The 57,671-nt window shown below is 43.8% G+C and carries 43 protein-coding genes (1 of these 43 running past the window's edge); 24 read left to right on the top strand and 19 right to left on the bottom strand.

What is annotated here, in order from left to right; translation table 11 throughout:
- On the top strand, nucleotides 1-4,122 hold the final stretch of the coding sequence (locus R8O11_RS17830) for a DUF5801 repeats-in-toxin domain-containing protein (protein WP_318194315.1). 13,149 nt of this gene lie to the left of the window's left edge; only the last 4,122 of its 17,271 coding nucleotides appear in the window; the start codon falls outside the window, past its left edge; its stop codon occupies nucleotides 4,120-4,122.
- Between the two features lie 184 nt (nucleotides 4,123-4,306).
- Here the strand turns inward: R8O11_RS17830 and R8O11_RS17825 are convergent, their stop codons facing one another.
- The 3 genes from R8O11_RS17825 to yccS form a co-directional block, all read right to left on the bottom strand.
- Nucleotides 4,307-4,609: a hypothetical protein gene (locus R8O11_RS17825; RefSeq protein ID WP_213869846.1), complete on the bottom strand. Its 303-nt coding sequence runs from the start codon at nucleotides 4,607-4,609 to the stop codon at nucleotides 4,307-4,309.
- An 80-nt stretch (nucleotides 4,610-4,689) separates the two neighbouring features.
- Nucleotides 4,690-4,920, bottom strand: coding sequence for a hypothetical protein (locus R8O11_RS17820; RefSeq protein ID WP_005376575.1), 231 nt, complete (start codon nucleotides 4,918-4,920; stop codon nucleotides 4,690-4,692).
- 189 nt (nucleotides 4,921-5,109) lie between these two features.
- The gene (gene yccS, locus R8O11_RS17815; protein ID WP_064354722.1) at nucleotides 5,110-7,263 is read right to left on the bottom strand and encodes a YccS family putative transporter; all 2,154 of its coding nucleotides are present in this window, start codon (nucleotides 7,261-7,263) and stop codon (nucleotides 5,110-5,112) included.
- Nucleotides 7,264-7,587: 324 nt separating this feature from the next.
- Between yccS and helD the strand changes: the two genes are divergently transcribed.
- Nucleotides 7,588-9,657, top strand: coding sequence for a DNA helicase IV (gene helD, locus R8O11_RS17810; protein ID WP_318194314.1), 2,070 nt, complete (start codon nucleotides 7,588-7,590; stop codon nucleotides 9,655-9,657).
- Nucleotides 9,658-9,734: 77 nt separating this feature from the next.
- Here the strand turns inward: helD and R8O11_RS17805 are convergent, their stop codons facing one another.
- Nucleotides 9,735-10,190 (bottom strand): methylglyoxal synthase, encoded by a 456-nt coding sequence (locus R8O11_RS17805; RefSeq protein WP_005376571.1) that lies wholly within the window; start codon nucleotides 10,188-10,190, stop codon nucleotides 9,735-9,737.
- Between the two features lie 64 nt (nucleotides 10,191-10,254).
- Complete coding sequence (torT, locus tag R8O11_RS17800) at nucleotides 10,255-11,304, bottom strand: TMAO reductase system periplasmic protein TorT (protein ID WP_262631379.1); 1,050 nt, start codon at nucleotides 11,302-11,304, stop codon at nucleotides 10,255-10,257.
- Nucleotides 11,305-11,347: 43 nt separating this feature from the next.
- Between torT and torS the strand changes: the two genes are divergently transcribed.
- Nucleotides 11,348-14,311, top strand: coding sequence for a TMAO reductase system sensor histidine kinase/response regulator TorS (gene torS / locus R8O11_RS17795; RefSeq protein WP_318194313.1), 2,964 nt, complete (start codon nucleotides 11,348-11,350; stop codon nucleotides 14,309-14,311).
- Nucleotides 14,312-14,361: 50 nt separating this feature from the next.
- Here torS and R8O11_RS17790 read toward each other — a convergent pair whose 3' ends face one another.
- The 3 genes from R8O11_RS17790 to R8O11_RS17780 all read right to left on the bottom strand — a co-directional run bounded on the left by R8O11_RS17790 (nucleotide 14,362) and on the right by R8O11_RS17780 (nucleotide 17,393).
- Nucleotides 14,362-14,553, bottom strand: coding sequence for a hypothetical protein (locus R8O11_RS17790; protein ID WP_005376565.1), 192 nt, complete (start codon nucleotides 14,551-14,553; stop codon nucleotides 14,362-14,364).
- An 18-nt stretch (nucleotides 14,554-14,571) separates the two neighbouring features.
- Complete coding sequence (locus R8O11_RS17785) at nucleotides 14,572-16,926, bottom strand: fatty acid cis/trans isomerase (RefSeq protein WP_318194312.1); 2,355 nt, start codon at nucleotides 16,924-16,926, stop codon at nucleotides 14,572-14,574.
- 80 nt (nucleotides 16,927-17,006) lie between these two features.
- Nucleotides 17,007-17,393 carry a winged helix-turn-helix domain-containing protein gene (locus R8O11_RS17780; protein WP_017635365.1) on the bottom strand — a complete coding sequence of 129 codons (387 nt, stop codon included), beginning with the start codon at nucleotides 17,391-17,393 and terminating at the stop codon, nucleotides 17,007-17,009.
- Between the two features lie 306 nt (nucleotides 17,394-17,699).
- Here R8O11_RS17780 and R8O11_RS17775 point away from each other — a divergent pair, with 306 nt between their 5' ends.
- Nucleotides 17,700-19,247 (top strand): arylsulfatase, encoded by a 1,548-nt coding sequence (locus tag R8O11_RS17775; RefSeq protein WP_005376560.1) that lies wholly within the window; start codon nucleotides 17,700-17,702, stop codon nucleotides 19,245-19,247.
- Between the two features lie 134 nt (nucleotides 19,248-19,381).
- Here the strand turns inward: R8O11_RS17775 and R8O11_RS17770 are convergent, their stop codons facing one another.
- A complete protein-coding gene (locus R8O11_RS17770; protein WP_318194311.1) occupies nucleotides 19,382-20,239 on the bottom strand; it encodes a LysR family transcriptional regulator in 858 nt (285 codons plus the stop codon).
- 140 nt (nucleotides 20,240-20,379) lie between these two features.
- Between R8O11_RS17770 and R8O11_RS17765 the strand changes: the two genes are divergently transcribed.
- The 11 genes from R8O11_RS17765 (at nucleotide 20,380) to yegS (ending at nucleotide 32,485) form a co-directional block, all read left to right on the top strand.
- Nucleotides 20,380-21,906 (top strand): arylsulfatase, encoded by a 1,527-nt coding sequence (locus tag R8O11_RS17765; RefSeq protein ID WP_256900938.1) that lies wholly within the window; start codon nucleotides 20,380-20,382, stop codon nucleotides 21,904-21,906.
- Between the two features lie 106 nt (nucleotides 21,907-22,012).
- Nucleotides 22,013-23,314, top strand: a complete 1,302-nt coding sequence (locus R8O11_RS17760; RefSeq protein WP_033906479.1) for an anaerobic sulfatase maturase — start codon at nucleotides 22,013-22,015, stop codon at nucleotides 23,312-23,314.
- An 85-nt stretch (nucleotides 23,315-23,399) separates the two neighbouring features.
- On the top strand, nucleotides 23,400-24,383 hold the full coding sequence (locus R8O11_RS17755) for an AAA family ATPase (RefSeq protein WP_005376549.1): 984 nt from the start codon (nucleotides 23,400-23,402) through the stop codon (nucleotides 24,381-24,383).
- Nucleotides 24,384-24,395: 12 nt separating this feature from the next.
- Entirely contained in the window at nucleotides 24,396-25,358 is a 963-nt protein-coding gene (locus tag R8O11_RS17750; protein WP_170896947.1) for a DUF58 domain-containing protein, read from the top strand.
- Nucleotides 25,359-25,937: a DUF4381 domain-containing protein gene (locus R8O11_RS17745; protein WP_054729304.1), complete on the top strand. Its 579-nt coding sequence runs from the start codon at nucleotides 25,359-25,361 to the stop codon at nucleotides 25,935-25,937. It abuts the gene before it with no gap.
- Nucleotides 25,930-27,000, top strand: a complete 1,071-nt coding sequence (locus R8O11_RS17740) for a VWA domain-containing protein (protein ID WP_318194309.1) — start codon at nucleotides 25,930-25,932, stop codon at nucleotides 26,998-27,000. The genes R8O11_RS17745 and R8O11_RS17740 overlap by 8 nt, the downstream gene beginning before the upstream one ends.
- On the top strand, nucleotides 26,993-28,723 hold the full coding sequence (locus R8O11_RS17735) for a vWA domain-containing protein (RefSeq protein WP_318194308.1): 1,731 nt from the start codon (nucleotides 26,993-26,995) through the stop codon (nucleotides 28,721-28,723). Before R8O11_RS17740 ends, R8O11_RS17735 begins: the two co-directional genes overlap by 8 nt.
- Entirely contained in the window at nucleotides 28,720-30,021 is a 1,302-nt protein-coding gene (locus R8O11_RS17730) for a BatD family protein (protein ID WP_318194307.1), read from the top strand. Before R8O11_RS17735 ends, R8O11_RS17730 begins: the two co-directional genes overlap by 4 nt.
- A gap of 49 nt (nucleotides 30,022-30,070) precedes the next feature.
- Nucleotides 30,071-30,496, top strand: coding sequence for a bifunctional diaminohydroxyphosphoribosylaminopyrimidine deaminase/5-amino-6-(5-phosphoribosylamino)uracil reductase RibD (locus R8O11_RS17725; protein ID WP_005376542.1), 426 nt, complete (start codon nucleotides 30,071-30,073; stop codon nucleotides 30,494-30,496).
- A gap of 172 nt (nucleotides 30,497-30,668) precedes the next feature.
- Nucleotides 30,669-31,574: a LysR family transcriptional regulator gene (locus R8O11_RS17720; protein ID WP_005376541.1), complete on the top strand. Its 906-nt coding sequence runs from the start codon at nucleotides 30,669-30,671 to the stop codon at nucleotides 31,572-31,574.
- Nucleotides 31,575-31,582: 8 nt separating this feature from the next.
- Nucleotides 31,583-32,485 carry a lipid kinase YegS gene (yegS, locus tag R8O11_RS17715; RefSeq protein ID WP_170890137.1) on the top strand — a complete coding sequence of 301 codons (903 nt, stop codon included), beginning with the start codon at nucleotides 31,583-31,585 and terminating at the stop codon, nucleotides 32,483-32,485.
- A gap of 80 nt (nucleotides 32,486-32,565) precedes the next feature.
- On the opposite strand, the gene R8O11_RS17710 is transcribed toward yegS, so the two are convergent.
- From R8O11_RS17710 to R8O11_RS17695, 4 genes are all read right to left on the bottom strand, one after another.
- Entirely contained in the window at nucleotides 32,566-32,901 is a 336-nt protein-coding gene (locus R8O11_RS17710; RefSeq protein ID WP_017635355.1) for a YgiW/YdeI family stress tolerance OB fold protein, read from the bottom strand.
- A gap of 15 nt (nucleotides 32,902-32,916) precedes the next feature.
- A complete protein-coding gene (locus R8O11_RS17705; protein ID WP_054574626.1) occupies nucleotides 32,917-33,564 on the bottom strand; it encodes an AcfA family outer membrane beta-barrel protein in 648 nt (215 codons plus the stop codon).
- 165 nt (nucleotides 33,565-33,729) lie between these two features.
- Entirely contained in the window at nucleotides 33,730-35,343 is a 1,614-nt protein-coding gene (locus tag R8O11_RS17700; protein WP_318194306.1) for a VRR-NUC domain-containing protein, read from the bottom strand.
- A gap of 67 nt (nucleotides 35,344-35,410) precedes the next feature.
- A complete protein-coding gene (locus R8O11_RS17695) occupies nucleotides 35,411-36,643 on the bottom strand; it encodes an OFA family MFS transporter (RefSeq protein ID WP_005388232.1) in 1,233 nt (410 codons plus the stop codon).
- Nucleotides 36,644-37,219: 576 nt separating this feature from the next.
- On the opposite strand from R8O11_RS17695, the gene R8O11_RS17690 reads away from it, so the two are divergent.
- A complete protein-coding gene (locus R8O11_RS17690; protein WP_005376535.1) occupies nucleotides 37,220-37,576 on the top strand; it encodes a hypothetical protein in 357 nt (118 codons plus the stop codon).
- Nucleotides 37,577-37,679: 103 nt separating this feature from the next.
- Here R8O11_RS17690 and dcuC read toward each other — a convergent pair whose 3' ends face one another.
- Nucleotides 37,680-39,047, bottom strand: coding sequence for an anaerobic C4-dicarboxylate transporter DcuC (dcuC, locus tag R8O11_RS17685; RefSeq protein WP_005376528.1), 1,368 nt, complete (start codon nucleotides 39,045-39,047; stop codon nucleotides 37,680-37,682).
- Nucleotides 39,048-39,406: 359 nt separating this feature from the next.
- Nucleotides 39,407-40,531: an acyl-CoA desaturase gene (locus tag R8O11_RS17680; RefSeq protein WP_054574624.1), complete on the bottom strand. Its 1,125-nt coding sequence runs from the start codon at nucleotides 40,529-40,531 to the stop codon at nucleotides 39,407-39,409.
- Between the two features lie 271 nt (nucleotides 40,532-40,802).
- On the opposite strand from R8O11_RS17680, the gene R8O11_RS17675 reads away from it, so the two are divergent.
- Nucleotides 40,803-41,351, top strand: coding sequence for a GNAT family N-acetyltransferase (locus R8O11_RS17675; protein ID WP_005376525.1), 549 nt, complete (start codon nucleotides 40,803-40,805; stop codon nucleotides 41,349-41,351).
- An 89-nt stretch (nucleotides 41,352-41,440) separates the two neighbouring features.
- On the opposite strand, the gene R8O11_RS17670 is transcribed toward R8O11_RS17675, so the two are convergent.
- Nucleotides 41,441-42,058 carry an HAD family hydrolase gene (locus R8O11_RS17670; RefSeq protein WP_017635351.1) on the bottom strand — a complete coding sequence of 206 codons (618 nt, stop codon included), beginning with the start codon at nucleotides 42,056-42,058 and terminating at the stop codon, nucleotides 41,441-41,443.
- A gap of 363 nt (nucleotides 42,059-42,421) precedes the next feature.
- Between R8O11_RS17670 and R8O11_RS17665 the strand changes: the two genes are divergently transcribed.
- Nucleotides 42,422-44,467 carry a response regulator gene (locus tag R8O11_RS17665; RefSeq protein ID WP_215810360.1) on the top strand — a complete coding sequence of 682 codons (2,046 nt, stop codon included), beginning with the start codon at nucleotides 42,422-42,424 and terminating at the stop codon, nucleotides 44,465-44,467.
- A 103-nt stretch (nucleotides 44,468-44,570) separates the two neighbouring features.
- On the opposite strand, the gene cqsA is transcribed toward R8O11_RS17665, so the two are convergent.
- Nucleotides 44,571-45,752 carry an alpha-hydroxyketone-type quorum-sensing autoinducer synthase gene (gene cqsA / locus R8O11_RS17660; RefSeq protein WP_005376522.1) on the bottom strand — a complete coding sequence of 394 codons (1,182 nt, stop codon included), beginning with the start codon at nucleotides 45,750-45,752 and terminating at the stop codon, nucleotides 44,571-44,573.
- 337 nt (nucleotides 45,753-46,089) lie between these two features.
- Nucleotides 46,090-47,034, bottom strand: a complete 945-nt coding sequence (gene ylqF / locus R8O11_RS17655) for a ribosome biogenesis GTPase YlqF (protein ID WP_005376521.1) — start codon at nucleotides 47,032-47,034, stop codon at nucleotides 46,090-46,092.
- 447 nt (nucleotides 47,035-47,481) lie between these two features.
- Here ylqF and R8O11_RS17650 point away from each other — a divergent pair, with 447 nt between their 5' ends.
- The 5 genes from R8O11_RS17650 (at nucleotide 47,482) to R8O11_RS17630 (ending at nucleotide 55,311) form a co-directional block, all read left to right on the top strand.
- Nucleotides 47,482-51,147: an ATP-binding protein gene (locus tag R8O11_RS17650; protein ID WP_318194305.1), complete on the top strand. Its 3,666-nt coding sequence runs from the start codon at nucleotides 47,482-47,484 to the stop codon at nucleotides 51,145-51,147.
- Nucleotides 51,131-52,297, top strand: coding sequence for an EAL domain-containing response regulator (locus R8O11_RS17645; RefSeq protein WP_318194304.1), 1,167 nt, complete (start codon nucleotides 51,131-51,133; stop codon nucleotides 52,295-52,297). The genes R8O11_RS17650 and R8O11_RS17645 overlap by 17 nt, the downstream gene beginning before the upstream one ends.
- A complete protein-coding gene (locus R8O11_RS17640) occupies nucleotides 52,290-52,886 on the top strand; it encodes a response regulator transcription factor (protein ID WP_017635347.1) in 597 nt (198 codons plus the stop codon). The genes R8O11_RS17645 and R8O11_RS17640 overlap by 8 nt, the downstream gene beginning before the upstream one ends.
- A gap of 9 nt (nucleotides 52,887-52,895) precedes the next feature.
- The gene (locus R8O11_RS17635; RefSeq protein WP_053307630.1) at nucleotides 52,896-54,266 is read left to right on the top strand and encodes a GGDEF domain-containing protein; all 1,371 of its coding nucleotides are present in this window, start codon (nucleotides 52,896-52,898) and stop codon (nucleotides 54,264-54,266) included.
- A 157-nt stretch (nucleotides 54,267-54,423) separates the two neighbouring features.
- Nucleotides 54,424-55,311 (top strand): LysR family transcriptional regulator, encoded by an 888-nt coding sequence (locus tag R8O11_RS17630; protein WP_033906494.1) that lies wholly within the window; start codon nucleotides 54,424-54,426, stop codon nucleotides 55,309-55,311.
- On the opposite strand, the gene R8O11_RS17625 is transcribed toward R8O11_RS17630, so the two are convergent.
- On the bottom strand, nucleotides 55,308-55,916 hold the full coding sequence (locus R8O11_RS17625) for a response regulator transcription factor (RefSeq protein WP_253657643.1): 609 nt from the start codon (nucleotides 55,914-55,916) through the stop codon (nucleotides 55,308-55,310). The two genes, R8O11_RS17630 and R8O11_RS17625, sit on opposite strands and share 4 nt — an antisense overlap.
- Before the next feature lie 683 nt (nucleotides 55,917-56,599).
- Between R8O11_RS17625 and R8O11_RS17620 the strand changes: the two genes are divergently transcribed.
- Nucleotides 56,600-57,580 carry a chemotaxis protein gene (locus R8O11_RS17620; protein ID WP_258497561.1) on the top strand — a complete coding sequence of 327 codons (981 nt, stop codon included), beginning with the start codon at nucleotides 56,600-56,602 and terminating at the stop codon, nucleotides 57,578-57,580.
- Nucleotides 57,581-57,671: the final 91 nt, after the last annotated feature.

The raw sequence follows: 57,671 nt of genomic DNA, 5'->3' as shown, positions 1-57,671 counted from the left end.
TCCGGTGATGAAAAAGAAAATAATGTCCAGTTTCCAGTTCAGGTTTTACCGGTTGCAGACGTTCCGAGTTCAGCCGGGGATCAGCCGTTGGATAGCGATGTCACACCAAATGTAAGAGTAGATATCGTCGGTACTTTCGGCTTGGATGCAAACAAACAACCTGTAACTGATCTAAATAACGACGTTCCCACGGCGGATGGTGTTGGTTACGAAGATGGCTTAATCCAACTTAACTTGAGTGTTGATTTTGCCGATCAATTTAACAACACTCAAGGTGGTCGAGAAACACTAACGAACATCAAGTTAGAGCTTGATGACACAACATTAGGTGAGTTTGTTGATGCCAATGGTAACAGCTTAGGAACCAGTATTGAGTTTAATGAAGCTGAGATTTTAGCTGGTGCGCTTGACAATGTTCTGTTTAAGCCAAAAGAAAATTACCCCGTAGGTGGTGGCCAAAATACCGTCAAGATTAATATCGAGGGAGAAATTACTGATGAAGCTGTGTTTGATCAGTCTATCTTGAATAACTCTGGCGATAATATAGATGTGAGAACCTTCACTGACGATGTCACATTTGAAGTTACGCCAGTCGTTGATGACATTACCATTACAGGTGCCGATCCGACGCAGCCAATCACGGTGATTGGTGACGAAGATACTTTAATTTCGCTGAATCAATCGGGCTCTGGTGTTTCGATCAGCCTGAACGATAATGACGGTTCTGAGAGTTTCGTTTCACTCAAGTTAACGGGGCTTCCTGATGACTTTATCGTTAAATCCAATTCCTCTGATTATGTTGTTAAGAACAACGGTGGGGGCGAATGGAGTATTCAACTAAAAGATCTCACTCAGACGTCCATTGACCTGAGTGACATCCAAATTAAACCGCCAAAACACTTTAGTGGCGAGGCTGAGATAGGTATTACGGTCTTCATTCAAGAGGAGTTGCTACAAGTTCCAACGGAACGAAACAACAACTTTACGCTTATTGTCAATCCTATTGGTGATGATGTTGATGTGAATCCCGATACTTCGGCTGCAGGTAATGAGGGCGAAGACATTGTTATTAATGTAAATGCGTTAGTGGTTGATAACAAAGAGTCCATCGGAGATGGTGCAAACTACCAGGAAAATGATCCAGAGACGCTGAGAGTTGAGGTCTCCAATGTCCCTGATGGGGCGAGTGTTTCATTACCTGATGGGACAGTGTTTACTGACCAAGGCGGCGGCATTTTTGTCTTAGAAATCAATGCTCAAGACTTGGATCAAGTGGTGTTTAATTCTGGGGATCGCAACGATAACTCATGGGATGGTTCGCTGCATTTCAAAGTGCAAGCCGTTGATACTGGGCTCGATGGCAGTCAAAGCTTGGGCTCCGCAGAGGAGTTTGATGTCACTGTTGATGTTGAAGCAGTGAACGATCGTCCAGAGTTCGTCAATACCGTGGATGTGGAAACACCAGAAGATACGCCAATGCTGCTTGATGGTTTCAGCATTACCGATATTGATGCCGTACTCGATGATCCGAATGCTGAATATGTACTCAATGTGAACGTCGACAGCGGTATCTTGGAGCTTAATCCAACGCTCATCGCTACTTACAACCTAACCGTGAGCGGTGATGGTACGGACTCCGTTGAACTGAAAGGTACAGTGGCCGATCTAAACAATGCCATTGCAGACGGTCTGATTGAGTTTAATCCAGACCTGAACTTCTTTGGTGACGTTCAGGTGGACGTGACAGTCGATGACCAAGGTAATGAAGGTATCGTAATTGGTGGGGTAGATGACACCCTAAATACCAACAGCAGCAGCTTCAATATTGAAGTGACAGCGGTGAATGATACCCCAGAAACTACGCCAGTGACGCTACCGGATATTGAAGAAGATAGTGGTGTGTTCTCCATCTCTGAAGCGGATCTTATTGCGAATGCGACAGACGTAGAGAACGATAACCTCACGGTCAGCAATGTTCAGTTAACGGATCCGAATTCGGGTAGCATTACTTTCAACAGTGGTACGGGAGAGTGGGAATTTACCCCAGCACCAGATTACAACGGTCCAGTTGAAATCACGTACACCATTACAGATGATGGCACGACAAGTGGTGCATCCGATCCTAAATCGGTTAACGGCAGCGCATCGTTCAACGTAACGGAAGTCAATGATGCTCCAACGACGTCTGAAGTGGTACTTTCTGATATCGCAGAAGACAGTACGGCGGTTGAAATTACCCAAGCTGATTTGTTAGCGAATGCTTCTGACATTGAAAACGACACCTTGATGGTGAGTAATGTCCAGTTGGTTGACCCAAGCAGCGGCACATTGGATTTCGAAAACGTAACAGGTACATGGTCATTTACTCCTGCGCCTGGCTACAACGGCAAGGTCGATCTGACCTACGACATTACCGACAACGGTACAACGAACGGTGTTTCTGATCCTCAAACGGTGCCAGGAACGGCGACCTTCGAAGTCACTGAGGTGAACGATGCACCGGTAACATCAGAGGTAACGTTGAGTAGTACGGAAGAAGATGGTGGTTCGGTAACTATTACGGCTACTGAGTTGCTGAGCAACGCAAGTGATCCTGAGTCAGACAACTTGACCGTCGATAATGTTGCGTTAGTGGACCCAACTTCCGGCACGTTGACTCAAGTGAGTGCGACAGAGTGGACGTTTGAACCCGCAGCAGATTTCTTTGGTGACGTTAATTTCACTTATGAAATCACAGATGACGGAACCACTAACGGCGCTCCAGACCCAATTACAATCGCGGGCACAGCAGTGTTGAATGTTGAAGCTACCAATGACGCACCTGAAATCACTGCAGCGTCGGTAACGGATACGATCAATGAAGCTGATGGCCAGAAAGTAACGGGTATTAGTGTGAGTGACGTCGACTTTGCGGGCGCACAAGCAAATGAAATCATGACGGTGACTCTTACAGTTACCGAGGGCGACCTTCGTGTCGAGCCGCCAGCAGGTAGTGGTGTGACTGTTGGGGCGGGGATGGCTGGTGAAATAACCCTAATGGGCACACCAGATAATATTAACTCCGTTCTTGGAGCAACAGACGCTTCTGAGGGTGTATTTGTGGATGCAGGAGATGTCAACGCAGCTTCAATCACTTTATCGGTGAAAGTCGAAGACAACGGTGTGTACTTCGAAAATGCATCGGGTTCCGCATTGGAGGCGAATCAAGACTTCACTATCAATGTGACACCTGTAGCTGATGCACCTACATTGAATATCAATCCTCAGTTTAATTACATTCGTCAAATTACGGCTAGCCAAACCGCGAGCAGTCAAGGTTTAGCGATTGTCGGAATCATGGCGGCGCTTACTGATATTGACGAGGTGCTGTCTTTGGAGCTAACGGGCGTACCAGCTAGTGCTGAGGTAACAAGTGGCGTTTCTCCATCAGGCATTAGCTTCGATGGTACCACTTGGACAGTACCAAGCGATGAAATTGATACGCTAGAAATTGTCGCAACAGATACTAACAGTGGTATTGATGTCGGTTCTTACGATATTTCGCTTACGGCGATATCAACGGAATCTAATGGCGATGAAGCGCAGTCTTCACCTGTCCAAATTAGTTTGGATGTGAGTAGTGATAGCGACGATATTGACCAGTCAACCGCAGTGGACGACAGCTATTTAGTCGGCGGAGACACAGGTACCAACTTGATTGGTGGAGACGGTGACGACGTTATTCTGGGTGGTGATGGTGATGACGTGCTTATCGGTGGCTTAGGCTCAGATATCTTAACGGGTGGAGACGGCAGCGATATCTTCAAGTGGACGGTAGATTCCGTTGATGAAGGGGCAGTGGATACCATTACTGACTTCACTGTTAACGAAGACAGTATCGATTTACGTGAAGTTATCTCTGATCTCAATAACTCAATGATCGACATGGATGATCTGCTTGGTCACATTTCGGCAGACTACGATGCATCGACGGAAAGTGTTTCTCTGAACATTACGACGGATGCAAATGTTCAACAGACTATTGTCGTGGAAAACTTAGGTACTTCAATCGACTTCAACGGTCTCAGCTCCAACGAAATTGTAGAGTCATTGCTCAACAACGGTGTTATTGATAACGGATAAACCTGTATACAACACAAAAATGGGCGGCTCTGATAAGCCGCCCATTTTTTTCGGGAAAGCTTGATTTTAAACAGGAGATATTTGAATCGAAATAGAAATAAAGAGCGAAGCAAAGGGGTTATCTTGTTACGACGTTATAGTGATAGTTGGAAATTAAAATAGCGATAATTTGACGTTAAATCGCCTAAACGTGGATGTCTAGCAAGCTGCCAATGATTTCATTGTTTTTCTCTATGACAGACGCGCCAACTCGGTTATAACCAGCGGCTTGAGCTAGGTTGATGAGAAATTCAACTTTTTGAGAGGGAAGGCTAGGTGTTGAGGCTGTTATTGCGACATCCGCAACCGCAGCTAAATCGATGTTGTGATCAGAAAGCTCTTCTTTTACCTTACTTACATTATTGCTAATGCCATGTGCAGCTTTCTCGGCCATTTGTTGTGACATCTGAACGATGTGGTGTCCAGATTGAATTCCCGATACAGGCATATCACTACTCCCAACATTATGATAGTGAGAGCATAGGTGGCGTTTATAAAACGTTCAAGTGTTTTATATCAATGACTTGATTAGGCAAACAGTTTGGCAAGCATTTCTCTTTCTTCACCAGATAGAACCGGTTTTTGCGCTTTATTTAGTTTCACGCTGATCTCACCTTGTAATGACTTTAACTGACTTGCCGTTAAATCACTGAGCTTTTGCTTAAGTTCATTAAATTGTTGTGCGTTCATCTCAATACCTTCGTCATGATTCGGTTTATCCGTCGTTGCCCGAAATTCTTCATCCTTTGGATACAACATATTTATTCAACCAAAATAGATTAGAATTTGATCGATTGCTTTTTGTCCGAATATTGTCAAGGTGTGTTAAGTGATACGTCAGATTTTTCCTAAGAAGGTACATAATTACCCACTTTGGGGTAGATGGAAACGTAAAAAGAAAAAGGGAAGCGATATAGCGCTTCCCTCTTACATATGGTTTGAATGTTACTAACTTACCCTGACGGCAAACTTACTAGCAAGTGAATGAAGCTCTGGGAGCATGCGATAGATAAGATGAAGTTGCTGCAATACCATGCGGGCAGAGCTGTCGTCTTCATCGCGCCATTCGTTTAAGCGTTGCTCGAGTCCAGCATCATCAATATTAGATAGGTCACACTCCTCACAATGCTGGTGAAGCTGTTTATGAAGTACATCCAGATGCTGATGAATACAACGGTGAGCATCTAAAACGAGTTTATGAATTGACTCATCTTCGATGCGAGTTCTGTGCGCGCCTAATGCAGAAATATAGTTCAACATTGCGTGATTTAACGTTAGGAAGCGAAAACTTTCATCAACAGCTGCGCGATATTTGCCAGGCTCCGCCAGCATCGTACTAATCGCAGAAGATAGTGAGGCATCATTATTGTGGGCCTGGCGGCGAGCGATACGGTAACTCAAATTGTCTTTCTTGCCGATTCTATACTGACCAATGATCTGATCGAGATACTGCTTGTTCGCCTCTATCGCATCCGACATAACTTTGTGAAGCCTTCTCGACTGCCAGTCGGGCAAAATAACTAATACTGCTCCTACTGCAAGCACACACCCGATGAGGGTATCTGCTAGTCGAGGAAGGACAACTGCGTAACCTTCACCTAGTTGATTAAATAAGAAGAGGACGAGCAGTGTAATAAAACCAGTCGCGTACCCATAGTTGTTCATCCGGAAGGCGAAAAACATCACACCAGAGATAACGATAAATACTAACTGGCTTTCTTGAGAAGGGAAAAAAGTCAGCAATGGTACACCAATCAACAAACCAGCTAATGTACCTATTACTCTTGCCGTCAATTTTTGGCGAGTGGCACTGTAGTTCGGTTGGCATACGAATAAAGTGGTTAAGAGTATCCAGTAACCTCGGTCGATGTTGAATATTTGAATGATTCCATAGCCAATCGTTAAGGCAATTGACATACGTAATGCATGCCGAAACAGCATCGAATCTTTGTGTAAATTTGCTGATATACGCTGCCACATCGCCTTTAGCGTGTGTGGGTTGGTATCGGCGAGGGTATCTTCTTCGAGGCCTTCAACATCTGGGTTGTTAATGTTATTAAGTTGTTTTTCTACCGTCGCTAAGTTGTTGAATAAATATGTTAACTGCATCAGCAGACGTTTCCAGTGCCCTTGCTTTTGTTCTTCTAGATAAGCAAGAGAGTTCTGTACTTCAGCTAATGCCAGAATCGATTGATCGGTATGGGAGTATTCATTTCCTAGCTGAATGGCTAGTGCAATATCACGACACGCTTGGGCTTGAGACTCCAAAAGATATTTAAAACGAAACAGCACATCAGAACGTTCAAATTCGGTCGCTAAATCCTGATAGCGATAATGGCTAGAACTGACTCGTTCGTGAATGTCTTGAGCGATGAAATAAATATTTAAAAATCGGTCACTAGGCCCATCAATGTGACCCCGTTTCGATCGGTTAAGTAATGTGGTTTTACAAGCGTTTAGTGCCGTAACCGTGGCAGCATTGCATTTTGCAGCTTCAATCCGTAGCGGTTGTGGCGTCAAGTTGGTCACAGGATGAAAAAGCTTGGCTTTCGCATCAAGATAATTCGCCATTTGGAAGAACACATTGGCTAGGCTTTGTTGCACCGGTTGAAGGGGCCAAAATATCTGCCAAATCATGGACATGAAGTAATACCAGGCGGCACCGGTTAACAGCAGTAGTGGCTGAAACCAAATGTTGGTGCTTTCATGTGCGCCAAGCATAGTATAAATAGCGATTAGCAACGAACCAAAAGCAATACTCGCGTACTTAGGACCTATCGCCCCAAGAATGATGAAGCCGAAGGTTGAGACAAATAATCCCAACGCAAAAGCCCAAGGGGTATCGAACAAGATTTCAATTGAAAAAGCAGCAAGCGCAAAACAGAGAAAGGTGAGAATCAGAGCCTTGATGCGTCCAGTGAAACTGTCATCACTTTCAGCCAAAGCAGCAGCAATAACGCCTAATATTAATGGCGTTATCAGCGTGTTTTGCTCGAAGTACCAAGTTGGGATAACCACACCCAGTAAGGTAATAAGGATAAGAACGCTGTAATTTATCGTCTTGTTTGCCCAATATAGCCGAAATTTAGAAGTTGCTTGCACAATGCGCCTTATGTTTCCGATGAAGAACAGGGGGAATACTACCAGACCCACTATAGCGCGTTTATGATTTACTTTAAGAAAAATTCGTGGTTGCTGATAAAATCAGCAGGGATGTCATTGACTTATATTAAAACTGCCAGGTCATGTATTGAGGATTGTAAAGCCAGCTTCAAATAACCTCAGCTTTAGGTTATTAAATCGACAGTAATGTGAATTTTATTAAAGAATAGAAGAAGAAGCTTACTTAGGTGCTCGCCGTTGCTACAATTTAGCGCCTTAAAATGATATAAATCGACAACTTCTAAACTAAAAGGCGCACGTTTCATGCAGCTTACTGCCACTAACAAAGCACAGTTTTTTATTCAAAATGAGTACCATCACGTCGAAATAAAAGAGAACAGTGTTTTATTAAGCTCAATAGGCAGTGAAGAACATATTCCTTTTACGATCTGGAATGGCAAAGTTAGCGTAAAGCGTGGGTTGTTATGGAGCTCTTTGCAGTTTTTTGCTCATGAGCACGAAGGCAAACAACAAAGTTGGCTAGTACAAGGACTACCGTGGCCACAATGCCGTAAGTTTGCTCTTGAAGCTGTTCGTCAGTATCAAGAATGGCACAACACTCAGTGCCGAAAACTGGCTGAGTATCTACCTAAGTGGGAAGAAGAGCTTTACAAACTAAAGCACTTGCCTGCTTACTTATCGCATTCTCAAGTGGTCTCCTGGGTTGAAAGTCTTAACCAAGAGTTAAGCGAGATGAAAACCACCCTAGAAGAAGCCAAAATGCGAATGCCGAATCGTATGTCGCAAATAGAGCCTTGGCTCATTGATACCTCTGAGGCGCTTGGTGAGCGTAATCGCGATTGGCTAGAAGCAGAACGTCCAAATTGGGAAGTGCTGTTTAATCAAATTGAATCCTCTCCTTTGAATTTATCCCAGCAATATGCGGTATTACTCAACGACGACCACAACTTAGTTCTTGCTGGTGCCGGCTCGGGCAAAACCAGCGTTTTAACCGCACGAGTTGCCTATTTGTTGCAAAGCCATCAGGCTCAAGCAGAAGAGCTTCTCATGTTAGCGTTCGGTCGTGATGCGGCGACTGAAATGAAAGAACGCTTAGTAGATAAAGTGGGCATGGCGGCAGACGGTGTGCGCGTCAACACATTCCATCAGTTGGGCTTGTATATTCTTAAACAAGTCGAACAGCAACCTGTCGAAATTAGCCCTTTAGCGTTGGACGAAAATCAACGAACGGCATGGTGTGTAGACTGGTTGAAAAAACATTGGATGACACCCACCAACTTTAAACGTTGGCAAAAACATTTAGACAAATGGCCGATTGCGTACCTAAAAGGGGATGATGAGTTAGGAAGCCATTCAGAAAATCCAAAACTGATCGCTTGGCTAGATTCGCAGCTGTCTCATTTAGCGGCGGTAGGGTTGACCAAAAAGCAAGTACAAGAAAAGCTCGTAAACCACCAAGACTATACGCGTTTAAATAGTGAACTCGCCTTATGCTGGCCATGTTTTACAGCGTGGCAGAAAATGCTTAAAGAAAGCAACCAAGTGGATTTCCCAACCATGATCAGTCGTGCGACAGATTATGTGAATAAAGGAAAGTTTGTCTCGCCATGGCGCTTTATTATGGTCGATGAGTATCAAGATATCTCTCCAGACCGTCTGGCATTGATTGAAGCACTGTGTGAATCCACTCAGAAACAAGCAGGTGCGACGTTATTTGCTGTTGGCGACGATTGGCAAGCTATCTATCAGTTTGCAGGAGCGGATGTCGATCTTATCACTGGTTTTAAAGAACGCTTTGCTCACTCAACCGTTCATCACTTAGATACAACTTATCGTTTCAACAATCAGATTGGTGATGTAGCGAATACATTCGTGCAGCAAAACCCATCGCAGTTGCCGAAAACACTAAACAGCCACATACAACGCAAGCAGAAGAGCGTACATACCGCGCCGAGCAATCAAGTGGAAAAGATCTTGGATCACTTGAATCAACAAGCCAAGCAAACCAAGTCAGTTTTATTGCTAGGACGTAACCATTATCATAAGCCCGATTTGTTCGACGATTGGTTGCGACGTTTCCCTAATCTCGATATTCGCTTTATGACTTGCCATGCGAGTAAAGGACGCGAAGCTGACTTTGTGATTATTCTTTCTGTGGATGAGGGGCAATTCCCCGCTAAGAAGAAGCAAATTCACATTGATGGTGCGTTGACGGAGTCCAAAGACAAATTCCCTTACGCAGAAGAGCGCAGGCTATTTTACGTGGCTATTACACGTGCGAAAGAGAAGGTTTGGATCACGCATACTGGCGCGGGATCTGCATTCGTTCAAGAGCTCGTTAATGGTGACTATCCCATAGTGACTTCCCGTTAAATGCAACGTTTAGAATGTTAAAAACAGCAAGGGCGATACTTGGTATCGCCCTTGCTTTATTTGGTTGGCATCAAAGCTTACATGCGCTCAGCAAGATAGGCTTCGTAATCCGGTACTTCGATGTCTACTTCTTGCTCAAGAAGAGGGGAGTTAAACAGGAACTTAGCGGTGGCTCGGTTCGTTGCTACAGGAATATTCCAAACACTAGCAATACGAAGAAGCGCTTTAACATCTGGGTCGTGAGGTACGGCATTCAGTGGATCCCAAAAGAAAACGAGAACGTCGATTTTGCCTTCTGAAATGAGAGCGCCTAGTTGTTGATCACCGCCCATCGGACCACTGATCATGCTCTTGATCGCAAGTCCAGTTTCTTTACTCAGCATGTGTCCTGTCGTGCCAGTTGCGTAAAGGAAGTGACTCTGTAGCTTTTCTTTGTTTTCTTTTACCCAGCGAAGTAGCTCAGGTTTGCAGTTGTCGTGAGCAACCAAAGCCACATGTTTATGGGTTGGCATGGTACGAATGGTTTTTTGCATCAAGATGTTTCCGTTTGTATGATTTTAAAATTGTTGTGACTCAATAGAACACGTTTTTGGTCTTTCAATCAACAGCCTTAACACGGAATGTCGGCCTATATTCTGACGGAGATAACGATTCTTCGATCGTGTCGTCATGAAGCGTCTTCGGAGTCAGTGGTTTGATGGTTGGTGAGGCATGTTTGTCATAAGCTTCACCTCTTAAGTAATGCGTTGCTTGCATCACGGAAAGCCGACCTTGCTGCACCATTTTATCTGTTGGTGCGAAGAGTACTTTGTTACGTAACAGGCCTCGATATACACCATGACTTAAGTACACAGAAACTAAACCGATCTCCTCAGCTTTGCCGGCACTGCGCAGCTCACTGATGGCCGCTTCAATCGCCACTGCACTGCCAACAATGTAATCTATATTTCCCATATCGATCACACGTTGAACTAGGTTACGTTGTAACTCCTTGTCGTTGTCTGCCCAAAATGAGTCAACAATGTTGATATCACTTCCTTGTATCGCTTCATAAAATCCGGCAGTAACGGGTTTCGTACCACCACGAGTTCGCGGCCCCAAAAGTAAGGCAATGTTGGTTTTTCCTGACGCCTTTGGATGGCGAGCGGCCAAATATTGACCCGCTTCGTATCCCATCCAATGCCAGTCAACACCGACAGTCCCTTTTAGCAACTCACTTTGTTCTTCATCCAAGTCGAGTTGGTTCACAGTAGCAAAAACGGGAGTATTCCCCACCCAATTTTTAAGTGAATGCTCGTAAGCCTGTGGGTCCACGGTCCCAAGGATAACCGCATCTGCTCCCCATTGGTTACACAGTGCGAGTTGTTGTTCTTGACGGGTTTTGTTTGGGTAGCCGCCCGCTTCAAGGACTCGTAGCTCGACACCTTCTCTTTTCGCTTCGGACACCATTCCATAGTTTACTGACAACCAGTATGAATCCTTTAGGTGAGGGTATATTGCACATATTTTCTCTGCGGCAACCGCTGGCAAAGAAGCAACTAGGGTTAAAGTGGCTGCAGAATGTTTGAAAAATGTGCGAAATGAGTGTTGATTTTTAACCATGAAATGAAGTTCGTTGGCATAGATTAAGTAAACACTGCAAAATATAACGTAATATGTCGCTGAACACGAACATTAAGGTCATGAAAATATGCTGCTAGCAACTGCAAGCATCGGTCGTAAACTTTTGTTGTCTTTCATTGCGATGGCAATACTGGTCATGTTATCGGCACTTATTGGTGTGTCTGGATTTTCTTTGGTTGCCAAAACCGAAAGAAATGTCGTGGATTCTGCGATTCCCGCCATGATTGAGGCGAGACAAGTCTCTGAGTTGAGTACTCGTATTATTTCGTCTGTACAAATGTTGTCGAACGCAAGAAACGAGCAGGAAAGAAAGGAGTCAGGGCGAGTGCTGTTCGAACAGCTCGAGTCTTTACTCACTCACATCAAGGAGCTCGGGAGTGAGTCGTTCGATTCTCAATTGTTAGAAGCTTTAGAGAATAACGTCCAGAACGTTATCGACAATTTGGCAGAACTCGGTGTTTCGGTTGAAAAAAAGCTGTGGCTTGCAAAAGAGATAGATACTCGTGTTGAAGAAATGCGTCTGCTCAGTGAAGAGCTAGAACAACTAACTCGTACGCAAGTTCAGAATACAAGCACCATTGCTGTTGCTAACGTCACGCATATTTATGACTTATTAGAATCGAATAAAAAATCGCAAGTTTATCAGGCGCTAGATGCACTGGTGGAGGTCGATCTTGATCTGACGGAACGATTGCATGAACTGCACTTGTTGGCCTTTAAAATGTTGAATCAAATTGAAGAGGCTAGGACATTAACGAATATTGAGCGAATTCAACAGGTTCAAAGTGATTTCGATAGCAACCTCAAAATCATGCAACGCCGTGTACTCGCTGTGGAAGATCCTACGCGCTCTAAGCAAATGAGCCAACTGCTCATAGAGCTTGGTAAGCGTCAGGTCGTATTTTCTATACTGATGCAGCAATACGAGAATAACGAGCAGTCACAACAACTGATGCAAAAGACATTAGAGTTGTTCTCAGAGCTTAATGGCACGGTCAACAAATTGGTTGATGATTCAAACAAAACCACTACCGTCGCTGTAGACCAATTGACCAGCACACTGAAATTCGCTCAGTGGTCTCTAACCGTTATTTCAATTGTTGGTTTGATTGTATTGGTGCTGATTTTATGGCGTGTGGTGTACCTTTCTGTTGTGAAGCGGTTAGCGGAATATTCCGCTGCGTTGCTGTCTGTGGCGCAGGGTAACTTAGCGGTTGAGTTGGAAGTGAAAGGCAAAGATGAGTTGGCGCATATGGGGCAGGCCATCATCACGGCTCGTAATACCGCGCAAGCACTAAAAGTGGTAGCAGAGGGTGAAGCTCAAGCCAAGCGAGAGCTTGAGGAGCATAAAGAGCATTTAGAAGAGCTTGTTGAGCAACGCACTTCGCAGTTAAAACAAGCCAACCGCCGTTTGAATGAAGAGGTTTTGAATCACGCTAAAGCTCGCAAGCAAGCAGAGCAAGCGAGCCGAGCAAAATCGGCATTCTTGGCGACGATGAGCCATGAGATAAGAACGCCAATGAACGGAGTGTTGGGGACAGCACGCTTGCTGATTGACTCAGGCCTCAACCCAATTCAAAAGCGTTATGCGGAAATCATTAATCGTAGTGGTAAAACGTTGCTCGCGATCCTTAATGATGTGCTGGATTACTCCAAGATTGAAGCGGGGCATTTAGAAATTCGTCACATGGGCTTCGATTTACACCAAATGGTGGAGGACACTTTCCAGTTAATGAACAGTCGAGCACAAGAGAAGAAGCTGCTGTTCTCCTACCATATTGAAAGTTATGTTAGTCGCTACTGGAAAGGGGATGTCACCAGAATCAGTCAGGTGCTGAACAATCTTGTTGGTAACGCGATTAAGTTCACTGACGAAGGAGAAATTGATATCTACGTTAGCCTGAACCCTGAGGACGAGTCGCAAGTCCTGTTTGAAGTATCAGACACTGGAATAGGAATTGCCAAAAAATACCAGAGAACGTTGTTTGATGCCTTCACGCAAGCTGAAGGTGGGATGAGCCAAACTGGAGGTACGGGGCTTGGACTTGCCATCAGTAAGCGAATCATTGAAGCGATGGGCGGTGTTTTAGAAGTCGATTCCGAAGAGGGAAATGGTAGCCGATTCTGGTTCTCTATTCCGTTAGAGGAAAGCGAACCTGTTGAAACAGGAACCGTGGCAACCGCACGTTGCAAAGTGAAAGCAAAGGTCTTGCTGGTAGAAGATAATGAAGTCAACCGAGTGGTCGCGGAAGGTTTTCTAGAAAGCATGGGGCATCAAGTCGTGATGGCAGAAAACGGCTCACAAGCAGAGCAACTGATCAGCACACAAGATTTTGATATCGCTTTGGTCGACATCAATCTCCCTGATTGTGATGGAACTGAGTTGATCCAACGCTTAAAGCGGATTGAGTGTGATAAGCCGGCCAATAAAGCGCTTGCCGTCACGCCAATGATTGCAGTGTCTGCGCACGTTTTTGCGGAAGAAGTTGAGCGCTATCTAGCCGCTGGTTTTGACGGATACTTGCCTAAGCCATTGGCAAAAGAGGCACTCGCGGCATTGATTCAGGATGCGCTAGACGGAAAGCCGTTGTTGTTGCCACAAAATGCCGACTGTACCCCGTTTGATCAAATTTCGCCTCAAGAACAAGAGCTACAATCAAAGGTCGTTCAAGCACCTAAAACAAAGGAACCCGATGTGGTCATCATTAATCCGAGCGTGATTGAGTCCGATATGAAAATCTTGGGCAGAGATAAGATGTTGCACATTATTAATCTGTTTAGAGCCACCAGCACCGATGTATTAAGCAAGCTGCAAGCGTCTGCTGAGGACAATGATAGTAAAGAAGTAAAGAACCTTGCCCATAAATTAAAGGGCAGTGCAGGAAGTTTAGGACTAACTGCGCTAATGAACGCTTGCCAAGCAATTGAAGCCGCGCCTCAACCTCTAGATACCTATAATGCGACTAAAGATGATTTAGTTTCTCAAGTGTCTGCATCAATTCAAGCTCTGGATGAGTTAATGGCGAAGTAATCCATCGAGCATTGAAAATAAAAAAACCTCCGGCTTTCCGGAGGTTTTTTCTATTCGGTCATGTCATCTTCCCACTCGAATCGAGTGTCTAGGGCATAAGGGTCATCATCAAAAGGATGTTCCACTTTGCCACGCAAGTATTCGAGTTGATGCTCAAGCATATTGACCGTTTCGTAGTCTCCCTCAGAACAAGCAACGTAAATCTGTTGTTCAAGAGCGGCAATGTTATCTCGGATACCCATGAGAACCCCCTTAAATCATCATCGATTCTCAAAACGATTATAGTCAAGTAATCCAAATTCGATCGGTTGTTTTGTACGGTACCAATTGTGTAAACGATCGCTAAATGACCAGAATTTTTCTGAGCTTCTACGAATCGCAAAATTATCCAATAACTTAACGTAATCGGACTCGTTTTGGATGGCACTAAATTGATCGACAAAATCTTTTACTTGGTTTTCGTTGATCGAGAAAAATGCCGCAGGGTAGCTTCCCAAAACGCCGCGTACAATGGTCATATCATCGTTAGCAAAGTCACGGTTACTTTCTTCATCAAACAAGCTAGAGATGTTTGTGTGTGCATTGTTGTGAAGTAAGGTGAACAGTTCATCTTCCCCTGATTGACTTCTCACCATAAGCATAGTGATTTGCGGAACGGTTTTCAGGCCTTCACCACGAACGTGGTCAATACGTTTTAGTTGCTTTTCACTACTCGCAGAAAGAGCCGTGTCTTGAATTTCGTAGCGAGGCAGAAGCACATCTGAGACATGTTCTCTCAACAACTCCACCAACTCCGTTTTTGGATTGTCACTCTTATACTGAACGCTGGTTGGTTGGTTAAACGGCTTCACATTTCGTTGTAAAAAGTCACTCAACTGCGGGCTTTGATCTTTATACCAGCTAGATTGAAGTTCATGGCGCATATCGGCGGGTAACAACGAGATAAAGTTACTTTCGCCTTCTAGACGCAAGAAGTCCATAAACATTCGTGTCATGAGCTGGTGGCCGAAGTTACCGTAAACGTCAAACCCAGCAACAAGCAAATAGTGGATACGCTCTAGTAACGCGTAGTCAAGAATCCACACTGTTTTAGGCTGTTCACCAACTAACCCTTGAACAACAGAAGCACTATCAAAATGGCGGAATATCGTTAATGCCGCATTATGGTTGGTGCCATTACCATCCCAAATTACATCGGTGGATAGGTTTTCACCTTCTTTAAACCAGTTATTAGTGAACTCAGATTTAGCCTCTAGGTAGCGAGCTTGTTGACGCGCGTACTTGACCCAGTTGGTAACAGGTAGCGTGTTACTTTCTTGCTCTGCCGGTAGTTTTAGATTATCAGCCTGAGATCGGTAAAACTCATTTACTTCTGGGATGTCTGCTTTATCTGGATCAAGGAAAAACACCCAAAAGCGATCATTGATAACATTCAATGCCAGTTGGCCACGACAAACTGGGCCTTTGATGTATGCCATTATTGTATTTTGTGCATTATCTAGCATGAACTTAAAGCGCGACTTCACTGGAAGGTCGATGAATGATGTCATCGGGTTTGCAGCAACTTCTGGTTCATAACTCGGTAGCTGACTAACCATGTAATCAGCATCAATAAACCAAGTTTTCCAGTTCTCTATGCGTTGCTTGTTTAACGCGAATGGCATGTGAGTTTTATCTACTATGGTCCCTTGCTCTGGAATAATTCGATAAAACACACGTTCAACCCCTGGATCATCGTACGGGCGACGCGTTGAAATACGTTTGACGGGCTGTCCTGGTGGTGTAGCAGAGCGGACGAGCGTGAAGAATCGGGGATCTTCATCGAGTTCCGAAAAGTAGAGATGAGATAAAAACAAATGCTCATATATATACCTAGCCATCAGCTGATTTTTCAAATCAGAGTGGTTAAGTAATGCTTCGTACTTATCTATTTGCGCTTGCTCTTTCTCACTAACAGGTCGGTGAACGTTCATTATTGCGCCGTTTTCCAACCAAGTCATGAGTGTGTGGTATTCACTGTTTGATAGGTTTGGCATACCAAAAGGCATTCCCCAGGTCGGGTTATCCTTTTCGTATTGCTCGTATTCTTCAATCGTTGGACAGGTTTGCTCTCGGTCTATCGAAAAGTCAAAGCCTTCTAACTGGACTTGGTCAGGCAATGGGTGGCGCTCTTTTTGTTGTAGCAAACGTGCGATAAGGCCTGCATCAATGTTGGCTGCCATGCTTTGATCACGTTCGTTGAGAACCGGATGAAAACCCGCATCGCGCCACTCTTGGGTTGTTTCTGCATCTTCGAATAAGCGTGTTGGTGCTGCGGCTGTGAGTCTTGTTCCTTCATATACCAGTGCTTTACTCGCACCACGGTCAATGCCCTCAACAGAAGAGAGCTTAAGTTGACATGGTGCATCGTAGCACGCGTGGCAGACGACACAGCGGTTATCCATAATGGGTTTAACTTCGCTTTGGAAGAAGTTTGCTTGAGGGGTTTCCACGTCAACTGTGCGTTCACGCACGAGCTGTGGACCAAACAGTTGGTCATAGTTAAGACCAGCATAGGTTGCACAGCCGGCAAACAAAGTAGCAATGCAAAGTGTAAAAATTAAGCGCAAATTCATTGAGTTATTTTACGTGATTCGAATTTGCATTAATTAAAGCAAAATAAGCGGTCAATTACCAAAAGTTGGGCCAATTAGCGTTAATTTTTCTGTTGATTGTCTGAGCGCTTGAAAATGTAACCCTGGCGGTGGACTGTCTGAATTCTGTCTGTTGGAACGCCTTCGTGAACTAGACGCTTTCTCATTCTGCTCATGTGCATATCGAGTGCTCGATCATGTTCAGTAAATTCACGTTTTAGTACTGTTTCGTAAAGAAAATGCTTACTAAGTACTTGATCTTGATGGTGAGTGAGAGTTTGCAGCAGCTTAAATTGAATGCTTGTTAACTGAACAGATTTCTTGTTTGGCAAGTAATTGAGTACCACAGAGTGAGTGCGCTTATCTAGTAATAGCTCCTCATCATTATGGTGAACGCCGTTGTGTTGGCATTGGTAAGTTTTTCCATTTGAAACCTTGGAGTCAAGCACGCGGGCACCTTAATTATTAATGGTAGTAAAACGTATTATCATTAATATTTATATAAAAGCAATCAGGTACTTTATGGGCACTGTGATATGCGTAGACAATCTTAATATTTGAGATTACCAGTAGTGATGAATGGTGCGATGGCGCTCTGAACTAAAGTGCTATTGGAGTGCGTATTAGCTACAAATAACGGTGTAATGTTAGGCAAAGATAGAAAGAATTCTCATTTAGTAAATTCGCTTATCCGCTATTTGTGAACTATACATTCTGTTGCAGGAAGCACTTTTCTAATACACACAGAGGTTTATATGACAGCGAAATATGGCGTTAAACGCCGATTAGCGATTCTTGCCGCCGCTTTAATCGGTGCGACAAGTAGCAGTATCGCAGCAGAGAAACCAAATATTCTCGTCATTTGGGGTGATGATATTGGCCAGTCCAATCTCAGTGCTTACACGTTTGGCTTGATGGGGTACAAAACACCAAATATAGATAGTATCGCCAAAGAAGGCATGATGTTCACTGACTATTACGGTGAGCAATCTTGTACAGCGGGCCGTTCTACTTTCATTACGGGCCAAACCGTTCTTAGAACAGGTTTGAGTAAAGTGGGGCTTCCAGGTGCTGATCTTGGCTTGAAGGAAGAGGACGCAACCATTGCCGAAATGCTGAAGCCGATGGGCTATATGACAGGGCAATTTGGTAAAAACCACTTAGGTGATAAAGATGAGCACCTTCCTACTAATCACGGCTTCGATGAATTTTTTGGCAACCTTTATCACTTGAACGCCGAGGAGGAGCCAGAAAACGTCGATTATCCTAAAGATCCTGAGTTTCGTAAAAAGTTCGGTCCGCGCGGCGTTATCCGTTCGTACGCTGATGGCAAAATTGAGGATACAGGACCTCTAACTCGCAAGCGCATGGAAACCGTGGATGAAGAGACGTTAGATGCGGCACTCGACTTTATGGATCGTGCCGTCAAGGCTGAAAAACCTTTCTTTGTCTGGTGGAACGCAACTCGTATGCACTTCCGTACTCATGTGAAAGAAGAGAACTCTGGAAAAACAGGTATCAGCGAGTATGCAGATGGTATGGTCGAGCATGATAACCATGTAGGTCAGCTACTGAAAAAAGTGGATGATTTGGGTATTAAAGACAACACAATCGTCTTTTACTCCACCGATAATGGCCCACACATGAACTCGTGGCCAGATGCAGGTACAACGCCATTCCGTGGAGAGAAAAATACCAACTGGGAAGGTGCGTACCGAGTTCCTGCGATGGTACGTTGGCCGGGTAAAATTAAAGCTGGCTCTGTTTCGAATGATATCATGCATCACATGGACTGGATGCCAACGTTCGTTGCTGCCGCGGGTGATGACAATATCAAAGAGAAATTGCTCAAAGGTTACAGTGCGAATGGTAAGAAATTCAAAGTTCACCTAGACGGCTATAACTTCCTACCATATTTGACTGGTAAAGAGGATAAGGCCCCACGAGAAGAAATTTTTTACTTCTCAGATGATGGAGACTTAACTGCACTTCGCTATAACAAATGGAAGCTGGTCTTTATGGAGCAACGAGCAAAAGGCACGTTGCGTATTTGGGCTGAACCATTCACCACACTTCGTGTTCCTAAGATCTTCAACTTGCGTATGGATCCTTACGAAGTGGCTGATATCACTTCTAACACTTACTACGATTGGATGCTAGACCGTGCTTACATGCTTGTTCCTGCGCAAGCTTACGTAGGCAGATTCCTTGAAACGTTTAAAGAGTTCCCACCAAGGCAAAAAGCAGCAAGCTTCTCGCTCGATCAAGTGATGGAGAAACTAAAAGAGAACCCAAATAAGTAGGAAAAGCTAAGTGAAGTATCACATATAGAAAGAGGCTCATTAAAATGAGCCTCTTTTTTATCTGTAAAACTCTATCTATTCAGGTTTGTAGAAAGCTTGATGACGAAAACGCCTAACGCTTCAATTGACAAGAGTTATAAACAAATTGGTTCGTAGCGGGCTGCCGTTAAGTTGGCTTTGATTTTTTCACGTAGAGCGATGTGGGCTGGGTTGTTTACCTCTCGCTTATGGTAGACGAACTTGTAAGGGATAGAGCGTATCGAAATGGGGCAGGGCAAAATTTGAAGTTTGAGCGCTTTGCTCCACTTGTTTGCAAAAGATTGAGACACGATCCCTAAACTGTCTCTTTGGGCGACATACAGCGCCATGCCCGCTAGCGAAGATGTGATCAAGTCGACTTTTCTTTCTTGAATTGTTTCCTTTGCTAGTTGCTCGAACCCCGACATGTTGTTCCATTTTCCTGAAAATAAACAGTGAGTTTCCTCATAAAATTGCTCTTTTGTGAGCGTGCCGTGTACACGGGGATGGTTCTCACGACAGATAACCACGGCTTCTTCCTCATAGGCATCTTCAATAATAAACGCTGCATCTTTTGTGATCACCGTATCGATTACTAGATCGACTTTTTGTTGTCTTAACAGCTCAAATAATAGGAATTTTTCGGGTGGTGATTCATAAAAAATAGTGTTCTTTATCGGGTCCATAATGTGCAACAAAATTTCCGAACAACACACTTCAAAATGATTTTTATCAGATATCGCATTGTCAATAATATTAACCGCTTGCTGGAATTGCGGCAGTAATTGATAAGCGGTGGAGGTTAGTGCGATCCCTCGTCCTTTTTTAACGAATAATTGCTTATCTACGACTTGCTCTAAACGCTTTATTGCAGCGCTCACAGCAGGTTGTGTAAGCCCTAATTGTTCCGCGGCTTTTATATAAGATTGAAACTCCGCAACAACAAGAAAAGTTTGGATCAAATTCAAGTCCATAACGTCACTCATAAATTTAATTTATAGGTTAACTAATTTTGACTGCATTTATCGCCTGAAATTAGTGCTTTATCTTATATCAACAATGGTATTGAAAAGCGAATACCATTTTTACGCACTAGCGAACTCTTGGAGATAATATGAAAAATGCGACCAAAACGAGCAGTAAAAAACTCGTACTTAACGCATGTACGTTAGCTTTGGGCGCTGCATCTGCAGTTGCACATGCAGCGGACAAACCCAACATTCTTGTCATCTTTGGTGATGATGTTGGTTACTGGAACCTTAGTACCTACAACCAAGGCATGATGGCGTACAACACGCCAAACATCGATAGCATTGCTAAAGAGGGTGCGAAGTTCACTAACTTCTACGCACAGCAAAGCTCGACAGCAGGCCGTTCTGCATTCATCACTGGTCAAATGCCAAAACGTACAGGTCTATCAAAAGTGGGCTTACCAGGCGCTCCGGAAGGTATCTCGGAAAAAGATCCGACGATTGCAACCGTGCTTAAGCAAATGGGTTACGCAACCGGACAATTTGGTAAGAACCATTTAGGTGACCGAGACGAGCATCTTCCTACCAACCACGGTTTTGATGAATTCTTCGGCAACCTATACCACTTGAACGCAGAAGAAGAGCCAGAGAACGTGGATTACCCTAAAGATCCGGAGTTCAAGAAGAAATTTGGCCCTCGTGGCGTTATCCATTCTTACGCTGACGGCAAAATCGAAGATACCGGTCCACTTACGCGTAAGCGTATGGAAAATGTTGATGGTGAGTTTCTTGATGCCGCAAAAAGCTTCATAGAAAAACAAGTAAAAGCGGACAAGCCGTTCTTTACTTGGTTTAACACCACTCGCATGCACAACTTCACGCATGTTCCTGAAGAATACCAAGGTAAAACAGGTGCCGGTTTCTACGCGGATGGTGTTAAGCAGCACGATGACCAAATCGGTCAGCTACTTAACAAGATCAAAGAGTTAGGTGTGGATGACAATACAATCATTGTTTACACCACTGACAACGGCCCTATGGTTGATTTGTGGCCGGATGCAGGGATGACACCGTTCCGCTCAGAGAAAAACACTGGCTGGGAAGGGAGTTTCCGTGTGCCAATGTTGATTAAATGGCCTGGAAAAATTGAGGCAGGTAAAACATTCAACGGCATGATGTCATTAGAGGACTTTTTCCCGACACTAGTTGCTGCGGCAGGTGAGACCAAAGTTAAAGACGAACTACTAAAAGGCAAAAAAGTTGGTGATATGGACTACAAAGTTCACCTAGACGGTTACAACCAATTGCCATATTTAACGGGTAAGTCAGACAAATCCGCACGAAATGAGTTCGTTTACTGGAGCGACGACGGCGATCTTGTGGCATTGCGCCAAGGAAAGTACAAGTTCCACTTTATGATTCAAGAGAATGAAACGGGTATGGATGTATGGCGTAAGCCGTTCACTAAACTTCGTGTGCCACTGATCTTTGACTTGAGCATTGATCCATTTGAACGAGGCGATCAAGGCATGGGTTATTCTCGTTGGATGTACGAGCGTTCATTCTTAATGATGCCAGCAATGGATACAGTGAAAGAGGTGATGGGTACATTCAAAGAATTCCCGCCTCGTATGGAAGCAGGTTCGTTCGTACCTAAGTCTTCTAAGTAAATTAAGATTATATAGCGCTTTTTGGAGCGCTATATACCCAAATAGCTTCACTTTTGCTGTACAGCGCTCACGAGGTTATTTGGGTATATGTAATAGTGAGAAACGTATGAGTAAGATTTCCCCTCGCCATTCTACTACTATGCCTATTGTTCCTCTTAAAACGGCGTCTAAAGCGCCGGTTTTGGGCGCGTATGACCGTCGATTCCATGTGATGGCAAAGCCAGGCGGAGCAAAGTGCAACATCGATTGTCAGTACTGCTTTTATCTGCATAAAGAAAATCTACTGCACCAAGAAAAGCAGCCAAAAATGGACGACGCAACACTGGAAGCGTTCGTGAAAAGCTATATCGAAAGTCAGGATGGCGAAGAAATTGTATTCTCATGGCAGGGCGGGGAGCCGACGCTGCTTGGGTTGGACTATTTCCGCAATGTCGTAGCTTTGCAAAAGAAATATCAGCCGAAAGGCGTTCGCATTGAAAACGACCTTCAGACCAACGGCATTTTGCTAAACGATGAGTGGTGTGCGTTTTTAAAAGAGCACAACTTCCTAGTTGGCTTGTCGATTGATGGACCACGAGAGCTGCACGACAAATATCGCAAAACCCGCAGCGGTAAGCCAACGTTTGATCTCGTGATGAAAGCGGTAGATAAGCTCAAAGCGCATGGCGTGAAATTCAACGCGTTGGTCACGGTGAATCGTCACAATGCGAAATACCCGCTCGAAGTATATCGATTTTTAACCCAAGAATTGGGTGTGACTTATATTCAGTTTGCGCCGGTGGTAGAAGCCAACAACTTCCAAACAACCGCGCCGCAGTTTTGGAACGAACAGATGATCCCAACCAAAGGCAGTGATCTGGCTAAACCGGGGCATCCAATGTCGATTGTAACGGATTGGTCAGTCGATCCTGAAGACTGGGGACGCTTTTTAATGGCGACCTTTGAAGAGTGGGTGAATAACGATCTTGGCCGTGTGCTGGTTAATCTGTTTGAAACCGCGGTGGCGCAAGTAATGGGGAAACCGTCTCAGCTTTGCGTGACGGCGGAGTTTTGTGGCAAAGGGTTGGCGATTGAGCACAATGGCGACGTGTTCAGTTGCGACCACTATGTGTATCCAGAATACAAACTCGCCAACATTCATGAACACTCACTGAATGAAATGGCCTTCTCTACAAGACAATATACTTTTGGCATGGCAAAACGCGATTCATTGCCGACGTATTGTAAGCAATGCCCTTACTTGCCTTATTGTTGGGGTGAGTGCCCAAAAAACCGTTTGATCAAAACGCCGAATGGTGAGAGTGGTCTAAACTATTTGTGTTCGGGAATCAAAATGTTCTTTGATTATGCGTTACCGATGTTGGTTGGTCTTGCACAACTTCTCCAATCTCAAGAACCGCAAAGATAACATAGTGAATATAACCTTAAGTTATTTCATTTGTTCTTATACTTAAATATCGAAAAGACGGCTTAAACCATTGAAAAGGTATCCTATGAACCACGCACAACAAGCGATAAAAGAACTCATCGAACAAACAGAAAAAAGCGTCATTGGACAAAGCCACGTGGTTCGAGCTTTAGTCATCGGGCTATTAACAAATGGGCATATTCTGCTAGAAGGTTTACCGGGAACGGCAAAAACACGTTCCGTAAAATCTTTGGCGAACTTGTTAAACACCAGTTTTGGTCGAATCCAGTTTACGCCGGATCTTTTACCATCTGACGTGACGGGTACTGAGGTTTATCAAGAGCTGGATGGTAAGCCGCAACTCCACTTTCAACCTGGGCCCATTTTTAACAGCATTGTACTTGCTGATGAGGTCAACCGTGCACCTGCCAAAGTACAAGCGGCACTGCTTGAAGCCATGGCCGAAGGCACAATCACGGTAGGCGATAAAACTCACGTATTGCCGGACTTATTTATGGTGCTTGCAACGCAAAACCCAGTAGAGCAAGAGGGCACGTACCCACTGCCAGAAGCGCAAATGGACCGCTTTATCATGAAGGTTACCGTCGATTATCCAGAAGATGACGCCGAACGTGACATCATTCGTTTGGTGCGCAGTGAAGAATTGGGTGCGGAAACCAGCAGCGAAATTATTACGCCAAAACACATTGAGCCAGACGTGGTGCTAGAAGCGCGCCGTCAGTTACCAAACATCGTGGTATCGGACCTAGTGGAAAACTACATCGTTGCGTTAGTGATGGCGACTCGTAAGCCAGAGCGTTATGCCGATTCAAACTTAGCAAAATGGATTGAGATTGGCTCTAGTCCTCGTGCTTCCATCGCACTCGACAAATGCGCTCGTGCGTATGCGTGGATGCAAGGACGTGACCATGTGACTCCTGACGATGTGCGTGCCATGGTTCCGTCTGTATTGGGCCACCGTTTTTCTTTGACCTACGACGCACTAGCAGACGGAGTCGATCACCAACGAGTCGTACAAGAGCTGCTAGATTGTGTAGAAATTGGGTAAGTGGGAGGCATTATGGCTAAGCCAACTCTTGCGCCAAAATCACAGGGGATGGATCCCCGTTTGTACTGCGATTACGCTCGTTTAGTACGTCTGCAAGCACAAGCAGAATCATTCAGTTTACTTCCTCACCTAAAGGCGGGTAGCGTACTCTCTGGCCGACACAATTCGTTGTTTCGCGGTCGTGGATTGAACTTCGAAGAGCTGCGCCATTACCAATTGGGTGACGATATTCGTAACCTTGATTGGAAAGTTACGATGCGTACAGGTAAGCCGCACGTGCGCAGCTATACAGAAGAAAAAGATCGCAACGTAATCGTGTGTGTCGACCAGAGAAGCACAATGTTTTTTGCTTCGACGCAAGTAATGAAATCGGTTGTCGCGGCAGAGATCGCAGCGATGTGTGGGTGGCGAGTATTAAAAGATGGCGACCGAGTCGGTTTTGTCATCGCATCCCCGCAGGCGTTGTTTCACAGCAAGGCACAGCGTTCGCAAAACGATCTTCTGGCGCAACTTAAACGTCTCGCTAAAGCCAATCAATCGCTCAATGTGGACTCCCGCAACTCCGAAAAAGTAACGTTCAGTCAATGGATTGAGCTCATTAAACGCATGAAGCTCAAGCAATCCACTTTGATTTTTATCAGCGACTGGAGCGACTGCGAGGAGCACCATCTTGATCACCTTAAACAGCTACAACAGCACAACGATGTTCTTGCAGTGATGGTCAGTGACCCATTAGAACAAGCGCTACCAGACGATTTGGCAAAATCGAAATGGGTGGTTGGTGATGGGCAGTATCAACTCAATTTAGACAGCAAAGCAAAGGTAGAAGCTGCGAGCGCAAAGCTTGAGGCTCGAACTAGCTTACAGCGTCAATCACTCTCTCAACTTATGGCGATGAAACACCTTCCGCACATCGAACTCGATACGACAGGTGAGCACATTAAACAATTCCAAAAACTGGTAGGAGGGCGTTAAATGAGTGATCTTCCTACGCCTCCGAGTACCTACATACTCAGAGAGCTGCATGATGTGGCTGTACCACCCAGCGTGAGTTGGTACCCGCAAACTATTGGCTGGAAAATTTTAGCGGCGGTTGTGCTCATTGCATTGGTGTATGTCGTATATCGATTGGCTCGGCAATGGTGGCATAATCGTTACCGAAAAGAAGCTCTACTGGCGATTTCGCAAATCAAATCGAGCGACAAAGACATGCCAAAAGTATTGTTCTCTGTGCTTAAAGTAGTGCTGATTCATATTGATAGCCGCAACGCGAAATTGTTTGATACCGCCTTTCTGCGCAAGCTCGATGCGCTGTATCCGCAAACCGAAGATTCTCAAGCAAACTCGCAAATGGTTTTTAACGATGAGCTTTCAAAGTGCTGGCTACAAAGTATTGTTGACCCAAGCGTTACGCTAACCAACGAAGAGCGAGTAACGCTTATTGCTCGTGCGAAAAACTGGGTGAGTGAGCACCGTTGTGATGCTCAAAAAAGCGCGGCAAATAAATCACCACGATTGAAACGCAAAGCACATCAGGGAGGTCAACATGAATGATCTTCTTGCATCGATAACTGGTTTGTCTGGTTTTGAATTTGCTCACCCAATGTGGTTTCTGGTTTTGCCCTTGCCGTTGGTGGTGTACTACTTGGTGCCCGCATATCGCACTAAGCAAATGGCGATCAAAGTGCCGTTTTTTAGTCAGCTGGTGGAAGCGATTGGCGAGACGCCATCAGAAGGTGCAAGCCAGTTGACCCCGAGTTGGTGGCAGCGAGCAACGTTAATTCTTTCATGGCTTTTGGTGGTGTGTGCGATGGCAAAACCCACCGTGTTAGGCGAGCCTCAAGTTCGCGAGAGTTTAGGCCGCGATGTGATGGTGGTGGTGGATCTTTCGGGCTCCATGGCCGAGCCAGATTTCACCTCACGTACAGGCGAAAAAATTTCTCGTCTTGATGCGGCAAAAGAAGTGCTGTCGGAGTTTGTTCAGTCTCGTAAAGGTGACCGATTAGGCTTGGTGCTTTTTGGTGATGCTGCTTTCGTGCAAACGCCATTTACCGCAGACCAAAAAGTGTGGCTCGAACTGCTTAACCAAACCGATGTGGCAATGGCAGGGCAGAGTACCCATCTTGGTGATGCGATTGGCTTAGCGATTAAAGTTTTTGAGCAAAGCGATAAGTCGCGTGGTGCTTTAGAACAAGATCAAAACCGTGAAAAAGTCGCGATTGTATTAACCGATGGTAACGACACGGGCAGTTTTGTTGAACCGATTGATGCGGCGAAAGTGGCGAAAGCCAAAGGCGTGAGAGTATACGTCATTGCGATGGGCGATCCGGAAACGATAGGTGAAACCGCGTTGGATATGGACACGATTCATCGCATTGCGAAAGAATCCGGCGGTGAAGCGTTTGAAGCACTCAACCGTGATGAACTATCGGCTGCCTACGACGAAATTGGCAAACTGGAACCTCAACTTTACGAAAGCACTACATACCGCCCAAAACAAAGCCTTCATCATTACTTGATGGCGTTAGTGGTCATCATGCATTTGCTCGCGTTCAGCGTCGCAACACTCAAAAGAAGGGCTGTTACACGATCACCATTAGGAGAGAGCGATGTTTGATTCTCTTAGTTGGACGCAATTCTTTACGCAGTTTCATTTTATTCGACCACTGTGGTTACTGGCTTTGATCCCCATGTTTTTCTTGGTGTGGTTACGCTGGCGAGAAGAAAGCAAGCCAAGCTGGAAGGATATTCTGCCCGAACATTTACGCAATGCTTTGACGATAGGTGAGCGAGGTTGGCGTAAGCAACTGCCGCTTAAGCTCTTGATGCTGATTGTGTTCATCGCCATTGTGATTTGTGCAGGCCCAACGTGGCAACGTGAATCTTCCCCCTTTGGCGAAGATAAAGCCTCTCTGCTGGTGGTGCTTGATAACAGCGAATCGATGCTGCAAAAAGATCTCCCACCAAGCCGCCTTGAGCGTTCCAAACAGAAAATACGCGATTTGCTAGCCGTGCGAAAAGGCGGAAAAACGGGTTTAGTCGTGTTCGCGGGCAGTGCTCATGTCGCAATGCCTATAACTCAAGACAGCAAAGTATTTGACCCATTTTTGGCGGCCATTACGCCAGAGATTATGCCCGTGCAAGGTAAGCTTGCCGAAAAAGCCTTGCCGTTAATTGATCAACAATTGCAAGGTCAACCAGGCTCCACCGTTCTGTTGGTGAGCGACGGCGTGAACCCGACCACGATTGAGCAATATCAAGCGTATTTCTCGGGCAAACCTTATCAACTGCTAATTCTTGCGGCAGGGAACGCTGACATTGTGAGTAACAACCCAATGGATTTGGATTCTCTGCAAAAACTGGCTAGTCAGACTAACGGTCGATTGGTGGAAGTGACCGTCGATAATAGTGATATCGAGCAACTGAACCGATACATTGAGCGCAATATGCAGCTTAATGGCGAATCTTCAATGCCTTGGAAAGACATGGGATATCAACTTCTGTTCCCAATCGCGCTGATCATGATGCTGTGGTTTAGAAAAGGGTGGTTAGTGCAGTGGTGCGTGATTGTAATGGTGAGCGGCACGTTATTGATGCCAACAAGTGCGTTGGCCGAGAATATTTCAGTTAAAGCCGAGCAGCCACAAGTTGTGCAAAAAGTGACGGCTTTCGACAAGATGGCGCAATGGTGGTGGGATTTGTGGCTGACGCCAGACCAACAAGGACAGCGTTTGTTCAACCAACAAGCGTATTTAGAAGCCGCGAAACACTTTGTCGATCCATTACGCAAAGGTACGGCGTACTACTACGCTAGCGAGTTTGAACTCGCGCACAGTGCGTTTTTGGAGATGCAAAACGACCCGTCCGAAGAGGTTCGAGATTACGGTCTTTATAATGCGGCGAGTGCATTGGCGCGTCAGCGTGAATATTTGGCTGCACGTGACTTGTTAAAATCCCTAGCCAACAAGCCAACGTTGAGCGAGAGGCTAAGACCGGATGTTGAGCATAACTTGAAAGTGATTGGTGGTATTGTAGAGGACATCAACCGTATGAGTGAGAGTCAGGCAGGAACAGAGCAAGAAGCATCAACCGAGCTAGGCGATAACCCTCAAACCGCAGAAGGGGCGGATGAAAAAACGTCAGCGGAGTTGATGATTAAAGAGACGTTAAGTGCAGACGACATCATAGGTAGCCAAGAATTAGCCGACAAATGGTTAAAGCGAGTCGAAGCGGATCCTAAATACTTCTTAAATGCGAAGTTTCAGATTCAATTGCGTTCAATAGAAACCGGAGAATCAACCTCTACTGCGAGCGAAAATACAGAGGAGGCGGTGCAATGATGAAAAGTCACCGTTTTACGCCCTTTGCTTTACCCTTGTGGGTAGTTATCTGTTTCGGTTTCCTCCTGAGCAGTAGTGTGTTAGCTCAAGATATTCGTGACGTTCAACGAGAGCATGGTGTAGAGTTACAAGCGTGGGTTGGTCAACAACCAACGGCTGGAGAGAAGCGTAAAACACCAAGCTTTAGCGTCAATGAGCAAGTTATTTTAACCATCGAAGTGGCAACGCCGCGTTGGTTTACGGGTGGTACGAGAATTGGCAATATTGAAATACCCAATGTTATCGCCAAACAGCGTAATCAACTAGCAACCAACTTTACTGAGCAAAAAGAGGGGCAAACTTGGTCGCGTCAACGCTGGGAAGTGACTTTGTATCCTCAAGCTTCTGGTGATTTTGTGATTCCACCTGTAGCAGTGGGCGTTCAGGTGTCTGCGCCGGACGGCGAGAAGGTATCAGGCACACTTTACACGCAGCCGATTAAGTTCAAAACCGTCTTGCCATCGGGCCTGCTGAGTGGTGAGACACCTTGGTTTTCTGCAACAGATGTAGAGGTAAAGCAAGAGTGGGATACCTCCACTGAGTCACTCAAAGTTGGGGATGCAATCACGCGTAAAATCACCATTTCGGCTCAAGATTCACTATCTGTATTGCTACCAGACTTGTTGAAAGGAGAATCAACAACCCGTTATCAAGCGTATCCTCAACCCCACCGTTTGACAGATACGCAAACACGTGGTGATTACCAGTCAACACGCACAGAAGAGAGCGTGTACGTGATTCAACAAGGTGGTGAATTAACCCTGCCGGATTATGAGTTCCGTTGGTGGAACAGTAAGACTCAGCAAGTGGAAACGGTGATGTTAGAGGGCAAAACTTTTGCCGCGAAGCACACGTTGAAGTCCTTCATCAGAACATACTTTGCATGGATTGTTTCCACGCTTGTGTTGCTGGGTTTTGTGATTATTTCATTGGTAGCCATTAAACGTTACTACCGCAACAGACCGACACCAGCATGGCTGACGTTCCACCGTTTGTTAAAGGCTAAACGTTGGTCTGAAGCAAGGACCATATTGTACAAACAATTGCGTTTAAATACGGCCGAGCTAGAAATGACCAAAGCCGATACGAGTGAATCGTGGCAAAAAAGTGCGTCGCGAATGCAAAATGGTGAAAATAGCGCTCATTTACTGAAGTCGATGTGGCGCAAAATCCAGACCAAACAAAAACGCTTTAAATTCCGTATTCCGCGAGCGTTACCAGAACTGGACAAAGTCATTGGAAGAGATGGCAATGAATAAAACGGGGCGCTAATATAGCGCCTCGTTTTTATTAGAGAATAGAGTTCAAATGAGCCAAGAGTTTATGCGCCGCGCATTGGAAGTGTCCAAAAATGCGCTTCCTGAATGTCAACCCAACCCGCCGGTTGGCTGCGTGTTAGTGAAAGACAATCAAATCGTTTCTGAAGGTCATACTCAAGCGATTGGTGGCAATCACGCGGAAGTGGAAGCGCTGAATGCGTATCAAGGCTCGTTAGAATCGGTGACGGCATACGTTACGCTGGAACCGTGTTCGTTTGTTGGTCGCACGCCTGCTTGCGCGGTGACATTAGTCAAATCCGGCATAAGCAAAGTCGTCGTAGCCATATTGGACCCCGACCCGCGCAACAGTGGTCGAGGTATCGAGATTCTAAAACAAGCAGGTATAGAGGTAGAAACGGGTTTGTGCGGCGAGGAAGTCAGCGAGTTTCTTACCCCTTACTTAGGCAAAGCCTAATCCAAGCTTTACGTTGCACTACGGTGCCAGTTTATGTGGTGAATGAAGTGCGTCAAAATTGAGTTAAAACTCATTAAAACAAGCGATACCGCCCATTTATTGCACTTGGCTGCGTGAACGATCATGCTGTTAGATTAAAATAGAGAAAGTGACTTTTGAAAAATTTAATAGCATGAAACCGACCGACCTTAATCTTATTCCCATTTTCACTGCCATCTATGAAGAGCGTAACTTGTCTCGGGCGGCGGCGCGTTTAAACATCACCCAGCCTGCGGTGAGTAAAGCGCTAGCAAGGCTACGTGATATCTACGATGATCCATTGTTTCATCGTTGCGTTAAAGGTGTCGAGCCTACCTCGTTTGCGATGGATATTTATCCTGCTCTTCTAGCTTCAGTACAAAATTTCACTTCGACATTATCGGCCTCTAGTGAGTTTGACCCTAAAGTGTCGAATAGAGTGTTTTCTATTGCCTGTGTGTCCGTTGCAAGTTTTGAGTTGCTACCTCAAGTCATGAAACAAATCCGTGTGTCGGCGCCAAATGTTGCATTAGAAGTGCATCCGCTTTTTACGGAAGATTTTGAAAGTGATCTGCGGTTACAACGATACGATTTGATCATTGATATCACACCAAGAGCAAGAACGGTGCTAAAACTGGAAACTGTACTTACGGAGCGTTTGGTGGTGGTATGTAGCGAAGCGCATCCACGCCTGAATGACGAGATTACGGCTGAACAATTTTTTGAAGAAGAACACGTAGTGGTTTCGCAGTGGCAGAGTCGTAAGAGCTTGTTAAACGCCGATGACATTGTCGACTTGGATAAGAGAAAGATTAAGTATCGAGCCTCAGGCGTACTAGAAATGCTCCCAATTATTTGTGGTAGTGAATACATTGGCTTAATGCCAGAGTCGATGATCAACTTGTTCAATAACACCTATCATGTTAAATCTTTATCAATGCCATTTGATGAACAAATGTATGAGCTTTGTACAATCTGGCATCCTAGTCGCACAAACGACAGCGCCCATCAGTGGTTGCGTTCACAGATTAAGCAAGCAGGAAAAGTCATCAACCAATAGGAAGTGCAATGAAAAAGACAATACGTGCCATCCTTAACGGAAAAAAAGCTGGGAATTCAGAGTTAAGAGATGCAATCATGAAAATGAGAGAAAAAGGCATCGACGTACAGGTGCGTGTGACGTGGGAATCTCAAGACATGCCGCGGCTAGTGAAAGAAGCGGTTGATGAAGGCATTGAACGTATTGTTGTCGCTGGTGGCGATGGAACCGTCAATGAGGCGGCTTCTGCGGTTATTCAAATTGACGAAGAAAAACGCCCTGAGTTAGCCATTATTCCCCTTGGTACCGCCAATGACTTTGCTACCGCTATTCAAGTACCTAATTTCATTAAGGCGTCTTTATCTCTTGCTGTTGAGGGGCAGTCCGCTTTGGTCGATTGCGTCAAAGCGAACGATCGCTGCTTTATTAACGTGGCAACAGCAGGGTTTGGCGCAGAAGTTACAGCAGAAACGCCTGTTGAACTCAAAAACTTTCTTGGCGGTGGAGCTTACACGCTAACTGGTGTTGTAAAAGCACTTGGCTTTAAACCATATGACGGAACAATAACGATTGAAGGTGGTGCGTATCAGGGAGAAATGTTGCTCGGTGCGTTTTGTAATGGGCGCCTTGCTGGAGGTGGGCAAGAGTTAGCTCCAAAAGCGATGATTAATGATGGGCTGATGGATCTAACATTGGTGCGCCCATTTTTACCTCATGAGCTGCCTAAAGTAATCGACGAGATCAATAACCCGAGTGAGAAAGGAGAGTTTGTGAAGTACACAAGAGCAAGCTGGTTGGAGATAGACTTCCCGAATCCATTACCTCTTAATTTAGATGGAGAACCCTATCATTCGAGAACCATTAGATTTGATGTTCAGCCTAAGAGTATACGATTAGTCGTACCGCAAGATTGTCCTTGCTTGACTAGCTAAACGAGCGTTCTCCATGATTATTGCTTAACACAGCCACTAAAATGTGGCTGTGTTGCTTGTGTTGAGGTATCGTCAACTTCTTAACGTTTTTGAATGGTCTCAACGTCTATCTGCGTAGTTGTCCAATCTGAGTCAACCTCTCCTCGAATCATTACGGTATCTTTTGGTGTCACTTCTTGACCCATCCAATCTTCGTTGTCGATCTCTACTTCGATTTCACCAGTGTTGTCTTTGAACAAGTAAGTCTCGTTACCAAATGATTGAACAATATGCCCGGTTAGCACTACAGCGCTGTCGTCGGTTGCGTTGCGCGCCTCTTTCACCGTATTGATTGCACTGACTTCTGGGCCATTAAACGCGGCGAAAGCCGAGCTTGAAAGTAGGGCAAGCATGGATGTTAACAATACTCTTTTCATTATCCTCTCCTGATATTAGAAGTAATAAGTTGTGCCTACATTAAAGGATGCAGTGTTTGCGTAGCTGTCTAGTTGGTATTTTGCGTTTACACCTATGGTGAGCTGCGGGAAAATTCTGTATTCCGCACCCACTGAGAACATTGCGCCTAGCTCGTTGTTTTTCTCCGCGCTATGGAAAAGCGTGTTGGTCATTTCCACATCGTCGTTCGTGACAAGTTCGTATTCTTGATGTTTAGAAACCTTGGCGTTGTATTCCGTGTACGTTAGACCCGCTTTGAATTTTGTTGTCCATTTATCATTTAATGCATAGTTAAACACAGGGGCCAACGACACTTGCTTGGCTTTGATTGACGCATCCCAATCCATTTCATGATGGTAATCTTTGCCATCGATTGACTTGATACCTAGGTTTTTTGAACGACTATCATCAAGGTCAAACTGGCTGTAACCCAGTTCCAATGCCCAGTTGTCATTAAATGCGTAACCGACAAAGCCTGAGAAAATACCGTCTTCAAGCTCAGGGTTGAGTGTTACGTTGTCAGTTGAAAAGTGAGGTTCCAAATCATGGTCAGTGGTGCCTAGTCCATATTCCAGACCTACATAAGGAGCCGCAGATACCGAAACTGAGCAGGTAACAAGTAACGCAAGAAGTGTTTTGTTCATTTTATTTTGCCTCTTCAAATCAACTTAGTGAGTAGAAGCGCATTTTGTGTGAAGAAGCGTGAAGCGATCGTGAAGAAACGAAAAAATGTTTAGAAAAAAGAGCAAGGGGCGATAACCGAGGGGCGGTTTGAGTGAACAAACACCAAGCTCTTTATATAGAGTAAGTTAAGTTGCTGCGACGTAACACACCGCAAACGGGACATTAAGGCGAGTAAACTCTTTGATCCAACGCCATTGGTTATCCTGGAGTTTATCGCCTGGCCCTTTTACTTCAATCCATTCGAACTCGTTTCCTTTAAAAGCAATCAGATCAGGCATCCCATTGCGGTAAAGCTTTAGGTCACTCAATTGTATTTTAAATAGCGCCATCAACATGTTAGTTGGGATTGTATCGAGTGCCATTTCGAGTAGCTCTTTACTTATTAAGCTCCAATGCACAAATGGATTGCTGATACCAAACTTCTCATCGTATCTAGTTAACAACGTATAAGTATTGCCCGTTTCCAACATATCAAACGTCGCATCTATCAAAGCTTGGCGTTTGGTAACAAAATCAGAATGGTACAAATCCAGAGGACGATGTTGATAGGCATTGATGAATGCGCCTTCGATGGGAGCGAAAATCGCATCCCAAAAAGTGAGACCAAGTAATGCATTAAGCAGTGCATTTTCGGCGTAAAATACAGTCCAGCCTAAGGACTCAAAATACGCTTTGCTGGCGAGTTCGACTCTCTGTTGAGATAAATCCAGTTCAAGGCGGTATTCCGTACAGGTTGGCTTCGTCACTCTTGGCACTTTCTCGCCTTGTTTTGGTTTTAACCGTTGCTCAAGTTTTTGTGCAACTTCGAGCTCAGACACATCGATCGGTGAGTTAAGCATATCTGTGACAATGTCACCAAATAAATCATCATGGTTTAATTTGTCATAGATACGTGCGCGTCGTTCTCGGCTCGGTGTGAGTTGAGTTTGGCCAAATAGAGACAGGGCGGTCTCTAGATCATTAAGCCGTTCGTAATCACGTGCTATGTCATTCAACATGTGCTCGCGTTTACGATCTACGTAACGGTGTTTAACGGGCTGAGGCATTGCCTCAATTAATAAGTCGAGATTGGCTTTGTCTTTTCGGTCAAATTGCCAGTACAGGTTGGCCAACTGGCTCAGTTCAATTAAACGGTCTATTTGCTCACGTGAATCAAAGAAACGGCGCACTTTACTCAATTGATATTGCTCGAACTGATGCAAACCTAAGTCATCAAGCACAAACTGACTTAAGTCTTGATGGGTGTTGGCAAAAAACAGAGTGAGCAACACGTCGATCATATGAGCTGAATTGAGTTTGACGATCGTAAACTCAAGCTTCTCTATACGATCAAATTCCGCATTACTCAAACGTTCGACAAGGGCGTCTTTCTTGAGTGATTTCGGCAGTTCGGGATAAAGCGTGGAGATTTCTGGCTTGGTCAGTAAATTAGCCGCTAACTCTTGATGAGAAAGGGGTGGGGAAAGGGCTACAAACTCATGCTGACTCAATTCTGCCAGTGCTTCATTGATAGAAGTTATTTCTGGATAACTCAGCTTATCACTTCGAAACCAACACCCCTTTCGGCTGTATAAACGTACCAAAAGGCACTGGGCGTGTTTGCTCAAAGAATCAAACGAGCAAAGCCATGCGTGTTCTTCCTTGGTCAGTAAATCGCTGTACCAAGTTACTGCGTGGTGAGTCAGCTTAAAGAAGTTCTCTAGATAGTAGTCTGGTGCAAGTTCGATAGGGCTTTCCATAAACGACCGATAACAAAAAAGGCTTAACCCATAGGTTAAGCCTTTTTGCTATCAAATCAATTCGCAATTATGCGTTTTTTAGTTGTGCTACTTTCGCTTCAGACAATGGCTTAGTGATGAACGCAAGTACGATACATACTGCCATCATTGCAGAAGAAATTGTGTAAGCCAAGGTGTAGCCGTCGCCATTTGTCATCGAGAAACCAACAACCGCTGCGCCGATTGCACCACCAATACCCCATGCTGTGTAAAGTACGCCGTAGTTAGTGCCGTAGTTTTTCAGACCGTAGAACTCAGCCGTTAGAGTAGGGAATACCGCTAGAAGTGTGCCGTAACCTACCGCTGCGATTGCTGTACCGATGATCAGTGTAAACTCAGAGTCGAACGTCGCGAACAGCACCATGTTTACGCCTTGTAGAACGAACGCAAGTAGAAGCGTACGAACACCGCCGATTTTATCTGCAAGCATACCCGCGGCAACACGACCGCCAGAGTTAAATACAGCAAGAATAGACGCAAGGTAAACCGCGTTTGGCAAGTTTGCTTGAACGCTTGCGATTGTCGTGATGTTACCAATGATCATTAGACCAACAGAAGCTGCAAACGCGTACATGATCCATAGAGAGTAGAACTGTGGCGTTTTCAACATTGCTTTCCAAGTTAAGTCATCTGACTTTTTCACCGCTTTAGGTGCTTGGCCTTCTTTTACTTTAGGCTCCGCAGGTGTGTAGTCTGCTGGTGGGTTGTTGATGGTCGCTGCAAGAGGAACCGCAATCGCTAGGATACCAACACCAAGAACCATAAAGCTAGTTTGAATGCCCATGCTGTCTATTAGCGCAGAAGTTACTGGCGCGAGGTAAATAGCCGCTAGACCAAAACCTGCCGCAATAATGCCGTTAACCATACCTTTCTTCGAAGCGTGGAACCACTTCATCGCAGAAGGTGATAGGCATGCGTAACCAAAACCGATACCTGCACCTGTGATCACACCGAATGTAATGTTCAACATTAGTGGAGAGTTCACAAAGCCAGAAGCGATCATGCCCAGACCTGTAAGAACAGTACCTAGGATAAGGATCATTCGAGGGCCCATGCGGTCTTGAAGAATGCCTGCAATAAGAAGACAGATAGAGAAAGTGATGGTTGCAGTTGCGTAAGGTGCAGAAGCTTCTGCAGCACTCCAGCCTGATTCAGTTACCAGTGCCTTGTTGAATACACTCCAAGCATACAGGATGCCAAGACAAAGGTTGATACAGAACCCTGCTAACAGGATGCGCATAGCTTTATCAATCTTGCTCATTTTTATTCTCAGTTTTTCCTCTTATTGGCAATGCCGCAAAGAAGGTTGGTTTAAAGATGTTTTTTCTCAAAATTAGTTTGCGTTTTTCAACGTTTAACGCAATGAGCGCGGATTATAACCAATAAATATGTGATTGGAATCTCTTTTTACGGTTACTGATAAAATAATTTGCAACATTAAAAGTGGATGTGAATTCATGGTTTTGTATGTAGTAAGAACGTTGTAAAAAAGTGATATTTTTTGTTCGCTAATAACGAATGATGAGTCAAGACAGAGAGGTTTTACGCTGTTGAGTGCACAGTTCACATTTCAAATAAAAAATTTCAAAATGTTTCTATGTTAACCATCTGTAACAAAAACGGCGAATTTATCATCTAACTGTCGTAAGTATCAGATGCAAAGGGTTTCTTAATTTTTAATTGTTAACCTTTTGTAATAATTGAAGCTGATTAGCTTTTATGTTCATTAAGTGAGCAAAAAAGTAACTTGTAATTGCTGATTTTAGGCGCAAAATATAGTGAAAAATGAGTTTTCATTTATGAAGGGATGCTTTTTAGATTTGTTGTGAGGTGACTTATGAAACTGTTCCTATTACTCATGGCTTCGGTATCCGCTGGTATCGCATCAGCAGACCACATCCATTCATTTATGTTGGGCTTATCTATTGCTTCTTTAGCGGTAGGTAGCTGTTATTTCTTCGCATTTCGCAGCTCGCGCTTTCCACAGCTTGCTTTATTCCTACTTATTTGCGGCATGCTTTCTAAGTTGACGATAACCGTAGTCGGTGTGATGTGGGGAATGTCCGCGGAATTAATCACGTCTCCAATCGTATTCGCACTTTCATATTTATTCTTTTCGCTTGCCGTTACCTACTTATGGTTTAGCTACAGAGAGAGCATCACTAAGATTCCTGACCGATTTAAGTCAGCGTAAATCAACACATTAGAATAAAAAAAACGCCAGCACATTTGCTGGCGTTTTTAATTAAACGTAATTTTGTTCGGATATTGCTTTTAGTTTGATCGTGGCAATACCGTTAGGCACTCATTGGAACAAGCACCATAGTACCAATAATCACCGTGATAAGGCCTGCTAGAACTGGAACGGATGTGCGTTTTACAACCTCAAACGGGCTGATGTTTGCCATACCTGATGTCGCAACGATTACGCCAGATACTGGTGAGATAGTACGGCCTAGGTTTGATGCTTGAAGCATCGGGATAATTAGGAACGCAGGGTTTAATCCCATTTTAGCAGCTAAAGATGGTGCTAACTCCACGAACGCATAGAAAGGCGCGTTGCCCGAACCCGTTGCAATTGCTGCTGCAACTGTCAATGCAGTTAGAATAAGCATTAAAGCAACGCCGCCTGCACCAGCATTGTCTGCGAGATGAAGTAGGTTATCGATAGCGCCGATAGACATCAGACCTTGTGCAAAAACCCCTGCGGCAACCAAAAGCATCACAACGCCTTTAAACGCGTCAGCCATGCCCGCGTAACAAGAATCTAAATCTTCTAGTGATTTCTTACCATCGAACTTATTTACAACATAATGGATCAGAGCTCCAAGGAAAATCGAACCAACCACAATAGTGTAGATGTCTAGACTAAGTCCTGGAATGGTACGACCGTTGAATAGGAAAACGCCGATGATAGGTAGAAATGGAAGAGCTGCATAAAACGCTGGTGCGTCAGCTTTGATCTCTGATACATCAATTTTTTCCATTGGCGTATTTTCTTTCTTATCTAAGTATTTGTTCCAGAAGAACGCTGCCGCTGCCATGACGATGATTGCGCAAATAGAAACAGGCAACACAGTTTGTACCGCAAACACATCAAGCTCTAAACCAGACTTTTCTGCTGCGATAACAACATCACCAGAAGTAGGAGAAAGGATGATTGCCGCTGGAGAGGCACACACTGCAACGGCTGCTGGACGAGAAATGCCCATCGCGACCATCATTGGGAATAATGTCGCCATTAATAGTACGCCAAGGCCTGTTGCAGAACTTACCGCAAGAGACATTAAACACGCCACAATGTAAGCCGCTACCAAAAGGACGTAAGGAGACTTGATGACAGAAAGCGGTTTAGAGAACTGTTTCACTACCACGTTGTTCGCGCCGATATGAGTCATGTATGACGCAAAACCACAAAGCAGCATGATTTGCATACCAAGACCGCCACCGCGGTATTGAAGCATGTATTTCACGTATTCCAGCGCATCTGTCACCATGTTACCAGTTGAGGTGATTTTTGACGGCAGCACGTCGTGCCCCAAAACGCCAGTCATAAGAAGTAAAGCAATACCAGCGGTCAGTAACACGCCCGCAGCTTTATAGCCTTTGACAATAAAGTAACCCACCGCAATGGTAACCACTAAGCCAATTAAGAGCTCTAACATAGGGATCTCCGAATGTTATGTAAAAAAGAAAGAAACTGTTTCAGTTTATGACAAGGAATTTACAGAATTCTTAGCTGTGGCACGAGACAAATATGGGGCTTGCATGATCTGAGACAAATAATAATTTAATAAATAATTTCGTTAGATTGTATTGTTGGAATTTGGTTTTCTAAGTGTTATGTGCTGGTTTGAAGCTATTTATAGGAAGGAAAATATGACTAGGAAAGTGAATGAATAATGAGTGAATTGATTCACAATAGGAAAAAGACTTTACTCAATAAGCAATTGTTGGAAAACACTCTTCACAACAAAAAAGCTTCGCCGAAGCGAAGCTAAGTAATCGTAAGAATGAGGATAAACTATGCGTATCGACGAACCATAAGGTTCCAACTACGTTGCTGCCGTTCGAACTCTGCTTTAATTTGCTGATACTTCATTTTTGTTACAGAGCATTCGTATTTTTTTACCACACTGGCAGTTTTGGCACCGAGTACTTCTTTGCGCATCTCGTAGTATTCCTGCATGTGATGAACTAAAGTATCAAACTCTTGCTGTAGCTGATCGAGGATCGTTTGCGTGTTCGGTTTCGATTCTAGCTTTTCTCTTGCTTTCTTCAAAAGTTGACTCGCACGGGCTTTTTCAATTCTAAATGTAGGCGTTGTGCGCAACTTAGATGTGAGTCCTAGCCAAGAACATGACTTTATCAACCACTTCGTTGGGTCGTAATGCCACCAATACACGCCATTGCGATAGTCATTCTCGAAAATATGATGGAAATTATGGTAACCCTCTCCAAATGTGAAAAAGGCGAGTACACCATTATCGCGAGCAGTGTTTTTGTCTGTGAAAGTTTGCTTACCCCAAATATGTGCGAGGGAGTTAATGAAAAAAGTTGTATGGTGACTCATAAAGAGTCGAGTTGCACCAACGACCAATAACATCCCCCAGATATCACCGTAGATCAGTCCTAGTATGACTGGGAAACCAATATTAGTCAGTAGGGCAAGTGGAACATAATACTTATGCTGCCACATGACGATTTTATCGCGCTTTAGGTCACGGCAGTTTGTATATTCGTTTTCCTTTGATTTATTGTAATCACGTAACATCCACCCAATGTGAGAATACCAAAAACCCCGCTTGGCTGAGTACGGATCTTTATCGTTATTGTCGACATGTTTGTGATGCACACGATGATCAGAAGACCAATGTAATGCACTATTTTGCAAAGAAAATGCTCCTCCAATCGCAAAAATGGCGCGCAAAATAGGATGAGCTTCGTATGTTTTGTGGCTCCAGAGACGATGATAGCCTGCTGTAATAGAAAGGTTAGTAAAACTAAATGCAATCACTCCCCAAATTAGATGTTCCCAACCCAGTCCAAAATGATATGCATACCAAGGCATTACAATAAAAGTTAGAACAAAACTGGCAGAAAATATTAATGTATTCAACCAGATAACAGGTGGTTTGTTTTGAGTCACAGGTGTATCCCTAACTTTGAGCTAACAACTGTTCGCCAGAATATCAGCGTACACATGTAAGTCAAATTAAAGTTAGACAAATGTGACTATTCCTTTGGGTGTAGATTAAGGAACTTGATGGGATATTTTGCTTTTAATTGAATAATGAGTAGTATTAAAAAATGAGCTCTGGCTTAAGGTGTATAAAATCTGCCAAGAAACAAGTGTTATAAAGGTGGAATATACCGAGACTCTATAAAGAAGCAAAAATGTAAGAAAATAGGAATACGTAATGGATTTACGATTAGCGGAATATAAGGACTACGAGCGCATTGCGCATCTTCATGCGGATAGCTGGAAGCGTCATTACCGTGGCATTCTTAGTGATAACTATCTTGAGAAAGAAGCGATTGACGACAAACTACTGATTTGGCAAACCCGTTTGACCAACCCACCATTCAATCAGCACATTGTCTTGGCGGAGGAGGGAGGTTTGCTACTTGGCTTTGTTTGTGTGTTCGGCAACCATGATTTCGAGCGTGGAACCTTTATTGACGCATTGCATGTTGATGACAGTTACCGTGGTCGTGGGATTGGTAAGCAGCTATTACTTGCTGTCGCAGAATGGCAACAGCAGTACTTTAAAGACACAGGTCTTTATTTAGAAGTTGTGTCGCAAAACATTTCTGCGATTGAATTCTATCGCCACATTGGTGGTCAAGAGGATCAAGAGCGAACTTGGCGCGCACCTGATGGCAAAGAGGTGTTAGAAAAAGTATTCCGTTGGAAGAACGCCCAGTCATTAGTTAGTGGGATTGAGGAAAACGTGATTTACTCCTAACCTAGCGTTCTAAAACATTAGATAAGAGCAGTCTCAACACTGCTCTTTTTTGTTTATGCACCCTAACGTTATGTTTTATTGAAAGCTTTCTAGAAGTTAACCCCCATGGCTTTTAGTTCGAGCTCACATTGCTGAGCATTTTCAAACTGAATAGCAGCCATGCCAACTGCTCGGGCACCTTCAACATTGTAAGGCATGTCATCAAGAAATACTGTCTCTTCGGGGTTAAGCTGATACTTTGAAAGTAGAGTTTGGTAGATCTCCGCTTGTGGTTTTAGTAATTGAACTTCAGAAGAGATGATTGCTCCATCAAACAGTGGCCAAAACTCATAGGTAGTACGAAGATGTTCCACAATTTCGTTGATGTTGTCTGTGAGCGCATATACGCCATATCCGGCTCTTTTTACTCGTTTTAACAGCTCTATACTGCCGTAAAGTAATATTTGAGTGTGTTTTACATAATAAAAGAAGCGGTCCATTTCTTCCGTCGTTACTTGGTGTTCACGTTGATAACGCTGTTTTGCTTCCCTTTCGGAGATCGTCCCTTTATTTAAATCTTTCCAGATTTGTGATGAAAATAGCATCTGAGCCATTTTCTCTGATTCTACGGAACCACCAAATGTTAAGCGAACGATTTCTACTGGAGACCAGCGTACCAACACATTACCTACATCAAAAATGACATTTTTTATCTGGACAGAATTCATAACACACCCCAAGCCAATTGTTCTTCACCACGCTATATGCGGTGAGTGCTGTTTTTGAATCGTTGGAAAGTCGTGCCAAAGGCGCGACTTAAGTTTCTTACACAAAATGAGATTAACATCCAATTGGATACAGAGCGATTATCGCAAAATTGCACTAAACTATATGCAACTTTGTTTATTTGGTTGTAAATCAAGTGTAGCTGTCTTAAAAGATTGAAACTAAAGATAAGTATTGCGAGCTGTTTACGTCATTTCGCGCTGCTTATAAATGATGATTAATATATAATTAGTTAATAATAAAACGATAAAAGTGAATCAAAATCACACTATTGTGCGTCAGGCGGAGTAAGCAAAACAGATTATATGGACTCGATACGTAAGGTTTATCAATATGCAGAACCAAACCTAACTCTCGTTGGCTGGATGGGGTTTCTTGGCTTTCCGCTGTACTACTTTGTCTGGGAGTTTGCCTTTCCACAGGCTTATGAAAATTTACCTCTTAGATTGTTTTGCTCGTTATTGTTTTTCGGCATCATTTTTAGAAACCGCTTATCATCGACTTGGAGAGATTATGTTCCTATTTACTACCAAGTGACGATAACGCTGTGCTTACCGTTTTTCTTTTTTTATATGTTACTGATGAATGACTGGTCCAATGTATGGGTTATGTCGTTTATGTCTGCAATTTTCTTACACATTTTACTGGTTCATGTTACTAGGGTCATGTTTGCTCAAACCTTTGCTGGGATAGGTTTAGCAACATTCTTCGCTTGGGTTGCAAAAGGGTTCCATCTTGACTTGACCATGGATTGGACTCATGTGCCAATCTTTCTGTTTATTTATGTCTTCGGTAATTTGTTCTATTTTCGTAACCAAGTTGAACATGAAGCGAAAGTCTCGCTGGCAAAATCATTCGGGGCAGGGATCGCACATGAAATGCGTAACCCGTTGAGTGGGCTTTGCACTTCAATAGATATTATCCAGTCGATCTTGCCCAACATGAAAGAGGCAGGAAAAGAGCAGTACGTCATGAGTGTAGAGGATGTCACCTTATTACGTGAAGTGAGTCAGGATGCAATGAACATTATCCAATCGGGTAATGAAACCATCGATTTATTGCTAACTTCGATTGATGAAAATCGAGTTTCTCGTTCTAGCTTCAAAAAATATTCAGTTCACTCGGTCGTTGAACAGGCAATTGAAAGCTTCAGTTATAAACGTGCCACTGATCGATTTGCCATATCGCTGGATGCGAGAAGTGAGTTTGAGTTTCTAGGTAGTGATACGTTACTTAAATACGTTATGTATAACCTCTTCAAGAATGCCTTCCATCACCGTAAATCTGAAGATTTTCACATACATGTATCCATGATAAGTTCAGAACGCTTTAATCAAATTGTTGTAACCGATAATGGTGCTGGCATTGCTCCTGATGTTCTACGCAATATCTTTCAAGACTTTTACACCACTGGCAAATCAGGAAGTTATGGTTTGGGTCTACCGTTTTGTAAAAAAGTCATGCGTTCATTTGGGGGGAACATTGAGTGTCAATCTCAGTTAGGGGAGTGGTCTCAATTTACGTTAACTTTCCCACTAACGACATCTGATACCGTTACTGAAATCAAAAACGATCTGACTAAACTCAAAACCATTCTAACGGTGACTAGCCAAGATATCTTGGTGTCTAAAGTAACAGATATTAGCCGTTTTATGGGCTTTGACTCGACGATTTTAGATGCCAACCAAGTACTCAAAAAGAAAGAGTACGAGTTCGAATTCGATCTGATTTTTATCGATCTTGAGAGCTTAGATCCAAGAGCAAACCAATTGGATAGATTAGAATCTCTCTTGTCTTTCACTGAAGCACGCATAGTTTATCTTTTTGAGCATCATCCGACTCAGAGAGCACGTAAGGCTGCATATGAACCTATTTGGATCGAAACGCAAGCCTGGTTATTGAATACTAAACCAACTATTGAGCGTCTCTTATATGATTCAAGCTATGTATCGACACCAACGGCCTCGGTGACGTTAGATAATTCAAATAAGCGCACAATTATGGTCGTGGATGATAATGAATCTTTGCGTAAATTCACGGCAATGTTACTTGAAAAGCAAGGCTTTGAAGTGATTCAGAAAGAAGATGGGCAGCAGGCTCTGGATACACTAGAGCAAGAAGATGTTGATCTCATTCTGATGGATATCGAAATGCCAATTATGGATGGTGTAGAAGCGTCTAGGCGAATTCGAAGCTCGGATAAAAACTATGCGTCGGTACCTATTATTGCACATACAGGGGATAGTTCACCTGTCACGTTGGACAAAATTGGGTCTTCGGGTATGTCTGACTTCATCGTAAAACCGGCGGATAAAAATCGCTTGTTCGATAAAATCGCAAACTGGATCTAATCATTCGCGACTTGTTTTCTTGAGGCGAGTTGCTCACAACGAATAACACGAATAAAGAGCTCAGCAAAACTGTTGAGCTCTTTAGTTTTATCTACACACTAACTTATACAAACTCTAAGTCAGGGTGTGCAAATGCTTGTTGGCAGACAGTGAGTACATGATCAACTTCAGCAGCTGTCATGTCGGCATTGACTGAAAAACGGATGATGTTTTTGTTCCTTCCAGTTGCAGGGCGGCAAAACACTGCGCCGTAAACATTTCGCTCTTCGAGAAAATCGCGGACTCGCTCAGTGTTTCTCTCGTTGCCGCATTCTAATGAGATAATTTGTGATTCACTGCGAATAGTAAATCCAATGCGTTTTAAACCAACGGCTAAAGACTTGGCTCTTTCAAACAGAATATCTCGCTTATCATCTGATTTTCTTATGACGTCCAGTGTTTTCTCTAGCCGAATGATCTCTTGCGGTAATACGGTAGAACTAAATATTGCAGGGTACGCCACAAACGGAAGCGTCTTCGCCAGTTTTTCTGGGCCTAAAATCGCGCCAGCACGATAAGCAAATGTCTTGGCAAGACTAACGGTAATAAAATCTACCTTATGAGTTAAGCCAAGACCCTGCAGTATCCCCGCACCTTGTGGACCATGTGTACCTAAAGAGTGTGATTCATCTACAACCAGGCCGCAGTCAAACTCCTGTGCTATTTCGTAGATATCACGTAGAGGAGCGATGGTCCCGATAGTGCTGTAAACCGAATCCACAACAATGATCCCTGAACCGTGACGTGAAATTTGTTTTCTTAGGTGACTGGTGTTGTTATGCATGAACGGATGAATTTGTGCTCCGGCAATACGTGCGCCTTCCCACAAAGACATATGTGCAAAGAAATCAATGTACACAGGTATGTTCGGTGCACAAATAGTCTGCAATAAACCGACATTCGCAGCCCAACCAGATTGAGAAAGTAGACAACTAGGCATACCAACGAAACTGGCTAGTTGCGTTTCAAATGCAGGTTTCGATTCATCATCTTGTAAGAAAATCGCGGACATCACGACGTTGTCATCGTGCTGGGAAATCGCATCACGATGCGCGTTTTGAATCTCCTTATTATGAGACAGTGCAAGGTAATCATTGCTTTGCAGGACGACGGCATTACACGGTGGGCGTTTACCAAGAACAAGGTGTTTTTTGTTCTCATTTGGTTCGATTAGATCTTGAATATAAAAATCTAGGCGTTCCTCGATAAAGGAGGGAAGTGGTTTGCTTTGTATAGTTTCACTCATAATAAATCTCTTCTTCATATGGAAAAACGCCAGCGCTGACACTTATTCATATTGCGGATTTTGGGGAGAGTGTCACTAACCAGGTTGCATAAGTTTGCAGACCCTTGCAAACTCGACATTTGAGGGTTGGATGGTGGCTGTAACTCTATAGGGGCCCGGGGTCTAAACTAGTTTGTGCTTAAAGTTTATACGGCGATTTTTCGGTGTTTTTTCGTGCTTCATATCTGGGATTTTGGATGAGGAATATAAAGTTTGAAAAGTGAAAAAAATGGGCGCATTAGATAACAAAAAAGGCGCGAAAATCGCGCCTTGAAACATGAGTAGATAAGAGACAAGCTTATCGCTTATTACGTAAATAGCGCTTACGACGCTCTTCTTTACGCTTCGCTTTCTCTTCTTCTTTACGGGCGGTTTCAATCTCGACTTCAATCAGTTCTTGAGTGATCATTTCTGGGCGTTCTAATGTAATTTGGCCCAAAGTGCCTTGACGAAGTTCGTGCAATAAGATCTCTGATACTTTGTGCAAGTCAACACGTCCACCTGCACGTAGTGCACCGCGGCGACGACCAATTTCTTCCATGATCTCGATATCTGATTCTGGAAGCTCTTCAATTTGATAACGCTCTTTAAGCTTGTCTGCATAATGAGCTGCTAGGTATTCAATGGTATAGAATGCGACTTCGTCATATTCCATCGCTGTATCTTTTACCGCGCCAGTAGCCGCAAGGCGGAAGCCACTGTGTGGATTTTCCACTTTTGGCCATAAAATTCCTGGAGTATCAGATAATACGATGCCATTTTGCAGGTTGATACGTTGTTGACGACGTGTAACCGCGGGTTGGTTACCTGTTACAGCGATTGTTCGACCTGCGAGGGTGTTAATGATCGTCGACTTTCCAACGTTTGGGATGCCCATGATCATGGTGCGAATGTTTTTACCAATTTCTTCTCGGTGTGGGGCAAGTTTGCGGCAAAGCTCCATGATTCGATGCACTTCTTGTGGTTCAGAAGTCGTGATCGCCATTGCTTTTACATGTTGCTCTTGCTCCAAGTGCTCAATCCACAGTTGAGTTAATTCTGGATCGGCCAAATCACGTTTGTTCAAAACTTTAACGACAGGTTTGTCACCACGGATTTGAGAAATCAAAGGGTTTTCACTACTGAAAGGAATACGAGCATCCAGTACTTCGATGATCACATCCACTTGAGGGATTGCTTCTTCGATCTCTTTACGTGCTTTGTGCATGTGGCCAGGAAACCACTGGATTGAGTTATTAACCATTTGAATTTAATACCTTAATTTTTCTAATGCTCCAGCGGTTGTAAAAGTAGCAATGTGAGTCTTGAGTAATACAATACTAGAACGCATTTTCTAAAACTGTGTTTACTTCAAGCTGCTCGAAACCGCGGAGTTGAGCTTTCTTTCATGTTAATACGCAAGTTTATCATGGAATGATGATGAATCATTCAAGATGAAAGTAAAAAGCTATGGCGTGCAAACCTAAAAGCACACATCCCTTATGTATACCGACTCGCAGTGAATATCCGTCTGGGTGAGAGACCGAACGCAAACGCTGTGTAGTCAAAGGTGGATTGTGTTGTCAGATTGTTCTGACGAATTTTGGTTTTTTACTTTTATATCAGAGTGTTATTTTTATTTCACTATTGAGCTAAGTTTGACTTTTATCTGACAAAAACTAGTCTGAGCTTCCATTCAGAGGAAGCAGTCATGCTCAGTATTCTTAGAAGTATTACGGTATCGTCCGTCGCCTTAATTTTTTTAGCGAGTTCTTTTTGCTCAACTGCCAAACAGAGTCCTAAACCGAAGGTCATCGTTGGTGTTATTGCGCAAGACGAAGCTAAAGACTCGTTTGACGGTAGCGTTGGTCCTTCGTACGGAATTAGTCTTGAGTATTTGTCTAACATTACTAAAGCTTTGGATTATGAGTTAGAACTTCGGACTTACAAGCATATTCCGTCTTTACTTGCGGATGTCGAAAGCAAGAAGATTGATGGTGCGGTTGGATTTAGTAAAACAGCAGCAAGAGAAAAGCGTTTCTTGTTTTCGATGCCTTTTTTTTCGAGCACTATCGCTGTTTGGTATCGGAATGCCACTTACCGAGATAGTGATGCGCGTGATCTTAAATGGGTGTGTGTTGAGGGCAGTGTATATTGTGACAACCTCACTGAACGCGGTATCGATAAGATACATTACGTTAAAACACGTTTAGAGGCGTTTAATGAAGTTAAGCGAGGTAAAGCGAACGCGCTGATTTACACTTATGTTGGTATTACCCAATATTTGGATTTGAATGACATTGTAAAAGGGGTTGTCGATATTCCCAGTTGGTTGAAAAACGAAGAGGTGAGTTTTATCGCTTCGTTGGACAAACAAAGTCTGATCGATGACATCAACAAAATCCTTCAGTGGGAGCAAAATGGAAAAAACATTCGCTCCGTCGCCTCGAAAAATCCTTACCATATCAGTGATAAGTTATTGGTAGATTACCGACGTAATCATCAAAACAAACTAGTGATAACTTACAGCAGCAGTGACGAAGCTTATCCGTTTCTCTACCGAGATTCGCAAACGGGCGAGTTAGATGGCTTCTTTCCAGATTTTGTCGACTTATTGCAGTCTCGTACTGGCTTGAGCTTTAAGTATGTGAAGCCGACGTCGAGCCTTTCTAATGGATTAACGGCATTTGATGCCGATATAGTCCCCATATCTTATGTGGGTGAGCTACCTAAGTCAGATTGGTTGTTCACTAAACCATTCATGCACAGTAATTACGTGGCTATCCAAACGGAGCAGAGCAAGCGCGATAAATCTGCACTGAAAGAAGCGGGTATTCTGCTCACTTTGAAAAAGCAAGGGTTAGTTCATTTGGGCACTTGGCAACAAGGCCAAGTTGATCATTATGATGATTTGAAAAAGCTGCTTACCGATTTGAAATCGGGCGTTTTGGATGTGGCTTACATTCCTGACGACATCGTTCACAACATGATTGCACAAGATCAAGTCGATGGCTTGGTGATCAATGCGGAGGACGTTTTGACGTTCTCTAATGCATTTGCGGTTGCAAACCACAATACACAACTTCAACACATGTTGAACAGCATCATCGAAACCATTGATTCTAACGAGATCGAAAAACTGCTGCGTTCTCACCGAAGCTTCAAACTGACTTATGGCTATGACGCGGAGCAGATCGCTACATTTGTTGTTGCTGGTTCATTCATATTCTGTCTCATGTTAATTGCGGCGTATTTCATCTTATCTCACATGCGACTTAAAGTGAGGTTAGCCGAATTTAATGCTGACAATGAGGAAGCGGAAAAGCAATGGCTGATGGACATCATCAAAGAGATCAATAGCTTGGTTTTTATCCATAGTGAAAATAACCATATGGAGATGAGCAATTGTGCCAACTACAACAGTAAACAGTGCCAACAATGTAAGTTGAAAAGTGATTCTGCGCACGCTCCTCTGGTGAATAATTTTGATGAACTAACCACTGTTATTGCTGGAAAGCGTATCTCAGAAGAGGTTGCCTCGTCGGGCTGTGAACTTGATATTAAACATGTATATCGAGAACGCAAAGTCATCGCTTCTCCTAGCGGTAAGAACAAGTTTGTACTGACTGTTATTCAAGATATTACCCAGCAAAAAGAACGTGAGCAGGCGTTAATCGATGCGCAAAAAGAAGCGCAAACCGCGGTACGTGCGCGCGAAAACTTTTTGGCAACCATGAGTCACGAATTAAGAACGCCATTGTCGGCAGCACACGGCATCCTCGATTTGCTAAATCGCCAAGTGACGGCAGATTCAAATCGCGAGTTAATTGCCCAAGCCATACGCTCGCTCAATCATTTGAATACGCTAGTAGACGAAGTACTGGATTATTCAAAGTTAGAGGCAGGGCACTTAACCGTCGCCCCAGTTAAGACCGACTTGCTTAAAACCTTGTGCGATGTGTTTCGAAGCTTTGAACCACGAGCGCTCGCGAAAGGTTTGGATTACAAAGTGACAATCAAACCATTTTCGAATGCTTTCATTGAAATCGACGCGCTGCGATTGGTGCAAATTACCACCAATCTACTCTCCAATGCGGTGAAATTCACTGCGGAAGGCGAGGTTGGAATCAGTGTCATTCTTCATGAAAAGCAGCTTATTTTGAAAGTGGCGGATTCAGGTATCGGCATGACGGATGACCAACTCGAAGGTATTCTCAATCCTTTTGTTCAAGCGGATGACACTATTACGCGTAAATATGGCGGCACTGGATTGGGGCTGAGCATTGTTGACCGATTGATCGACTGCATGGGCGGCGTGCTCTGCATCGATTCACAATTTGGCTTAGGCACGACGATTACCGTCAAACTGCCAATTGAGCATTGCGACTCTGAGCCAGACGTTTGTTTGAACTGGACGTATAGCGAGAGCTTACCACTTAATATTCGCCAGTGGTGTGACGCGTGGAAAATGCGTCCAGCGACGTTAAAAACAATGGTGGCGAACCTTCACCCTATACACGACAGCGATGCCAGTTTTAATGGCCTAATGCTGCGTGACGAACAAAGGGTACTTGGCAGTCTTACGCTAAGAGAGCTTCAATATCCAGATACATTGTTCAATTTGCTCAGCCAAACGCAGCAAGAAACCAAGCTTAGTGACGCAAATCAAGAAGTGGTTTCTTGGGTTCTCGGCACGGTACTGGTCGCAGAAGATAATCCCATTAACCAAAGTGTGATAGCAATGCAGCTTCATGAACTTGGAATCGAACCTGTCATTGTGAATAACGGCCGCGAAGCATGGGAATACATCAACCAAGATGAAAACGTTGTGTTGCTGCTGACCGATTTTCGTATGCCAGAAATGGATGGCTATGAGCTTGTTAGGCACGTGAAAAACTCCGAATTTAAAGCAATTCCAATCATCGGTGTGACAGCAGAAGATGCTCGTCTTGCCATTGAACGTACACAGGATATCGGCATTGATGATGTGCTCTACAAGCCCTATGACCTTAATCAATTAAAAACCGTTTTGATTCCATTTATTGGCGAAAAAGAGAGGGGTAGGCTGCCCGGCTGGATTAAACGGTTCAAAGCACAGGACGCAAAAGAGATTGCGCGCGTGTTTAGTCAATCAATGTCTACAGATATAAAAAACTTAAACGCCGCATCGACTGAGCGAGACAAAAAACGGGTCATTCATGGCATCAAAGGAGCGGTTGGGGCGATAGGGGTAAGCATGCTGACTGAGCTTTGCATTGAGGCAGAACGAGTTACTGCTGCGGAGTTTGACAGGCGAACAGCGGAGCTAATTTTACGAATCGAGCAGGAGATCGAAAACATAAACTATTGGGTAGAGACAAATGAATACACAATTTAATGTGATGGTGATTGATGACCATCCGCTACAAACCACAATACTTACGCAAATATTGGATCGCTATTGCGCGCAAGTCATCCCTTTTAACTGTGTGAATGCCGCTATTCAGAGTGTGCAGGAACAACATTTTGACGTAATTTTTTGTGATATCCAAATGCCCGGAAAAGACGGCATCGATATGATGGAAATGCTCGATAAAGTCCAGTACCAGGGGCAAGTTGTACTGGTCAGTGCAATGGAATTGACCATTATTTCTGCGGTAAGAGCCATGTGCGAGGGATTTAGCTTTGAAGTATTAGGGAAGCTGCCTAAGCCATACGATGAAAATGAAGTCGTTGATTTGTTGGGTAAAATAAAAGATGAAAAAGCGAAACAAGTCAGCTTTGCTCAACCTATTGAAGTGGAAGATCAAGAATTCCTGTTTGCTCTGGCTGAAGGGCGAGTGAAAAATTATTACCAGCCTTTAGTCGATGTGCAAAGTGGGGAAGTGCTTGGGTATGAAGCGCTCGCGCGTTGGAATCATCCTATTTATGGTGTGTTACCCCCTCATTATTTTTTGCCAATTGTAGAGCGTTGCCGCCTTTCTGGAGAGTTGTTTCAAGCTGTATTGAGTAATGTTATCTATGACATGAAACACCGCGGATTGACGCAAAACGTATCCATCAATGTAGACCATGAAAATTTAGAAGATACGGCGTTCTCTCATTACTTTTTACAGCAATGTTTAGAGAGCGAGATTGACCCATCACAAATCACCATTGAAATTACAGAGCGAGATACATTTCAGACTAGCGCGTCCCTGTACAAGAATTTACTCAAGTTGAGGATGAACGGTGTCACTGTCTCAATAGATGATTTTGGCACGGGTTCATCAACGTTTGAAAAACTGGCTCAACTGCCATTCAACGAGTTAAAAATCGATCGTTCGTTTGTACAAGGTGTCGAATGCGACATCAAAAAACGCAACATCGTTGTTGCTATTTGCGCGTTAGCGAAAAGTTTGAATATACGACTGGTCGCGGAAGGTATTGAAGACGAAGTCACACTGCAAGCGATACGTGAGTATGGGATTGATCTTTGCCAAGGCTTCTACATTGATAAACCCATGCCACTAGAAGCCATAACCATACTAAATGAAAGATATGAATAAATTGAATTACTTGATCTTTGACGATCATCCTCTCGTTTGTGTTGCAATCAAGTCGTTGTTGGAAGAGTTAGGGAAAACAAATGGGGTATTTACTGCAACATCAGCGAAGATGGCATTACAAATATTGAAAAAGGAAGAAATTCAACTGTTGATCTTAGATGTGAACTTGGCAGATTGCGATGGGTTTGATTTCTACAAACGTATCAAATCCCATGGTTATGAAGGCAAAGTCATTTTCTTCTCCGCTGAAACTAGCCAAATGTACAGCCAAATGGCTTTTCGTTCTGGCGCTGATGGCTATGTGTGTAAATCGGAAAATCACGACATTCTTAAAGACGCGATAGAAGCGGTAGAGAAGGGGTATACCTTCTTCAAATTTAAGCAAGTTGTTAATAGCGTTCGAGAAATGCCACAACTTTCAAGCAGAGAAAGCGCAGTAATGAAGTATTTATTACAAGGAAAGTCCAATCGAGAAATCGCTTCAGTGCTATCAATAAGTGACAAAACAGTCAGCACATACAAACGTCGTCTATTGGATAAATTTAACGTAAAGAACATTGTTGAGCTAACAAGAGTGGCGGGGGCGTAAGACCGCATCATGACACTTAAAAGTATCGCGTTGTCTCTTTTCATCGCAACATTACTATTCGTCACTTCTGTCACAATGATTGGTGCGGTGTTAATTTCTTATGAAGTAAAGCAGTTCAACACTTACGCGAATAATTTAGCCAAAATAAAACAAAAAGTAATTCTCATGGGGCTATTGACGGAAGCGCAGCTCGAGCAATACAAAGGCATGAGCGTGAGTGAAGTAGAAGCGCAAACAGAGCTGAGCTTTCAAGATGCGATTTACTCCCTGTCACGTTATGAAAAACTTAATTACGTTGAAGCTGTTGCACGGAAATCGCTTCATCAGGCTGAAGCGTATTTATCAAATGCGTTCAATCGACAAAATGCCGTTATGTATTTTCGTTCTTATACTGGAAACAAACTCATCTTAGAGAGACCGATTGAAGCGCTAGAGGGAGTGAAAGCCACATTTGATGTTGATTGGTGTAAAAGTAACTATTCTTGTGTGTTAGCCGCGTGGAAAGAGCAACTAACGGACCGGGTATTGTTTTCCCTACCATTTAAAACGACATACTCCGATGACATGGCGATAAGCATCATGAGTCCGGTTTACTTTCAAGGTGAGTTAGTGGGAGAGTTCTCGGAACAATTATACCTCTCGCCGCTTTATAATGATGGGAAAGCGGTGGATGTTCAAATAGCGAATGGGAACAAACAAATGGTGATTTATTTCGCTGGCTACCCCTTTCCATCATTCGCGTACACCCAATCATATGTCGCAGACAACAACAATCTTATCGTTTACATGTACCCATTCAGCAAAATTGTATTGGATTACGTGTTCTTGTTTATCATCTTCTTTTTCGTAACCTTAGCGTATTACAACAAAGCTTATGAATCTAAAGAGAGCCAACTTCGCCTCGCGAAAGCACTGACGAACGTGACGAAAGATGATTTAACGGGATTGTTTAACCGCAGAGTTTTTCAAGATAGCGAGTTCAAACGTCGTTTGGAAACCGCGCCATATTCCGTCATTGCAATAGATGGCGATAGGATCAAGCGAATCAATGACCATTACGGTCACCATGTAGGGGACGAAGTTATTGGAATTATTGCTGATGCTATGTCTAAAGTGTTTCGAAATAGTGATTATCTAGTTCGAACTGGTGGTGATGAGTTTGTTGCGATTCTGCCGGGTTGCAGTATCAGTCAATCTTCAATATTGGCGAAGAAGCTTCGTAGTGTCGTTAAAGATAACCGACTAAAGACCTTGGATATCGAGGTTAGTGTGAGTACTGGTATCGCGGCGAATGAATTACACGAAACGCTTCAGGACGTTATTGTACGTGCAGATGAAGATCTCTATGAGATGAAAAAACACAGACAAAAGTCCCATTAAGCAGGTCTGGTATTGACTCAATGTTAAGTTACGGAACATAACCATGACATAACTGTTTGATTAATTTGACCAAACAGAATGAGTGGTCTTTTATATTAGAGCAGTCAACAAATAGTGATTGCTCTATTTATTCTCGACCTTACATCTGGTGTCGCACGTGAACAAAGATCTCGACTTAAACTTACTTAAAATACTTGTCTTACTGGATAAGCACCGTCAGCTCAAGCCCGTTGCGAAAGCGATGGGGAAGAGTGAAGCGTCAATTAGCAAATACCTTGCCCGATTGCGACTCCAGCTAAACGATGAATTGTTTATTCGGCATCCTCATCACATGGAACCGACGGACTATTTAAAACGTCAATTACCTAAAATTTCCGATGCACTCGAGAAGCTTGAAACTTGTCTAATTAGAGATGAGTTTGAACCGGAAAATTACGAAAAAGACATCACCATTTGTTTACCGCAAACCGCTCAATACTCATTTGGGCATTTACTTGCAATGGATTTAATGGTGCTGTTTCCCAAGGCGCACATTTCGATAGCAACGATTACAGAGTATACGATAGAAGAGATAATCCTAGGCAAAGTGGATGCGCAGTTACATTACTTCAACGAGGATGTTCCGAAATCTGTTTATCAGAAGTTCATCGGCTATGCGCCTGCTGTGGTAGTTGTCCCTGAAGAGCTGGGAATTACCACCCTGGAAGAAGCGGCCAAACTTCCCTTTATCATGTTAGAGATTATCGGTTGGAAAGAGAAAGAGCAGCTCGTTAAGCGTGCAATGGAAAGCCACGGTATGGTCATCAACCGTATTGCGGCTCTAGACAACGTAAGCAGCGTATTGAAGCTAATTAAGCAAAAAAGCGCCGCAACCGTGTTACTTGAATATCAGGCGCCAATTGATGGATATAAATTTATAAGAGTGCCAGAGCATTTTTACCCAGATGGCTGGCCAAAAGTGGTTGTACAGGTGAAGCAAAGCTTAAGACATGATGCAATGCACCAGTTGTTAATCGGTGCTATTGCAAAATACATGAGCGCTTAGCGGCAAAACTCAATGTTTTCTGACTGAGGGATAGTATGCAGAAGTTCAATCAACGTGTCCGCATGGTACTTTTTCAGAATACGCGTTTTGTAGGTGCTGATTGTTTTAGCGCTGAGTGAAAGTTGTTCAGAAATCTTCTTATTTGAGTAGCCTTGTACAAGATAATGGAACACCATGGCTTCGCGATTTGAAAGTGTTACGTTACCCGACGATGGTGTGTGAGTCGACTTAAACATTGAGTAACCGCGTGAAACACTCACAATTGCGTCAATAATGGTCTCTCTTGTTTCATGTTTGCTTAAGAAGCCGTTTGCGCCCATTTCGTACGCGGCTTTAGAAAGACTCGAGTAGTCACGTGAAGAAACAAATAACAGTCGGCCACGATATCCCGTCGCTAAAATGTTTTTGGCTAAACGCATACCATCGCGGTCGCCAAGCACTACGTCTAAAATAATCAAATCAATCTGTTGGCCTCGAACAAGATCCATCACTTCCGCACTGTCAGTGGTTTGAATCACTTCAGCTGCGTTGATTACAGATTCAACTAGAGAAGCAAGTGCTTCGCTATACAATGGTTGAGCGTCGATAATAAGAACATTATTCAAAGTGAACCTCACCTAATACATCAACTAGTGTGCTGTCAGGCGACAGCGCAATTGGATGAATAGGATTGTAGGAAAAACCTTGCTAAGAGGAAGGAAAATGACTCTTTCCAAAAGTGAAAATCAGTGTCTTGATTATGGGAATAGCGATGTCAGGTATTGAAATACCTAGTGATAGGATAATTGCTTAAAACTTACGCTGACAAAAAATTAACAAACTGAAAGTGCTCTTTCAGTGTTCTACGCCTTCAGATTTTCTTGTGATGTTTCTAGCGCTTCGATTTAAACCCGTGTGTTAGCAAGCGCAGTTTTATACCAAGCCACTTGAAGAGAGCGTGTTCTACACCAGGCATGAGCACGCTAGCCAACTTTGTAATGATATCTGTTAGATAGGTTTGGCTATTGACGCTGAACATTACTTCAAATTATTTCTAAACTTTTCATTGACTCTGCCGCTAAAAGTGGAGGTGTTAATTCGCACTTTGGCCACTCATAATGTCGTGTTCAAAAATGAGACAATTTTACATGGTTTGGTATGGAAATGTGCGTTAGCCGTCCTTTTGATGGTTTACAAATTTTGTTGTAACGACTAAAAAGGACTTTTGGATTTTTAGCCAGAGAACGGCTTCTCATGGCGTTTGCATCAAACTTTTCTGATGCGTATTTTTGGTTGGATAATTGGCTTTATGAGTAACGTAACCAGCACCATTTTGACAGAAAGTGGTACCAATGAGCTTGAAATCATCGAGTTTCATTTAGAAAAAACATTGCCAGATGGCAGCACAAAAACTTGTTATTACGGCATTAACGTTGCGAAAGTACGAGAAGTGATTCGCGTGCCAGAAACAACCGATTATCCAAACGCACAACCTCATATGATTGGTGTGTTCTCATCCAGAGATGTACTGACGCCTTTAGTGGATTTAGCTGGTTGGTTAGGTGTGCCAACACGACAAAATCTGGAGCGCAAGTTTGTAATCGTTACGGATTTCAACAAAATGACCAACGGCTTCTTAATTGACAGCATTTCGCGTATTCATCGCATCTCTTGGAATGATGTGGAATCACCAAGTCAGTTTTTGGAAGCGGGCGAACAAGATTGTGTAGTAGCCGTTGTCCGTAAAGAAGGCAACCTGATCATGATTCTCGACTTTGAAAAAATCATCGCAGACATCAACCCAGAACTGAGTATGGAAAAATACGATGTGAAAGGGGACAAGTCGGTGGATCTCAACCAGAGAATGGTCGGTAAGCGTAATGCTAAAACGATCATGGTGGTGGATGACTCAGCATTTATTCGCTCTTTGATCCAAGATACATTAGCTTCTTCAGGCTACAATGTGATCACATGTAAAGACGGTGGTGAGGCGCATGAGAAGTTGATGAGCTTGATCGAGGTTGCGAAAGAAGAAAACTTGCCAGTTAAAGAGCTATTAGATGCGGTGGTTACGGACGTAGAAATGCCTCGAATGGATGGTATGCACTTAGTGAAGAGACTACGCGGTACCGAAGCGTTTCATGAAATGCCGATCATTATGTTCTCGTCATTGATGAGTGAGGATAACCGAGCGAAAGCACTATCTCTTGGCGCAAATGATACGATTACCAAGCCAGAGATTGGCCGCATGGTGAATATGATGGATAAATACGTGTTTAACTTTGCGTAAAAAACCGATCAGATTGACCCGTCCTGATATGGGTTGACACTTTTTAACTAAAACGCTCGATGTACTTCATCGGGCGTTTTGTATTTTAAAG

Source organism: Vibrio sp. 1288 (assembly GCF_033344475.1).
Note: the sequence above shows the minus strand (reverse complement) of the source record. Positions and strands in the feature narration are given on the sequence as shown.

Bases quoted from the DNA above. Each gene is read 5' to 3' on its own strand.
- R8O11_RS17710 (WP_017635355.1), bottom strand. From the start codon at position 32,901: ATGAAAAGAGTATTGTTAACATCCATGCTTGCCCTACTTTCAAGCTCG.
- R8O11_RS17775 (WP_005376560.1), top strand. From the start codon at position 17,700: ATGACAGCGAAATATGGCGTTAAACGCCGATTAGCGATTCTTGCCGCC.
- R8O11_RS17790 (WP_005376565.1), bottom strand. From the start codon at position 14,553: ATGGGTATCCGAGATAACATTGCCGCTCTTGAACAACAGATTTACGTT.
- R8O11_RS17755 (WP_005376549.1), top strand. From the start codon at position 23,400: ATGAACCACGCACAACAAGCGATAAAAGAACTCATCGAACAAACAGAA.
- R8O11_RS17690 (WP_005376535.1), top strand. From the start codon at position 37,220: ATGAAACTGTTCCTATTACTCATGGCTTCGGTATCCGCTGGTATCGCA.
- R8O11_RS17695 (WP_005388232.1), bottom strand. From the start codon at position 36,643: ATGAGCAAGATTGATAAAGCTATGCGCATCCTGTTAGCAGGGTTCTGT.
- R8O11_RS17700 (WP_318194306.1), bottom strand. From the start codon at position 35,343: ATGGAAAGCCCTATCGAACTTGCACCAGACTACTATCTAGAGAACTTC.
- R8O11_RS17825 (WP_213869846.1), bottom strand. From the start codon at position 4,609: ATGCCTGTATCGGGAATTCAATCTGGACACCACATCGTTCAGATGTCA.
- torS (WP_318194313.1), top strand. From the start codon at position 11,348: ATGCTGCTAGCAACTGCAAGCATCGGTCGTAAACTTTTGTTGTCTTTC.
- R8O11_RS17805 (WP_005376571.1), bottom strand. From the start codon at position 10,190: ATGCAAAAAACCATTCGTACCATGCCAACCCATAAACATGTGGCTTTG.
- R8O11_RS17765 (WP_256900938.1), top strand. From the start codon at position 20,380: ATGAAAAATGCGACCAAAACGAGCAGTAAAAAACTCGTACTTAACGCA.
- R8O11_RS17735 (WP_318194308.1), top strand. From the start codon at position 26,993: ATGTTTGATTCTCTTAGTTGGACGCAATTCTTTACGCAGTTTCATTTT.
- R8O11_RS17740 (WP_318194309.1), top strand. From the start codon at position 25,930: ATGAATGATCTTCTTGCATCGATAACTGGTTTGTCTGGTTTTGAATTT.
- R8O11_RS17750 (WP_170896947.1), top strand. From the start codon at position 24,396: ATGGCTAAGCCAACTCTTGCGCCAAAATCACAGGGGATGGATCCCCGT.
- R8O11_RS17725 (WP_005376542.1), top strand. From the start codon at position 30,071: ATGAGCCAAGAGTTTATGCGCCGCGCATTGGAAGTGTCCAAAAATGCG.
- R8O11_RS17720 (WP_005376541.1), top strand. From the start codon at position 30,669: ATGAAACCGACCGACCTTAATCTTATTCCCATTTTCACTGCCATCTAT.
- R8O11_RS17645 (WP_318194304.1), top strand. From the start codon at position 51,131: ATGAATACACAATTTAATGTGATGGTGATTGATGACCATCCGCTACAA.
- R8O11_RS17675 (WP_005376525.1), top strand. From the start codon at position 40,803: ATGGATTTACGATTAGCGGAATATAAGGACTACGAGCGCATTGCGCAT.
- R8O11_RS17705 (WP_054574626.1), bottom strand. From the start codon at position 33,564: ATGAACAAAACACTTCTTGCGTTACTTGTTACCTGCTCAGTTTCGGTA.
- R8O11_RS17635 (WP_053307630.1), top strand. From the start codon at position 52,896: ATGACACTTAAAAGTATCGCGTTGTCTCTTTTCATCGCAACATTACTA.
- R8O11_RS17620 (WP_258497561.1), top strand. From the start codon at position 56,600: ATGAGTAACGTAACCAGCACCATTTTGACAGAAAGTGGTACCAATGAG.
- R8O11_RS17760 (WP_033906479.1), top strand. From the start codon at position 22,013: ATGAGTAAGATTTCCCCTCGCCATTCTACTACTATGCCTATTGTTCCT.
- R8O11_RS17650 (WP_318194305.1), top strand. From the start codon at position 47,482: ATGCTCAGTATTCTTAGAAGTATTACGGTATCGTCCGTCGCCTTAATT.
- R8O11_RS17745 (WP_054729304.1), top strand. From the start codon at position 25,359: ATGAGTGATCTTCCTACGCCTCCGAGTACCTACATACTCAGAGAGCTG.
- dcuC (WP_005376528.1), bottom strand. From the start codon at position 39,047: ATGTTAGAGCTCTTAATTGGCTTAGTGGTTACCATTGCGGTGGGTTAC.
- R8O11_RS17670 (WP_017635351.1), bottom strand. From the start codon at position 42,058: ATGAATTCTGTCCAGATAAAAAATGTCATTTTTGATGTAGGTAATGTG.
- helD (WP_318194314.1), top strand. From the start codon at position 7,588: ATGCAGCTTACTGCCACTAACAAAGCACAGTTTTTTATTCAAAATGAG.
- R8O11_RS17785 (WP_318194312.1), bottom strand. From the start codon at position 16,926: ATGAATTTGCGCTTAATTTTTACACTTTGCATTGCTACTTTGTTTGCC.
- ylqF (WP_005376521.1), bottom strand. From the start codon at position 47,034: ATGGTTAATAACTCAATCCAGTGGTTTCCTGGCCACATGCACAAAGCA.
- R8O11_RS17730 (WP_318194307.1), top strand. From the start codon at position 28,720: ATGATGAAAAGTCACCGTTTTACGCCCTTTGCTTTACCCTTGTGGGTA.
- cqsA (WP_005376522.1), bottom strand. From the start codon at position 45,752: ATGAGTGAAACTATACAAAGCAAACCACTTCCCTCCTTTATCGAGGAA.
- R8O11_RS17640 (WP_017635347.1), top strand. From the start codon at position 52,290: ATGAATAAATTGAATTACTTGATCTTTGACGATCATCCTCTCGTTTGT.
- R8O11_RS17665 (WP_215810360.1), top strand. From the start codon at position 42,422: ATGGACTCGATACGTAAGGTTTATCAATATGCAGAACCAAACCTAACT.
- R8O11_RS17770 (WP_318194311.1), bottom strand. From the start codon at position 20,239: ATGGACTTGAATTTGATCCAAACTTTTCTTGTTGTTGCGGAGTTTCAA.
- R8O11_RS17820 (WP_005376575.1), bottom strand. From the start codon at position 4,920: ATGTTGTATCCAAAGGATGAAGAATTTCGGGCAACGACGGATAAACCG.
- yegS (WP_170890137.1), top strand. From the start codon at position 31,583: ATGAAAAAGACAATACGTGCCATCCTTAACGGAAAAAAAGCTGGGAAT.